At 59.5% G+C, this 52,262-nt stretch carries 51 protein-coding genes (1 of these 51 running past the window's edge); 41 read left to right on the top strand and 10 right to left on the bottom strand.

The window, feature by feature from the left end; genetic code table 11:
• From EH55_RS04555 to EH55_RS04540, 4 genes are all read left to right on the top strand, one after another.
• Positions 1-960: YadA-like family protein (locus tag EH55_RS04555; protein ID WP_037975164.1), on the top strand; the 960-nt coding region annotated here is incomplete at its 5' end.
• Between the two features lie 18 nt (positions 961-978).
• Entirely contained in the window at positions 979-1,500 is a 522-nt protein-coding gene (locus EH55_RS04550) for a hypothetical protein (RefSeq protein ID WP_037975162.1), read from the top strand.
• A gap of 185 nt (positions 1,501-1,685) precedes the next feature.
• Positions 1,686-3,929: a heavy metal translocating P-type ATPase gene (locus EH55_RS04545; protein WP_081839431.1), complete on the top strand. Its 2,244-nt coding sequence runs from the start codon at positions 1,686-1,688 to the stop codon at positions 3,927-3,929.
• Between the two features lie 15 nt (positions 3,930-3,944).
• The gene (locus EH55_RS04540) at positions 3,945-4,145 is read left to right on the top strand and encodes a heavy-metal-associated domain-containing protein (RefSeq protein ID WP_037975160.1); all 201 of its coding nucleotides are present in this window, start codon (positions 3,945-3,947) and stop codon (positions 4,143-4,145) included.
• Positions 4,146-4,243: 98 nt separating this feature from the next.
• Here EH55_RS04540 and EH55_RS04535 read toward each other — a convergent pair whose 3' ends face one another.
• A complete protein-coding gene (locus EH55_RS04535) occupies positions 4,244-4,825 on the bottom strand; it encodes a TetR/AcrR family transcriptional regulator (protein ID WP_160170725.1) in 582 nt (193 codons plus the stop codon).
• A 239-nt stretch (positions 4,826-5,064) separates the two neighbouring features.
• Between EH55_RS04535 and EH55_RS04530 the strand changes: the two genes are divergently transcribed.
• From EH55_RS04530 to EH55_RS04510, 5 genes are read left to right on the top strand one after another with little or no spacing between them, the layout of a single operon-like run.
• Positions 5,065-6,060 (top strand): HlyD family secretion protein, encoded by a 996-nt coding sequence (locus EH55_RS04530; RefSeq protein ID WP_037975157.1) that lies wholly within the window; start codon positions 5,065-5,067, stop codon positions 6,058-6,060.
• Positions 6,057-6,974, top strand: a complete 918-nt coding sequence (locus EH55_RS04525) for an ABC transporter ATP-binding protein (protein WP_037975154.1) — start codon at positions 6,057-6,059, stop codon at positions 6,972-6,974. The genes EH55_RS04530 and EH55_RS04525 overlap by 4 nt, the downstream gene beginning before the upstream one ends.
• A gap of 2 nt (positions 6,975-6,976) precedes the next feature.
• Positions 6,977-7,969: an ABC transporter ATP-binding protein gene (locus EH55_RS04520; protein ID WP_037975151.1), complete on the top strand. Its 993-nt coding sequence runs from the start codon at positions 6,977-6,979 to the stop codon at positions 7,967-7,969.
• Entirely contained in the window at positions 7,966-9,099 is a 1,134-nt protein-coding gene (locus EH55_RS04515) for an ABC transporter permease (protein ID WP_037975149.1), read from the top strand. The genes EH55_RS04520 and EH55_RS04515 overlap by 4 nt, the downstream gene beginning before the upstream one ends.
• Positions 9,100-9,151: 52 nt before the next feature.
• Positions 9,152-10,462 (top strand): TolC family protein, encoded by a 1,311-nt coding sequence (locus EH55_RS04510; RefSeq protein WP_037975147.1) that lies wholly within the window; start codon positions 9,152-9,154, stop codon positions 10,460-10,462.
• 87 nt (positions 10,463-10,549) lie between these two features.
• Here the strand turns inward: EH55_RS04510 and EH55_RS13370 are convergent, their stop codons facing one another.
• Positions 10,550-11,440, bottom strand: coding sequence for a DMT family transporter (locus EH55_RS13370; protein ID WP_051682643.1), 891 nt, complete (start codon positions 11,438-11,440; stop codon positions 10,550-10,552).
• A gap of 142 nt (positions 11,441-11,582) precedes the next feature.
• On the opposite strand from EH55_RS13370, the gene EH55_RS04500 reads away from it, so the two are divergent.
• Both EH55_RS04500 and mnmA read left to right on the top strand, forming a co-directional pair.
• Positions 11,583-12,176, top strand: coding sequence for a hydrolase (locus EH55_RS04500; RefSeq protein ID WP_037975145.1), 594 nt, complete (start codon positions 11,583-11,585; stop codon positions 12,174-12,176).
• A 17-nt stretch (positions 12,177-12,193) separates the two neighbouring features.
• Positions 12,194-13,228, top strand: a complete 1,035-nt coding sequence (gene mnmA, locus EH55_RS04495; RefSeq protein WP_236617071.1) for a tRNA 2-thiouridine(34) synthase MnmA — start codon at positions 12,194-12,196, stop codon at positions 13,226-13,228.
• Between the two features lie 9 nt (positions 13,229-13,237).
• On the opposite strand, the gene EH55_RS04490 is transcribed toward mnmA, so the two are convergent.
• The 6 genes from EH55_RS04490 to ybaK all read right to left on the bottom strand — a co-directional run bounded on the left by EH55_RS04490 (position 13,238) and on the right by ybaK (position 17,533).
• Entirely contained in the window at positions 13,238-14,134 is an 897-nt protein-coding gene (locus EH55_RS04490) for a DMT family transporter (RefSeq protein ID WP_037975143.1), read from the bottom strand.
• A 71-nt stretch (positions 14,135-14,205) separates the two neighbouring features.
• Positions 14,206-14,997 (bottom strand): 4-hydroxy-tetrahydrodipicolinate reductase, encoded by a 792-nt coding sequence (locus tag EH55_RS04485; protein ID WP_037975141.1) that lies wholly within the window; start codon positions 14,995-14,997, stop codon positions 14,206-14,208.
• Entirely contained in the window at positions 14,994-15,467 is a 474-nt protein-coding gene (locus EH55_RS04480; RefSeq protein WP_037975139.1) for a GNAT family N-acetyltransferase, read from the bottom strand. Before EH55_RS04480 ends, EH55_RS04485 begins: the two co-directional genes overlap by 4 nt.
• 57 nt (positions 15,468-15,524) lie before the next feature.
• The gene (locus EH55_RS04475) at positions 15,525-15,905 is read right to left on the bottom strand and encodes a RidA family protein (protein WP_037975137.1); all 381 of its coding nucleotides are present in this window, start codon (positions 15,903-15,905) and stop codon (positions 15,525-15,527) included.
• Between the two features lie 223 nt (positions 15,906-16,128).
• Complete coding sequence (locus EH55_RS04470) at positions 16,129-17,049, bottom strand: EamA family transporter (RefSeq protein ID WP_037975135.1); 921 nt, start codon at positions 17,047-17,049, stop codon at positions 16,129-16,131.
• Positions 17,050-17,053: 4 nt separating this feature from the next.
• Positions 17,054-17,533 (bottom strand): Cys-tRNA(Pro) deacylase, encoded by a 480-nt coding sequence (ybaK, locus tag EH55_RS04465; RefSeq protein ID WP_037975133.1) that lies wholly within the window; start codon positions 17,531-17,533, stop codon positions 17,054-17,056.
• 82 nt (positions 17,534-17,615) lie between these two features.
• On the opposite strand from ybaK, the gene EH55_RS04460 reads away from it, so the two are divergent.
• Positions 17,616-18,017, top strand: a complete 402-nt coding sequence (locus tag EH55_RS04460; protein WP_051682642.1) for a ribonuclease HI family protein — start codon at positions 17,616-17,618, stop codon at positions 18,015-18,017.
• Positions 18,018-18,117: 100 nt separating this feature from the next.
• On the top strand, positions 18,118-19,296 hold the full coding sequence (locus EH55_RS04455) for a C45 family autoproteolytic acyltransferase/hydolase (protein ID WP_160170724.1): 1,179 nt from the start codon (positions 18,118-18,120) through the stop codon (positions 19,294-19,296).
• A 114-nt stretch (positions 19,297-19,410) separates the two neighbouring features.
• Here the strand turns inward: EH55_RS04455 and EH55_RS04450 are convergent, their stop codons facing one another.
• Both EH55_RS04450 and EH55_RS04445 read right to left on the bottom strand, forming a co-directional pair.
• Positions 19,411-19,902, bottom strand: a complete 492-nt coding sequence (locus EH55_RS04450; RefSeq protein WP_037975129.1) for a prolyl-tRNA synthetase associated domain-containing protein — start codon at positions 19,900-19,902, stop codon at positions 19,411-19,413.
• A gap of 152 nt (positions 19,903-20,054) precedes the next feature.
• Positions 20,055-21,284 (bottom strand): dicarboxylate/amino acid:cation symporter, encoded by a 1,230-nt coding sequence (locus EH55_RS04445; RefSeq protein ID WP_037975127.1) that lies wholly within the window; start codon positions 21,282-21,284, stop codon positions 20,055-20,057.
• A 228-nt stretch (positions 21,285-21,512) separates the two neighbouring features.
• Between EH55_RS04445 and secA the strand changes: the two genes are divergently transcribed.
• From secA to EH55_RS04305, 28 genes are all read left to right on the top strand, one after another.
• The gene (gene secA / locus EH55_RS04440; RefSeq protein WP_037975125.1) at positions 21,513-24,224 is read left to right on the top strand and encodes a preprotein translocase subunit SecA; all 2,712 of its coding nucleotides are present in this window, start codon (positions 21,513-21,515) and stop codon (positions 24,222-24,224) included.
• A 22-nt stretch (positions 24,225-24,246) separates the two neighbouring features.
• Positions 24,247-26,076, top strand: a complete 1,830-nt coding sequence (locus EH55_RS04435) for a hypothetical protein (protein ID WP_037975123.1) — start codon at positions 24,247-24,249, stop codon at positions 26,074-26,076.
• Positions 26,077-26,115: 39 nt separating this feature from the next.
• Positions 26,116-27,792, top strand: coding sequence for an arginine--tRNA ligase (argS, locus tag EH55_RS04430; RefSeq protein ID WP_037975121.1), 1,677 nt, complete (start codon positions 26,116-26,118; stop codon positions 27,790-27,792).
• 23 nt (positions 27,793-27,815) lie between these two features.
• A complete protein-coding gene (locus EH55_RS04425; protein ID WP_037975119.1) occupies positions 27,816-28,115 on the top strand; it encodes a hypothetical protein in 300 nt (99 codons plus the stop codon).
• Between the two features lie 86 nt (positions 28,116-28,201).
• Positions 28,202-28,486 carry a 30S ribosomal protein S6 gene (gene rpsF, locus EH55_RS04420; protein WP_037975117.1) on the top strand — a complete coding sequence of 95 codons (285 nt, stop codon included), beginning with the start codon at positions 28,202-28,204 and terminating at the stop codon, positions 28,484-28,486.
• A 2-nt stretch (positions 28,487-28,488) separates the two neighbouring features.
• Positions 28,489-29,043, top strand: a complete 555-nt coding sequence (locus tag EH55_RS04415) for a single-stranded DNA-binding protein (protein ID WP_037975115.1) — start codon at positions 28,489-28,491, stop codon at positions 29,041-29,043.
• 21 nt (positions 29,044-29,064) lie between these two features.
• Positions 29,065-29,307 (top strand): 30S ribosomal protein S18, encoded by a 243-nt coding sequence (rpsR, locus tag EH55_RS04410; RefSeq protein WP_037975113.1) that lies wholly within the window; start codon positions 29,065-29,067, stop codon positions 29,305-29,307.
• Positions 29,308-29,490: 183 nt separating this feature from the next.
• Positions 29,491-30,444 (top strand): DUF2232 domain-containing protein, encoded by a 954-nt coding sequence (locus tag EH55_RS04405; RefSeq protein ID WP_037975110.1) that lies wholly within the window; start codon positions 29,491-29,493, stop codon positions 30,442-30,444.
• 3 nt (positions 30,445-30,447) lie between these two features.
• A complete protein-coding gene (rplI, locus tag EH55_RS04400; protein WP_037975108.1) occupies positions 30,448-30,894 on the top strand; it encodes a 50S ribosomal protein L9 in 447 nt (148 codons plus the stop codon).
• A 2-nt stretch (positions 30,895-30,896) separates the two neighbouring features.
• Positions 30,897-32,255 carry a replicative DNA helicase gene (gene dnaB / locus EH55_RS04395; RefSeq protein ID WP_037975107.1) on the top strand — a complete coding sequence of 453 codons (1,359 nt, stop codon included), beginning with the start codon at positions 30,897-30,899 and terminating at the stop codon, positions 32,253-32,255.
• Positions 32,256-32,309: 54 nt separating this feature from the next.
• The gene (locus tag EH55_RS04390; RefSeq protein WP_051682640.1) at positions 32,310-34,133 is read left to right on the top strand and encodes an O-antigen ligase family protein; all 1,824 of its coding nucleotides are present in this window, start codon (positions 32,310-32,312) and stop codon (positions 34,131-34,133) included.
• 12 nt (positions 34,134-34,145) lie between these two features.
• Positions 34,146-34,799, top strand: a complete 654-nt coding sequence (locus tag EH55_RS04385) for a type II secretion system protein (protein ID WP_037975105.1) — start codon at positions 34,146-34,148, stop codon at positions 34,797-34,799.
• A complete protein-coding gene (locus EH55_RS04380; protein WP_037975103.1) occupies positions 34,783-35,694 on the top strand; it encodes a type II secretion system protein GspK in 912 nt (303 codons plus the stop codon). Before EH55_RS04385 ends, EH55_RS04380 begins: the two co-directional genes overlap by 17 nt.
• A gap of 6 nt (positions 35,695-35,700) precedes the next feature.
• Entirely contained in the window at positions 35,701-36,921 is a 1,221-nt protein-coding gene (gene gspL / locus EH55_RS04375) for a type II secretion system protein GspL (protein ID WP_037975102.1), read from the top strand.
• Complete coding sequence (gspM, locus tag EH55_RS04370; RefSeq protein WP_037975101.1) at positions 36,918-37,388, top strand: type II secretion system protein GspM; 471 nt, start codon at positions 36,918-36,920, stop codon at positions 37,386-37,388. Before gspL ends, gspM begins: the two co-directional genes overlap by 4 nt.
• Positions 37,385-37,975 carry a type II secretion system protein GspN gene (gspN, locus tag EH55_RS14395; RefSeq protein ID WP_037975100.1) on the top strand — a complete coding sequence of 197 codons (591 nt, stop codon included), beginning with the start codon at positions 37,385-37,387 and terminating at the stop codon, positions 37,973-37,975. Before gspM ends, gspN begins: the two co-directional genes overlap by 4 nt.
• Positions 37,972-38,955 carry a type II secretion system protein GspC gene (gspC, locus tag EH55_RS04360; protein ID WP_037975098.1) on the top strand — a complete coding sequence of 328 codons (984 nt, stop codon included), beginning with the start codon at positions 37,972-37,974 and terminating at the stop codon, positions 38,953-38,955. Before gspN ends, gspC begins: the two co-directional genes overlap by 4 nt.
• A gap of 3 nt (positions 38,956-38,958) precedes the next feature.
• Positions 38,959-39,363 (top strand): type II secretion system protein, encoded by a 405-nt coding sequence (locus EH55_RS04355; protein WP_141730497.1) that lies wholly within the window; start codon positions 38,959-38,961, stop codon positions 39,361-39,363.
• A 106-nt stretch (positions 39,364-39,469) separates the two neighbouring features.
• Positions 39,470-41,512: a type II secretion system secretin GspD gene (gspD, locus tag EH55_RS04350; RefSeq protein ID WP_081839428.1), complete on the top strand. Its 2,043-nt coding sequence runs from the start codon at positions 39,470-39,472 to the stop codon at positions 41,510-41,512.
• A gap of 1 nt (position 41,513) precedes the next feature.
• Entirely contained in the window at positions 41,514-43,007 is a 1,494-nt protein-coding gene (locus tag EH55_RS04345) for a GspE/PulE family protein (protein WP_037975094.1), read from the top strand.
• Between the two features lie 2 nt (positions 43,008-43,009).
• On the top strand, positions 43,010-44,179 hold the full coding sequence (locus EH55_RS04340; RefSeq protein ID WP_037975092.1) for a type II secretion system F family protein: 1,170 nt from the start codon (positions 43,010-43,012) through the stop codon (positions 44,177-44,179).
• Between the two features lie 184 nt (positions 44,180-44,363).
• Positions 44,364-45,641, top strand: coding sequence for an O-antigen ligase family protein (locus EH55_RS04335; RefSeq protein ID WP_037975090.1), 1,278 nt, complete (start codon positions 44,364-44,366; stop codon positions 45,639-45,641).
• A gap of 230 nt (positions 45,642-45,871) precedes the next feature.
• Positions 45,872-47,368, top strand: a complete 1,497-nt coding sequence (locus EH55_RS04330; RefSeq protein ID WP_051682639.1) for a glycosyltransferase — start codon at positions 45,872-45,874, stop codon at positions 47,366-47,368.
• Between the two features lie 93 nt (positions 47,369-47,461).
• On the top strand, positions 47,462-48,463 hold the full coding sequence (locus EH55_RS13365; RefSeq protein WP_051682638.1) for a glycosyltransferase family 2 protein: 1,002 nt from the start codon (positions 47,462-47,464) through the stop codon (positions 48,461-48,463).
• Positions 48,464-48,625: 162 nt separating this feature from the next.
• Positions 48,626-49,648: a glycosyltransferase family 8 protein gene (locus EH55_RS04320; RefSeq protein ID WP_160170722.1), complete on the top strand. Its 1,023-nt coding sequence runs from the start codon at positions 48,626-48,628 to the stop codon at positions 49,646-49,648.
• On the top strand, positions 49,645-50,679 hold the full coding sequence (locus EH55_RS04315; RefSeq protein ID WP_037975086.1) for a glycosyltransferase family 4 protein: 1,035 nt from the start codon (positions 49,645-49,647) through the stop codon (positions 50,677-50,679). The genes EH55_RS04320 and EH55_RS04315 overlap by 4 nt, the downstream gene beginning before the upstream one ends.
• Before the next feature lie 4 nt (positions 50,680-50,683).
• A complete protein-coding gene (locus EH55_RS04310; protein WP_051682637.1) occupies positions 50,684-51,769 on the top strand; it encodes a glycosyltransferase in 1,086 nt (361 codons plus the stop codon).
• Between the two features lie 65 nt (positions 51,770-51,834).
• Positions 51,835-52,262, top strand: partial view of a sialidase family protein gene (locus tag EH55_RS04305; RefSeq protein ID WP_037975085.1) — the 5' portion only. The gene runs 649 nt beyond the window's last position; 428 of the gene's 1,077 nt are visible here — the first part of the coding sequence; it begins with the start codon at positions 51,835-51,837; its stop codon lies off the right edge, out of view.

Below are 52,262 nucleotides of genomic sequence, written 5' to 3'. Positions count from 1 at the left end.
CAAGAGACAATCACCCTCGGCGGAGAAAACGGCACACAAATCAAAAACGTAGCCGCCGGCACAGAAGCGACGGACGCGGCAAACGTCGGCCAGCTCGACCAACTCAAAGCCAAAGGGCAAGACTACGCGGGAGACGCTGGAGATAAAATCCACAGAGACCTCGGCAGCCAGCTCAACATCAAAGGCGGCGCCACCTCCGTATCCGCGGCCGACAACATCGGAGTAATATCCGACGGAAACGACACGCTGAACATCAGACTCGCCAAAGACATCACAGGCATAGACAGCGTCAGCGTCAACAAAACCATCAGCGTAGCCGGAGGCACGACGATCACGAAAGAAGGCCTAGTCAGCAACGCCATCAAAATAAGCACAGCCAGCGGCGACGTGATCATCAACAACGGAGGCGTATCGATGGGCGGCAACAGAATAACCAACATAGCGCCTGGAGCCAACGCGACAGACGCTGCGACAGTGGGACAGCTCAGCGAAACGACAGACAACCTCTACCGCGTCTACAGCGAACTCAGCGACGAAGTCGAAGACCTTGGAGCGGAAAGCGCGGCGCTGGCGGGATTGAAACCGATCCAATACGACCCGCTCGAGCCGACGCAGATAATGGCGGCGGTAGGGAACTACAGAGGCAGCACGGCGATAGCGGTGGGATTGGCGCACTACACGAGAGAAAACACCATGTTCCACATAGGAGCGTCATACGGAGGCAGCAGCCGCGTGCTGGCCAACGCGGGAGTGACCTTCAGGCTGGGCGGCAAAAAAGACGCCATCCCGGCGCGCTACAAAGCCGGCCCGATCAGCGCGACCTACGTGATGCAGGACGAGATATCCGCGCTGAAGGCGGAGAACGCCAAGCTGAAGGAAAGCAACGAGAAGATGCAGAGCACGATGGAAGAACTTCAGGCGAAAGTTGAAATGCTCATGCAGAAAGCCGCCGAAAAGTAAAAAGGGGAGTGAAGCCCAATGAATCGCAAGATTGTTAAAAAACTGCTCTGCTGCTCTGCTGCCTTCCTTCTCCTCAGCGCCTCCGGAGCCCGCGCGGAAGTCGACGTCGTCGGCTCCCCAGAAGACGGACGGAACTCCTCCGCCGAAGAAGGAGCGATCCTCGTCGATATGCCGAGCGAAGAAGTCCTTCAGAAGAGCGGCGAGTTCGAAGAGCTCTGGGACGGCAAGAGCGAAGAAGAGAAGGAAGCGCTCAGAGAGGCGTTCTTCAAGAACATGGAGGAACGCGTAAAGCTCTACGTCAAGCTGCATTACTGGAAGGATGACAGCCGGGGCAAAAGCGAACTGGAAGCGTTCCTCGGCGAATGCAGAAAAGAGCTCGACCTTGCCGCGTACCGCGACAAGGACAGCTGCCCCGCGAACAGCTGTGCGGAGGTCCTGAGATCGCGCCAGAGGTCGCTGAACAGCAACGAGCTTCGCTTTTACGAGAACGAAGTAGTCGCGTACGCGCTGAGGATAGGGCTTCGCGAAAAGTCCGAGTAACGGCGGGGCGCGGAGCGCAAAACGACGAACGAGTGGGGGCGGCTTCGGCCGTCCCCGCTTTTTTAATGGCGGAACGCGAAGTTTCGAGCCAGCCTTCATTGTACAAAAGCGCCGCTATGTCATAGAATATCCTGTGAGAGGGAGATATAACTGAAAATGATTTTTCGCGGCGGCGCGGCCGGCTGATGCAAGAGCATCGCGGCGCGCCTTTCCGCGGCTTGTCTGGAGGTTTCGACGTGCAGAAGGATAGTATTGACGCAGACGATAAAAAGGACGAATTGAAATGGAATTTCCGCGTGCTCGGCATGACGTGCGCGACCTGTTCGCGCATCGTCGAGAGGGCGCTCAAAAAAACTGAAGGCGTGAGCTTCGCGTCGGTCAATCTCGCTACCGACAGCGCGTTCGTGATAACGTCGCCGGACGTCACGATGGATGCTCTCGCGGAGGCGGTCAAAAACGCCGGCTACGAGGTCGCGCAGGATGTGCCTGAGGATTTCGACGAGATGCGCTATAAAGAGGCGAGAAGGAATTTGGCGGAGGTTCTGGCGATAGGGCTGCCTCTTTCGTTTCTGATGTATCTGCATATGTTCTTCGGCTTCCACTGGGCTTGGTACGGGCCGCTCGAAATAGTCCTCGGGGCCCTCGCGCTCTTCCGCTGCGGCAGAAGGACTCTGCGCGGCGCCTGGATAGCCCTTTCCCATAAGCATACGAATATGGACACGCTCATCGCGCTTTCGTCGACGGCGTCGTGGCTCACGGCGATACTGAATTTCGCCGGCGCCGCGATTCCCTCGTTCGGCGCGGTCGGCGTGATGATCATGATGCTGCACCTTCTCGGGCGCTATATCGAATCGCGGCTGCGCGACAAGGCCGCGAAGCAGGTGAAGACGCTGCTGACGCTGCAGCCGCGCGAGGCGAGGATCATCGCCGACGGCGGCTTAGTGACGGTTCCGGTCGACGCAGTGAAGGCCGACGCGCTGATTCGCGTGAACGCCGGAGAAAGGATACCGCTCGACGGCGTGGTGGAGGAGGGGAGCTCGGGCGTCGACGAATCTCTGCTGACCGGCGAGTCACTGCCCGTGACGAAGCTGCCGGGAGCGGAGGTCACCGGCGGCTCACTGAATCTCGACGGGCCGCTCGTGATACGTGCGACGAAGGTCGGCGCGGACACTTTCCTCTCCCAGATGCTCGAACTTGTCCGCGACGCGCAGGGCGCGAAGGTCCCGCTTCAAGCCCTCGCCGACCGCATAACGCTGAAGTTCGTCCCGACGGTGATCGCGCTCGCCTGCCTGAGCGCCGCGGCGTGGTATGTATTCTTCCCGCGCCTCACGCTGGCGCTTGAGCCTCTTTCCGCCGCGATGCCGTGGCCTTCCGGCGCGTCGACGCCCGTCGCGGCCGCGGCCTACGCTTTCATCGCGACTCTCGTGATAGCGTGCCCCTGCGCGCTGGGGCTCGCGACGCCGCTCGCCCTCGTCGCGAGCGCCGGCGAGGCTTCGCGCTCCGGCCTGCTGATACGTAACGCGGAGGCGGTGCAGACGCTGAGGGACGCCGACTTCGCGCTGCTCGACAAGACGGGGACGATAACGCGCGGCGAGCCGAAGGTCGTCGAGTGGAGCGCGCCGGAGGAGGCCCTGCCGTACATTTACGCGCTCGAAGCGGATTCCGGGCATCCCCTTGCGGCCGCGGTAACGGAGGCGGTCGGCGCCCGCCCTTACGATTATCCCGATGAGATGAAGGAAACGGCGGGCGAGGGCGTCGCAGGCAGGTGGGACGGCGACGAATGGTTCGTCGGCAGGGCGCTGGAGCGTTCACGCTGGAAGGACGCGCCTCCCGCCTCGACGCTCGTGGAGGTGCGGAAGAACGGCGAGCCGGCGGGCTTCTTCGCGATAGCGGACAGGATACGCGACGATTCGCGCGCCGCGGTTGAGGAGCTTAAGAAGATGGGCGTCACGCCGATGATGGCGACCGGCGACGGCGGCGAGACGGCGCGGCAGATAGCCGAAGAGGCGGGGATCGACGAGTTCCGCAGCGACGTCCGCCCCGAGGGCAAGCTCGCGATAGTGCGCGAAGCGCAGAGCAGGGGCAGGCGCGTCATAGTCTGCGGCGACGGGATAAACGACGCAGCGGCGCTGAAGGCGGCCGAGGTCGGCATAGCTATGGGCACCGGCATGGACTTAGCGGTCGACAGCGCCGATATCGTCATCATGAAGGGGGGGCTCGCCCGCGTGGTGGCCGCGATAAAAATTTCCAACAAGACTTCGCGCGTGATAAAAGAAAACCTTTTCGCCGCGTTCGTCTATAATATAATAGCGATTCCGCTGGCGATGGCGGGGCTTCTGCATCCGATAGCGGCGGAGTGCGCGATGGCGGCGAGCTCGATAACGGTGATACTCAATTCGCTGAGGATAATAGGCTCGGCGAAGGAATAAACAGGAGGTCCTGCAATGGCTGAATTCAAGCTTGAGATACCAGAGATGATGTGCGAGCACTGCGAAAAGAGGATTCGCGGCGCGGTGGCGGAGGCCGGAGGCTCCGTCAAGTCGCTCGACCTTTCGACAAAGGAGGTCGTCGCCGAATTCCCCGGCGATGCCGAAAAGCTGCTGGCCGTTATAGACGGCGCCGGATACGACGCGAAAGTGATGTAAAAGAAGAATCTCCGAAATAGGGAAGAGAACGCCTGAAGCCGCCCCGCGCCCGCGCGAAGCGGCTTTGATGATTCGATAAGAAGCAGAAGCTCTGGGCTTTATTTTATCAGAGTTTTCAGCATGTCTATATTTTCGAGCCTCCGGGGGTCTCTGCCCTCCGTGAGGTACTGCGAGGAAACCCCGAAGATGAATATCACTATGAATTCGGCTATCCGCAGCGCCCCGCACGTCTTTGTGATTTCCAGGCTCGGCGCGCGCTCCTCGATGTCTTTCGCGATTATTTCGGAGAGCTCTTTTACAAGCGTGCCGAACTCGGCGCGGAAGAGCTCCGAAGCCATCGCCAGGGTTGAGAACTCGAAGCGCAGTCGGTGTATGTCGGGGTTGCCGACGATGCTCTCCTTGGCGTATTCGCAGAGGAAAGTTATGAATTCATCGGAACCGTTTATCTTACCCGTCTTTTCGGTGAAGTCGTCCACGAAGGCTTTCTTGACGTTGCGCACGAGCGCGAGGAAGAGCCCCTCCTTATTGCGGTAGTAGTAGGCGATCTGGCTGATGGCCACGCCGGCCTTGCGGGCTATGTCTCTCATCGAGACCTTAGCATATCCGTTTTCTGAGATCAGCTTGAGCGCCGCTTCCAGTATTTTTTTTGGCGTTTCGTTTTCGTCGATGCGAATTTTCATATGCTTTCCCTGCACCGGGCGTGTCCTTTTAATTCCCTGCCGCTCGGACTCCATTCTGTTAATATAGCATGGAACTGCTCACCTTATTGACAATTTTATCACGATTGATATAATTCGAACGTTCGTTCTAAGTTATTTTTTGCGCGAATTCGCGCGATCTTCCGTGCTTTGACTTTTGCCTCCGCACGAACGATAATAAAAATAATTTAGAATACGATCCTTGAAGGGAGCGGAACGTATTGAAGGAACCGAAGTTTTTTTCCGGAAGAAACGTGCTGATACTGTTTGTCCTGCTGCTTGTCGTCGGCACGTCCGCCGCCGTTTATTTCAAAAAGAGGCCGAACGACGACCGGCTCAAGGCCTCCGGGACGGTCGAGGTGACGCAGGTCCAGCTCGCGCCGCTGGCGGGGGGCAGGATAGAAGAACTGACGATAAAGGAGGCCGAACATGTCGAGAAGGGTCAGCTGATAGCCCGCCTGTCGCTCGACGGCGCGGACGACGAGGTCAAGATGGCCGAATTCGCGCTCGCAGCGGCCCGCGCGCAGCTTGAAGAGCTGAACAACGGCTTCCGCAAGGAGGATATAGCGAGGGCGCGCGCCGAGGTGGACGCGCGCAGGGCGCGTGCGGAGCAGGCCGGGCGCGACGAGAGGCGTTTCTCCGAGCTGGCCGCCGACGGCGTGGTGGCGAAGCGCGACGCCGAGCTTTCCGCCGAGGCCGCGAAATCTTCCCGCAGCGCGGTGAGGGCCGCCGAAGAGCAGCTGCGCCTTCTCGAAAACGGCGCGCGCTCCGAGCAGATAGCGGCCGCGCAGGCGAACGCCGAGCGGGCCGAGGCGGCTTATAAAAAGGCGAAGACCCTCGTCGGATATAAAGAATTTTATTCGCCGGCCGACGGCGTCGTGCTGACGAAGAATTACGAGGTGGGAGACGTCGTGAACGCCGGAGCGCCGATAGCCACACTCGGCGATATGGAGGACTGCTGGGTGAAGCTCTACATACCGTCGTCGCAGCTCGGCAGGGTGAAGCTCGGCTCTGAGTGCCGCGTGCGGATAGACGCGTTCCCCGACAGGGAATTCGAAGCGTCGGTCTCAGAGGTCAACCAGCAGGCGGAGTACAACCCGCGCATGTCTCTGACTCAGAAGGAACGCGAGAATATGGTCTTTTGGATCAAGGTCAGGATAAAAAACACGGAGGGCGTCATAAAGCCCGGAATGCCGGCGGACGTTACCGTGCTATGACGACGGAGAGCGTCCTCTCCTACAAGAACGCCTCGAAGAGCTACGGCGCGGCGCAGGCGCTGCGGAACGTCGATCTGGATATACGGCGCGGCGAGATTTTCGGCTTCATCGGTCCCGACGGAGCGGGAAAGACTACGATGATGCGCATGGCGCTCGGCATCATCAACCCCGACGGCGGAGAGTGCCGCCTCCTGGGGCAGCTGAACAGGCGGCGCGCGCGCGCCAGGGCCGGCTATGTGCCGCAGCTTTTCAGCCTTTATCAGAATATGAGCGTGATGGAAAACATAAATCTCTTCGGCTCGCTTTACGGCAAAGCGGCGGCCGAGGTGACGGAGCGCGCGGAGTTCATCCTTTCGCGCGTCGGGCTGTGGGGCTTCCGCGACCGCTTCGCGGGGCGGCTCTCCGGAGGCATGAAGCAGAAGCTGGCCCTCGCGATAGGGCTGCTGAACACGCCTGAGATACTTCTGCTCGACGAGCCGACGACGGGCGTGGACCCGGTCGCGCGTCGCGAGTTCTGGGCCCTGCTCTATCAGTTCAACCACGAGGGGCTCACGATAGTCGTCAGCACCCCCTATATGGACGAAGCGGAGCTCTGCACGCGCAAGCTCTTCCTCAACAGAGGAAAGATACTCGACGTGGGAACGACGGCCGAATTGATATCGCGCTACGAATATAGGCTGCTCAGCCTGGAAACGGCCGCCAAAGGCGTCGGCGCGTGGCTGAGGGGGCGCCCGCATATAGTCGACGAAAATATGTTCGGCTCGAAGTACCACATCGTGACGGACGATCTACAAGGCGCCAGGGAGTCGATAGCGGCGGCCTTCGCGGAGCACGGCGCGGCGCTTCCGCCGATGCGCGATATCGGCGCGGGGCTCGAAGACCTCTTCGTTTCCTTCGCGGGAAGGGAGGATTAGAGATGCCCCCTGTAGTAGTCCGGACAGAGCACCTTACGAAGAAGTTCGGCTCATTCACTGCGGTGGACGACATAAACATGTCGATAGAGGAGGGGGAGGTCTACGGCTTCCTCGGGCCGAACGGCGCCGGAAAGTCGACGACGATAAGGATGCTCTGCGGCCTGCTCGCGCCTACCTCCGGCAGAGGGCTCGTACTCGGGCTGGACCTCGCGACCGGCAGCCACGAGCTTAAGAAAAAGATCGGCTATATGTCGCAGAAATTCTCCCTCTACCCCGAGCTCTCGGTGCTTGAGAATCTCGAACTGTATTCCGGCCTTTACGGCCTAGTCGGGGCTGAGAGGAAGAGGCGGATAGAGGATATGATAGCGCTGGCCGGGCTAACGGGGCGCGAGGAGGAAAAGACGCGAGAGCTTTCGGGCGGCTGGCGCCAGAGGCTCGCGCTAGGCTGCGCGATACTGCACAGGCCGAAGATACTCTTCCTCGACGAAGCTACGAGCGGCGTCGATCCGAAGGCGCGCCTGCTCTTCTGGGATATAATCTACGATTTGGCGGAGCACGGCACGACCGTCATGGTGACGACGCACTTCATGGATGAAGCCGAACACTGCAATAAGGTGGCGTTCATATATTACGGGAGGCTCATCGCCGACGACTCGCCGGACAACTTGAAGAGGAAGATCCCCGGCAAGCTCTATGAAATTTCGGCGGGGGGTGCGATGGAGCTGCTGGCGAAGGTCCAGGCCGGGGAGGCCGGCCCCGTGATAGATTCCTACTTTTTCGGCGACAAGCTGCATCTGCTCGTGGCGAACGAGCGCGAGCTGAAGCCGGAGGGAATATTCGAGGGCGCGAAGATAGAGCGGATAGACCATTCGATGGAGGACGTCTTCGTCTACCTCGTAAAATCGCACGCCGGCGATGATTTAGGCAGCGGGCGCATATCCGGCATAGGAAAGTACACCGCGGCCTCCGCCGTTAAGAAAGAAGGCACGAAATGAACTGGGAACGGCTTAAATCGCTGATAATAAAGGAGTTCATACAGCTGATGCGCGACCGCATCACCCTTGCGATCGTCATGTTCATGCCGCTTGCGCAGCTGCTTATATTCGGATTTGCGATCAACACGGATATAAAACATCTCAGGACCGTGATATTCGACCAGTCGCGCACGCAGGAGAGCCGCGAAATGATAAACAGCCTCTCGTCGAGCAACTACTTCGACGTAGTCGAATTCGCGGCAAGCATGAAGGAGGTCAACGAAAGGGTAGAAGAGGGCGCCGCCAAGGTGGGGATCATATTCCCGCCGGATTACGCCGGCAAGATAAAGGGAGGCCGGCAGACCTCGGTGCAGGTCATAGTAGACGCTACCGACAACCTCAGCGCCTCGTCGGCTTTAGCCGCGGCGCAGACGATAGGGCTGCTGAAGTCCCAGGAGATTTTAGCGGCGAAGTTCGCGCGGCTCGGCGTTAAGGTGCCGGGGCAGGCGATAGATATGAGAATCAGGCTGTGGTATAACCCGGACTTCATAACGTCGTGGTATATCGTGCCGGGCATCATGGGGCTGCTGCTGACGATAACGCTGATACCGATGATGGCGATGGCGATCGTGCGCGAAAACGAACAGGGCACGCTCGAACAGCTCCTCGTGACGCCGATGAGGATAGAGGAGCTGCTTCTGTCGAAGATAATCCCCTACATAGTCGTCGGATATGTGCAGGTCTTCATCTCGATCTTCGTCGGCATATTCGTCTTCGACATGCCCTTCCTCGGCAGCATGCCGCTCTTCTATGCGCTGACCTTCTTCTACGTCGTCGCGAGCCTCGCGCTCGGCATCATGATCTCCTGCTTCGCGCAGAACCAGACGCAGGCCATCCAGATGTCGGTCTTCATAATACTCCCCTGCGTCCTGCTCTCGGGCTTCGTATTCCCCCTTGAGGCGATTCCGACGGGCTTCCGCTACCTCGGCGAATGCTTCCCGATCACCTATTACATCAGTCTGACGCGCCAGATAATACTTAAAGGCGGAGGCATGGAGTACGTGTGGAAGGAGACGCTCGCGCTCGCGGCCTACATCGCCATCATGTTCACTGCCGCCGTGCAGATGTTCAGGAGGCGTTTCGTTCCATGATGCGCGGGCGAGTTCGGTGGTCGGGGAATTATTGCGGAAAGGATGGATTGAAATGTATATAAGAAGATTTATCGCGGCTTTCATGATGACCTTAGCGGCTTCCGCGGCGGCCTCCGCCGCGGACGACGCGCTGCTTGAATCGCTCCTGTCGGCGGCGGAGCGAAACAACCCGCAGATATCCGCGGCGGCTGAGCGCACTGCGGCCGCCGAGGCCCGCCTGGCCGGCGCCGCGGCGCAGATGGGGCCGAAGGCGGCCGCCGCGATGGGCGCCCTCTGGAGCGGCGGCGACTTCGAAAAGGAGGTCGGCGTTATGGGAACGGCGCTCAGCGTTCCGGTGCTCGAATCGCACACCTACGCGGCGGCCGTCATGCTGACGCAGACTATATACTCCGGCGGCTCGCTGCAAGCCCGGAGGGAAGCCGCGCGCCTCGCGAAAGACGCGTCGGAGGCGCGCGGGGCGCGCACGAAGCAGGGCGTGGACAACGCGGTGCGCCGCGCCTATTACGCGGTGCGCGCCGCCCAGGCGAAGGAGCTCGTCGCCGAGGAAGCAGCCTCTCTTGCGAAGGAGCACAGGGCGCAGGCCGAAAAATTATTCAACGCCGGCGTCGTCGCTAAGAGCGACGTGCTGCGCAGCAACGTCGCGGTGGCCTCCTCCGAGCTCGACGTGATTCGCGCGCGGAACGCGACGGCGGTCGCCATGACGGCGCTGCGCCGCGCGGTCGGCGCCGATCTCCCGGAAGAGATAGAGAAAAAAGAGCCGCTGTCGTCGATACTCTCGCGCGAGGGGCGCCCATACGGTGCGGATACGAGCGCCGACGTCGCAGCGGCGTACGAAAGCCGCGAGGAACTGAAGGCCTACTCTCTGCTCTCGCGGCAGGCCGAAAAGTTGGCGCGCGCCGCGAAGGGGCTGCTGCTTCCGCAGATACTCGGAGCGGTCGGCTACGCGGCGGCGGGAGACAGCTTCTTCCCCGACGACTACAGCGAGCCTGTGGCGGCGCTCGGCGTTTACTGGAATTTCTACGACGGCGGCGCGGCCAAGGCCAAGACCGATGAGGCGAAGGCCAACGCCAGGGAACTGCTCTTCCTGCTCGACGACATGAAAAACGTGATAAGGATGGAAGTCGCTCAGGCAGAGAGCTCCCTCTCCTCCGCCGGCAGCCGCCTGGAAGTCGCGCGCAGGCAGCTCGCCGAATCGCGCGAGGATTACCGCATAGCGCAGCGCCGCTACGCCGAAAGCGTCGGCACCAACCTCGACGCGCTGGACGCACGCCTCGCGCTGGCGAACAGCATGAGCGAAGTCGTCACGGCCTTCTACGACATCAAGAGCGCCGAAGCGGACCTTATCTACGCGATGGGGAGATAAAGATCAGCGGTCGAAAATCGCCGCCGCGGAGTTCCGGACTCCGCGGCGGCGAAATTTTTACGCTCCTGCCGTGCCGGCGGAAAAAACTCAATCTCCGGACGATCGTTTCTCTCTTATCGCCGGCAGCGTCTCGACGAGCAAAATGCCGGCCAATATCAGCGCGGAGGCGATGAAGATCCTCCACGTCATCGGTTCTCCGAGGAAGATTATCCCCAGCACGCTGCCGAAGATGCCTGAGGTCGAAAGGAGGATCGCGACGTGCGTCGGCGAGGTGTACTTCTGCGCAGTGGTCTGCAGCACCAGCGTCAGCGCGAAGCCTATCGTGCCGGCGTAGATTATCGCCGCCCACGCCTTCGCGGAGACGTTCGACGGCATGGGCTCGAATATCAGCGCCGCGGCCGCCGCGACAGCCATGCCGCCGAAGGCCTGCCAGCAGGATAAACCGCAGGGGTCGGCGTTGGCGGCGAATTTCTGGACGAGCAGGATGTAGGCGGTGACGAAGAGCATCGCGGCCGCCGAAAGCAAGTCGCCGAAGTTGACGGATAGGTCTCCGTCGAGCACGAGCCCGGCCGTCCCGGCGGTGCAGAGCAGTACAGAGATTATAACGTGCCAGCCGGGGAAGCGCCGCGTCAGCAGCCAGACCGCAAGAGGCACGAAGACCACCGAGGTAGAGATTATGAAAGACTGGTTGCCGGCCGTCGTGTACAGCAGCCCGACTGCGCCGGCAAGGTAGGCTAAAATGAACACCGCTCCGGTAAAGGTCCCGGCGATTTTGTCCTGCGCCGACATCGCCGCCGCGCGGCGTCCGAAAATGAGCATGACGCAGGCGCACGCCGTCGTGAAGCGCAGCGCGCAAAACCAAAAGGGGGTTATGCCGCCGAGCGCGTCGCGGATCACGACGTTGGTCGCCCCCCAGATGAATGAAACGAGAAGCACGGCTATGTCGCCTAAAATCATAAATTTTCTTTTCGAATCCATCCCGCACACTCCGGACGCCGAAGTATCCATCGATTATTTTAGCACAATAAAGTCCGCCGCACCCGCGGTTTGCGGAGAGAAGGATTAGTGTTTATAATTCACCTCGAATAACGGCGCGTTTAGCGCTTACGGAGGGGTTTTGGTGAAAAGCTGCGTTACGAGGGAAGCGGCTCTCGAGCTGCTGAAAAAATACAACAAAGAGGAGTTCCACATCCAGCACGCGCTTACCGTCGAGGGAGTGATGAGATGGTACGCGGACGATCTCGGCTTCGGCGGCGACGCGGATTATTGGGCGGCCGTCGGCCTGCTTCACGACATAGACTTTGAGATGTGGCCCGAAGAACATTGCAAAAAAGCGCCGGAGCTCCTTGCGGCCGGCGGCGTCGGAGAGGATATGATCCGCTCGATCTGCAGCCACGGCTACGGCCTCTGCTCCGAGATAAAGCCGGAGCATCCGATGGAGAAGGCGCTCTTCGCCTCCGACGAACTCACGGGGCTCATCGGCGCGGCGGCGCTGATGCGCCCCTCCAAGAGCGTCTCCGACATGGAGCTGAAGAGCCTGAAGAAAAAATACAAGGATAAAAAGTTCGCGGCCGGCTGCTCGCGCGAGGTCATAGCGCAGGGCGCGGAGATGCTCGGCTGGGAACTCGACACGCTTCTGGAAAAGACTTTAGAAGCGATGCGCTCTTGCGAGGAGGGCGTCGCGGAAGAGCTAAAAAGAGTAATGGGCGCCTAAGCGCCCGCGGCCGCACGGTGAACGGCAAGACGCTGGTCGCGATGAGCGGCGGGGTGGACAGCTCCGTCGCCGCGCTTTTGATAAAGGAGGGCGGCGCCTTCTGCGGCGGCGCTGCGATGCGCCTCTTCGCAGCGGAGGGCGGCTGTGAGGATGCCCGCCGCGTCGCCCTCCGCATGGGGATCCCCTTTTATATCTTCGATCTTACAGATGAATTCAGCGGCGCCGTGATAGACGATTTCATCGCCGCCTATAGGAGGGGCGCTACGCCCAATCCGTGCGTCGTCTGTAACCGCCTGATGAAGTTCGGGATTTTCTTCGAGCGCGCCGGGGAGCTCGGCTATGATTTGATGGCCACCGGGCACTACGCGCAAATATTTTTCGATTCGGGCGCGAGGCGCTGGGGGCTGAAAAAGGGCGCCGACGAAAGCAGGGACCAGAGCTACGTCCTTTACTCTCTGACGCAGAAGCAGCTGTCGCGCACGCTCTTTCCGCTCGGAGCGCTGACCAAGGCGCAGGTGCGGGAGATAGCGCTCGCAAATTCTTTCGACAACGCGAAGAAACGCGAGAGCCAGGACATATGCTTCGTGCCCGACGGAGATTACGCGTCGTTTATAGAGCGGCGCACCGGCGAGCCGTTCCGCTGCGGAAATTTCGTCGACGCGTCGGGGCGCGTGCTCGGACGCCACAGAGGCGTGGAGCGCTACACGATAGGGCAGCGCCGCGGCCTCGGGCTTTCGCTGCGCGAGCCTCTCTACGTATGCGCGAAGCGCGCGGAGGAAAACGTCGTGCTCCTCGGCAGAGACGAAGAGCTCTATTCGAAGAGCTTCACTGCGTCGAAGATAAATCTGATCGCCTGCGAAAGAATAACGGCGCCGCTGCGAGTTAAGGTGAAGATCCGCTACCGCGCGCGCGAGGAGCGGGCGACCGTCGAGCAGATATCCGACGACGGAATCCACGTGGAGTTCGACGAGCCACAGCGCGCGGTGACGCCCGGACAGGCCGCGGTGCTCTACGATGGAGAGTGCGTCGTCGGCGGCGGTACGATAGACTGACCGCCGCTCTTATTTGTGGCTGTTCGCGGCGTAAACGCCGGAGACGATCATCGCTCCGCCGAGGATGAGCCAGGGCGTGAAGCGCTCCCCTATCACGAAGTAGCCGGCGACGACGCCGACGAGCGGCTGCAAGAACTGAAAGACCATAAGCCGGGGCACCGGTATGGCGGCCGCGGCTCGGTACCAGAACGCGTAGGCTAACCCGGAGCATAAGAGGCCCAAAACCAATAGCGCTTCCCAAGTCGGCGCGCCGAAACGGGCGGCGGCGCCCACGTCGACGCGAAGCAGCGCGAGCGTAGGCGCGCACATCAGCGCCGCGAAGAACACCTCCCAGAAGATCGTAAATAGCGGCGGGTATCCGCCGTCGCGGAATAGCCAGCGCGTGACGACCATGAACGCGGCCCAATTCAGCATGGAGACCGTTATCAGAAAGTCGCCGAAATTATAGATAGAAATGCCTTTGGCGCCCTTCGTGCCGAGCCCGAGGACCACCGTCACGCCGAGAAAGGCGCAGAGGGCGCCCAGCAGGCCGGTGCGGGACATGCGCTCTTTAAGGAATATCGCGGACATCAGCGCCGCGGCGGCCGGCGAGGCCGCCATCTGCCAGTTCGCCATCCCGCTTCCCGAAGTCCGCATCGCCATCGTCTGAATCCCCAAATGGAAATAAAAGCCCATGAAGCCCATGAAAATGAGGACGAGCGCCTGCTTTTTAGTCGGCAGCGCCGCCTCTCCGCCCCTCCAGGCCAAGGCGAGCAGAAGCGGGAGCGAGATCGCGAAGCGCAGGAAGAGGAGCAGCAGCGGATCCGCCTCCTCAAGGGCGACCTTCGCGGCGGCGAAGCTGACGCCCCAAAAGACGATCGGCAGCGTCGCCATAAGATAGACAGAAAATTTTTTGCTTTCGCTCACAAGGCGCGCCCCCGAAAAAGATTTTTAAAAGTATATAGCAAAGCGCGTTTTTTGCGGCGGCGGAATGAGCGCTAAAGCTCCGTCAGTTCGCCGAGGCTCCTTATAAATGCTCCGCGCGGAAGGGAGGGGAGCCTTTCGGCGGCCATGAAGATGCCGTCGAGGTAGACGTCGCTCGTGTAGTCCTGCAGCGTCACGGTCAGCACCTCGTCCCTCCTCGCGAGCTTTATCACGTGCTCGGAGTAGGGGCCGGGCATAGGCAGACGCTCGGAAAAGACCGGCACGCCGCCGATATTCGCGCCGAGCGCGCCTCGGTAGATTTCGCGGCTCTTGACCTCCGGCGCTTCGCCGGAGAGTTCGGAGGCGAGGAGGGCCGCGGTGCCGCTGGGAGCGTTCGCCATCTCGTTCGTGTGGCGGTCCGTTATCGTGACGAAAGGATAATATTTACGCGCCTTTTTGACGAAATCCGCGACGAGGGCCATGCCGAGGCAGTAATTCGGTATGACGGCCCAGCGCAGCCCTTTGGCTTCGACCTCAGCTTTGTGGCGGGAAAGCTCATCTTCGGCGAGGCCGGTCGTGCCGATCACGGCGTTCAGGCCGAGGCGGAGATAAAGCGAGAGGCTCTCCTCCATCAGCGGCGCCGACGAAAAATCTATCACCGCGTCGGGGCGCAGCTCGCGCAGCGCCTCTTCGAGATCTAGCGAGGCGGCTACGCCGATTTTTTCTATCCCGGCCAGCTCGCCGAGGTCGCGCCCCGCTTCAAGGCACCAGCCTCCGACGAGCGAAAAATTTTTCCTCTGCGGAATGCCTCTCACTATCGCGCGGCCGACGTTGCCGGACGCGCCGGAAACGAAAACTTTTATCATGAAGGCTCCCTCCTTTTATAAGCCGAGCTTTGCAGCTCCATGTCGACGTGCGGGATGCCGTCTTCGAGATAGACTTCTGAGATCGGCTCGAAACCGAGCGAACGGTAAAACGGGACGAGATAATTCTGTGCGCCGATCTTTATGATTTTTTCTCCAAGTTCGTCCAGCGCGAAGTCGATCGCCCTTTCCATCATTTCGCGCGCTGTGCCGCGGCCGCGGAAGCCGCGCGCGACCGCGACGCGCCCCATCGCGAAAGCGTCGTAGGTTACGCCGGCCGGCAGAAGGCGCATCGACGCGGCGAGCGCGCCGTCCTCCGCGTAGGCGAAGAGCTGCCGCGCTTTTTCGTCCGCGCCGTCGACGTCGGCGTAGGGGCACTTCTGTTCGACGACGAATATCTCGCAGCGCTGCTTTAAAATGTCGTAGAGCTCCTTCGCGGAAAGCTCGTCGAAGCTCTTTATCTTCCATTCCATGATCTTCCCCCCATGCCGACGGAGAAAAACGCCGCCGCGTCTCGCGGCGGCGACCCGTTATTTGCAGAGCGCTATCGCTTCTATCTCGACGAGCACGTCCTTCGGGAGCTTTGCGACTTCGACGCAGGAGCGTGCCGGAGCGTCTTTTGCGAAGTACTTCGCGTAGATCTCGTTGACCGTTCCGAAATCGTCCATGTTTCTGATGAAGGCCGTCGTCTTCACGACGTCGTCGGGCGTGAGCCCCTCGCTTTCGAGCAGCGCGCACATGTTCTTCAGCGCCTGCTCCGTCTGACAGGCCACGCAGCCAGGCACGACGGCCATCGTCTTCGGGTCGAGGGGGATCTGCCCGGAGAGGAATAGGAAGCCTCCAGCCTTCACCGCCTGAGAGTAGGGGCCTATAGCCGCGGGGGCGTTTTCCGTGCTTATTATTTTTTTCATGATGTCTTCTCCTTTCACGCTGTTTTATGATAAGTGTCCGCGCCGCCGGCGCGGCCCTGCTGACTTTTTCAAAATGTCCTGAGCCCGCGGGGAAAATTTTCAAAAATCCTCCGCCTGTGGCATTATTATAAATCAACGGCGCCGAAAGTCGTATGTCGCACGGAACACAAATGAGCCGCGTTGCGTGCGCCGCCTTTGGCTCGAAGACGCAAAGCCGGGGCGGCTACCCTTCCTTCTTCTCCCAAACCATCAATATGACGGACGTGACGATTAAGGGAAGGGCCGTCAAGATGTTCGCGTGCAGCTCTTCGCCGCCGACCAGCCAGCCTAAGATGACAGCGACGATCGGATTGACGAACGCGTGAGTCGAAACGCGGTTCGCGGGCTCGACGCGCATGAGCCAGATGAACGACGAATACGCGACGATCGAGCCGAATACTATAAGATAGGCGAGGGCGGCGGCCGAGCGCGCCGAAAAGGCGCCGAAGCTCGGGTAATCCCCGGTGAAGGCGGAGAGCGCGTACTGCGACACGAGCATCGCCGCGCCGCCGCAGGTCATCAGCATAGCCGACGAGGTCAGCGAATCCGCGTGTATGCGCGGGTCGGAAGAGATGAACGCCCCCACCACCCAGGTCACGGAGGAAAGGAGCGGCGCGAGCATCCACAGTGTGTAGCCCGAGAAGGAGAGGCGGACGTTCGGGTCGCGGAGGATGAGCAGGCAGACGCCGGCGAAGCCGAGCGCGATGCCGGCGCAGTGGCGCGGCAGGGGCCTTTTGCCGTCGAAGAATAGCCAGCCTATCAGGCAGAAGAGGGCCGGCTCCACCGCTATCAGCAGCGCCGCTATCGACGACGGCACGACCTTTTCGGCCGCTGTGATCAGCCCGTAGGAGACGGCGAAGGGCAGCAGCGACGCGAAAAACGCCAACTTCCAGCCGCGCGCGTCGGGAAAATCCCGCGTCTTCGCGGTCCGTGCGGCGAAGAGTAAGACTCCGGCGGCCAGAAAGCGGATCCCGCCGGAAAAAAGCGGCGGAATCGTCTCAACGGAAAAGCGAATCGCGAGATAGGTCGAGCCCCATATTATATAAAGGGCGGCGTAAGCGGAGAGCAGCAGCCATTTCGGCGGCACGCCCGCGTTTTTTCCCACGGCGTCACCTTACGACCGGCGCGGTCTTCGCGCCGGCGGCGCGCACGAGGTCGGATGGTGCGAGCTTGAAGAGCAGCCCGCGGTGTCCGGCGTTAACCGTGATGAAATCGAAGGAGAGCGCAGAAGCGTCGACGATCACCGGATACTTTTTCTTCGTGCCGAGAGGGGAACAGCCGCCGCGCACGTAACCGGTCAGTCCCTGTACCTCTTTTAAGTGGACGAGCTCGGCGCTTTTGTTGCCGGAGGCGGCGGCGAGGGCCTTGAAGTCGAGCTCGCGCCCAGCCGGCACACAGACCATCATCACGCCGCTTTTGTCGCCGCGGCAGCAGAGCGTTTTGAAAGTGCGCTCAGGGGCGATGCCGGTCTTCGCCGCGGCGTCCTCAGCCGACAGCTCCTTTTCATCTATCGCGTATTCGAGGAGCTCGAAGGGAATCTTCATTCCCTCCAGCATCCTCACTGCGTTCGTCTTCTTAGCCTGCGCCATCGTAATTTACCCCCAAAGCTGCATAATATATAATAAAAAAGTATAGCGCAAAAAACGCGGGGAAAGGAAGCTGGTGCATAAAATGATAGGACACTTTGACGGAGCGTCGCGCGGCAACCCGGGAGAAGCCGGCGCCGGCGCCTATCTTTCCGACGACGCGGGCAATGTGATATGGGAGACGGCCCGCTACCTCGGCAGAAAGACCAACAACGAGGCGGAGTACGGCGCGGCGATCATTCTTCTGGAGGCCGCGAAGGAGCGCGGCGCGCGGAAGCTGAAGGTCCGCGGCGACAGCCGGCTCGTCGTCTGCCAGCTCTCGAAGCGCTGGAAGATAAACCTCCCCCACCTGCGTGAGCTCGCCGAAAAAGCCTGGAGCCTCTCCGAAGGCATGGAAGTATCCTACGAATGGATACCGCGTGAAAAGAACAAGCGCGCTGACAGGCTGAGCAATGAAGCGCTGGACGGCGCTAAATATCTTGGCTGACGGCGCTTCGCCGAAAAAATGCCTTGCCGGACAAGAGCAAAAACATTATAATAAAATAGTGCATATAAACCAAAAGGGAGAGACAGGGGAGGAATCACCATTGTCAAAGCAAACGTTGTTCACCGCCGCCGCGCTTATTTTCCTCGCGGCAGGCTCCGCCTTCGCGGCTTCGAATCCCGCCGCCTACCTTAAGACCGAAGCGCAGAAGGCGTCGATCGCCACGCTGAGGGATATCGACGGCGGGCTGCTCTACACGATGGACTACAGCGCCGACTACATGCTCGACGACGTGCTGAAGTCGGACGTAGACAGCACCGAAGCGATGTTAAAGTACATAAGGGACAAGATGCTGCTGGAGGGCGCACCGGTCGGGGGCGCGGCGGACGCCGGCTGCAGCGCCTTCACCGCGAAGACCGACGACGGGAAAATTCTCTACGGACGCAACTTCGACTACAAGATGAAGATGACGTCGATAGTGATTCGCACAAAGCCCAAGGGGCGCTATGCGTCGATCGGGGTAGCCGACGCCGGCTGGGCCGGCTACGAAGAGGGAAGCATCAGCGACGGCAAAACCGACCTGTCGCTGCTGGTCGGCGCGCCCTATATGATAATGGACGGAATGAACGAAAAGGGGCTCGCGGTCAGCGTGTTGAAGCTGCGCAGCGCCGCGACTCGGCAGGAAAGCGGGAAAAACAAAATTATGACGACCGTGGCGCTTAGGCTGATGCTCGACCGCGCCAAGGACGTCGACGAGGCTCTCGCCCTGCTTGAGGGATACGATATGCAGTCGGCGATGCCGGACGCGAACTTCCACTTCTGCATCGCGGACGCCACAGGCAGGACCGTCGTCGTCGAATATGGCCCTGGTAACGGGAAGCTCCACGTGCTCGAAGAAAATTACGTGACGAACTTCTATCTGACGCCAGGCTACGACGACCAGAGCCGCGGACGCGACCGCTACAACATCATAAAAGAAACGCTCTCTTTCAAGAAGGGTATTTTGACGGATACGGAAGCGATGTCCCTGCTCGAGCTCGTGAGCCAGCCGGAGACCGAGGAAGCGACGAGCATGACCCAGTGGTCGGCGGTCTACAACCTGACCGACCTCACGCTTCAGCTCGCGATGAAGCGTGACTATAAAAAACAGTTCTCCTTCGCGATGGAAGAGGAGCGCGGGTCGCACGGCGGCGGGTGCAGCGCCGGAGCCGCGCCCTTTGCGCTGGCGGCTTTAGCGCCCTTAGCGCTGTTTATTAGAAAAAGCAAAAAATTAAAGAAATAAGCACTCACGCACAAAACGCTCGCTCCGTCCAACCTCAAAGGACGGAGCGAACCGTATTTGCGAGGAAAAATCCGCCTTAGCTGAAGTTTTGTCCGCAAGTCCCGGGATAAAATTTTACAGCTTTATAAACTTCAAGCTGTTGCCGCGCGATTTTATTATTTTTTCCAGGTCGGCGTAAGAGAGCCACAGAGTCTCGGTGTTGTCACAGGGGTGCACGCCGAGATGCGGGCGGCCGCGAAGATCCCCGTCGATCAGCACCTCGACGTTCGCCGCGCAGTCGTTAAGCACTCCGAGCGGCGTCACCGCGCCCTTTGTCAGCCCGAGATTGTCCATCAGGCGTTCCTCGGAGGCGAAGCTCAGCCGCGTGCTTCCGATCTGCGCGCGGATCGATTTGAGGTCCGCGCTCTTCGCCTCGTCGAGGACGACGAGAAAATGACGCTTGCCCTTTTCGTCGCGCAGGAAAAGATTTTTGCAGACGTCTTCGATCTTCATCCCCTCTATCAGCTTCATCTCGTCTATCGTGTAGACCGGCGCGTGTTTCGTCGTCTCGTATTTGATTCCCATCCCGTCGAGCTTCGCGTGGACTTCTTCCTTTGTAAGCGGCATTCCCGTACCTCCCGATTTTTGATTTACTGCGCCCATCTTATTACAGATTTACGATATTTTCCATCAGGACAGGCGTTTTTTTGGTCGAAAGGATAATTTGATTTTGTACTGCGGCCGCTGGGCTTAGGGTTTATCGTATGCCGTTGAAGCGATCAGAGTTTTTCTCCCTCCGTCTTCGCGATAACTGCCGAGACGCACATGTCGCCAGTCACGTTGACGCAAGTCCTCGCCATGTCGAGCACCGCGTCGATGCCGGCGACGAGCGCCATGCCTTCGATCGGAAGCCCCGCCGATAGCAGGACCATCGACAGCATGATGAGCCCCGCGCCGGGGACGCCGGCCGTGCCTATCGAAGCGAGCGTCGCGGTCATGAGTATGCCCAACTGCGCGCCGAGGCTGAGGTCTATCCCGAAGGCCTGCGCTATGAAGAGGGCGCAGACGCCTTCATATATCGCCGTCCCGTCCATGTTGATAGTGGCGCCGAGCGGCAGTACGAATGAGGAGACGTTTTCGCTGACTCCGAGTTTGTTCTGCACGTTGTCCATAGAGATCGGGAGGACTCCGGCGCTCGTCCTGGTGACGAAAGCCGCGAGCATCGCCTCGCGCACGCCGCTGAAGAACCACATCGGGCTCTTATGCACTATGCCTGCGATGAGCCCCGAGTAGACGAGGAGCATCTGTAGTATGCAGCCGAGGTAGATGGCGAATATGACCTTCGCAAACGGAGCCAGCACCGCCGGCCCGTATTTCGCCGCGGTGACGGCTATCAGCGCGAATATTCCGAGCGGAGCGGTTTTCATCACGATCGCAGTGATTTTGAACATGACCTCTGCGAGAGAAGAGTTGAATTCGAGGAACGCCTTTCCCCTTTCTCCGATAAGCGTCGCTGCTACGCCGAGGAAGAGCGCAAATACGATGACCTGAAGCATTATGCCTTCGACGAGCGCTTTCAGCGGATTAGCGGGGAAGATGTTGAGGATTACGTCGAAGATCGTCTGCGGCTCTTTAGCTACGGCTTTCGCGCCTTCGATCGCCATGCCGACGCCCGGCTGGATGATATTGCCGAGAAGCAGCCCGATGACGATGGCTACGATCGTAGTGCCGAGGTAAAAGGCTATCGTCTTGACGCCGATGCGGCCGAGCACCTTAGGATCGCCTATCGACGAAGCGCCCATTACGAGGCTTGAGAAGACGAGCGGGACTATGAGCATCTTGAGCAGAGAGAGGAAAATGTTTCCTATCAGCTGCAGCACGGGCAGTATGACCTTTGCGACGAACGGCGAGTTAGGCGCAAGCGGGCCGATGACGAACCCCAGAATCAGGCCTATGATGAAACCTATTCCTATCTTTGCGATGAGAGACAGCTTTTTCTTTTCCTGCATGGGAAATTCCCTCCTTAGTCTGAATTAAAACATAAAGCGTTGATTACTTTTATTTTAACATGATTGATTGAATGTATGTCAATAGAGGAAGAGGTGCCAAAGCCGGGCGAGAGCCTTCGCCGGAAAAATTTTGACTTCGATCTCCATATAAGTATATAATCACCCACAGTAACGCATGAGATGTGCGGGCAGTTGTCCTGTGCCGCACGAAAGGTGGAAAATAGATAGATGGGATTTATTAACGGCGTTATAAAGGCGCTCGGCCTCGATCCGAACGAGAGGGCGCTGGCGAAATATGAGAAAAGAGCTGAGATAGTAGATTCCTACGAGACCGAAACGGAAAAACTTTCCGACGAAGAGCTCGCGCGGTCGGCGGCGGTTTTCAAAGAACGCCTTGATAAAGGTGAAACGCTCGACGATATCCTGCCGGAGGTTTTCGCACGCGTGCGCGAAGTCTCGAAGAGGACGCTCGGGCTGCGCCACTTCAAAGAGCAGCTGATAGGCGGCATGGCTCTCAACGACGGCAACATCGCCGAGATGAAGACGGGCGAGGGAAAGACGCTCGTCGCGACTCTGGCCGTCGCGCTTAACGCTATAACTAAGAACGGCGTGCACGTCGTCACGGTGAACGACTACCTTGCATCGCGCGACGCCGCGTGGATGGGGCCCGTCTACAAGGGTGTGGGGCTGACGGTCGGCGTCATCTCTCCGTTCATGTCGGAGGAGGCCCGCGCCGAGGCCTACCGCTGCGACATAACTTACGGGACGAACAGCGAATTCGGCTTCGACTACCTGCGCGACAACATGGCGATTCAGAAGAATCAGCAGGTGCAGCGCGGGCATTTCTACTGCATCGTCGACGAGGTCGACTCGATACTGATAGACGAGGCGCGGACTCCGCTCATCATTTCCGGTCCCTCCGAGGACGACACGGAGCCCTACCGCGTCGCAGACTCCGTCGCGCGCGAGCTCGTCAAGGGGCGCGACTTCGAAGTCGACGAAAAGGAGCGCAACCTCGCTCTGACGGAAGAGGGCATCGCGAAGGCTGAAAACATCATGAAGCTTCCGAACCTCTTCACCGATTTCGCAAACTCTTCGCTCGCCCATAAGATCGTGCAGGCGCTGAAGGCTCACCATCTTTTCCAGCGCGACGTGCACTACGTCGTCAAAGAGGGCGAGATCATCATAGTCGACGAATTCACCGGGCGGCTGATGTTCGGCCGCCGCTATTCCGACGGGCTGCACCAGGCGATAGAGGCGAAGGAGCGCGTGCGGGTCGGGCGCGAAAATCAGACGCTCGCCACGATCACGTTGCAGAACTACTTCCGCATATACAAAAAGCTGGCCGGCATGACGGGCACGGCGCTGACGGAAGCGGAGGAATTCAAGGAAATTTACGGCCTTAACGTCGTCGTCGTGCCTACGCACAAGCCTATGATACGCGTCGACAATCCCGACGCCGTTTACAAGACCGTCGAGGAAAAATACAGCGCCGCCGCCGACGAAGCGGCGGAGTATCACAAGAAGGGGCAGCCTATCCTGATAGGCACCGCTTCGATAGAGCACTCGGAGCGCGTCAGCCGGCTGCTGCACGCGCGCAAGATTCCTCACAACGTGCTGAACGCGAAGGTACACGACAAGGAAGCGGCGATCGTAGCCCAGGCCGGGCGCTTGGGGGCGGTCACCGTCGCGACGAACATGGCCGGGCGCGGCACCGACATCGTGCTCGGAGGCAACCCAGAGTTTCTGGCGCGCGAAGAAATAGAAAAAGAGGGGAAAGACCCGGCGGCCGAGCCCGAGCTCTACTACGAGACGCTGGAAAAATACAGGAAGAGCTGCGCCGAAGAGCATGAGAAGGTCATCGCGACCGGCGGGCTGCGCATAATAGGCACAGAACGACACGAGTCGCGCCGCATAGACAATCAGCTGCGCGGGCGTTCCGGCCGTCAGGGCGACCCCGGCGAGAGCCGCTTCTACATCGCCCTAGAAGACGACCTTATCCGCCTCTTCGGCGGCGACAGAATATCGGGGATCATGGAAAAGCTCGGCATGGAGAAGGGCGAGTCGATAGAGCATCCGCTTCTTTCGAAGGCCATCGAGAACGCGCAGAAGAAAGTCGAGGAGATGCACTTCGACATACGCAAACAGCTCTTAGCCTACGACAACGTCATGAACAGACAGCGCGAAGCGGTCTACGCCGAACGCGCCGACATACTGGAGGACGAGGACACGATAGGGCGTACCCTCTCGATCCTCGAAGACACGGCAACGGCTCAGTTAGACAAGATATTTGCCGATAAGAACGACGAAGGGCCCAACGTCAACGCGGCCGCCGTCCGACTGAACGCGCTCTTCTGGCCCGGCATTTCGCGTCCTCTCGAGGGGATAGGGAGCGAAGAGGAGCTTGAAGAGCTCCGCCCGAAGATTCTTAACGAGATACGCGCGCGCTTCACGCAGAAGACGGAAGAGCTTGGAAAGGAAATCTCCGAGCAGATATTCAGATACATACTCCTCGAGGTGCTCGACAAGAACTGGAAGGAACATCTGCTCGCGATGGACGAACTGCGCCGCGGCATCGGGCTGCGCGCGATAGGACAGAAAGATCCGCTCGTCGAATATCAGTTCGAGTCCTTCAGCCTCTTCCAAGAGATGCTGACGCGCGTGCGCGAGGGCATCACGGAGTTCGCGCTGAGGGTCTCGGTAGTAACGAAGGAGCCGGAGCGCGGTGAGCGCAGCAGGAAGTGGCGCGAAAGCCGCGACGCCATCGACATTCCGGCGGCGTCGAGCGGAACGTACGGCGACGACATGGAAAATCCCGGCGCCGTCGCGACCGCGCAGAAGACGCGGCCGATCGTAAGCGGCGTCAAGATAGGGCGCAACGATCCGTGCCCCTGCGGAAGCGGGAAAAAATATAAGCAGTGCTGCGGAAAGAATAAATAAAAAACGGAGGGCAATTTATTTTATGAATAAAACTTTGCTCGAAAAGGCCTTTGCGCTCGCCTCGGCGTGCGCGTTACTTCTCTGTGCGGCGGCTTCGGCCTCCGCGTGGGACAGCGGTGAAGAAATAGCCCGCCTGAAAAAAGAAGTCCCGTCGCTGGAGACCTTCGGCGTCAACAGCGCGGTGATATGGCAGCGCGATTTCGAATCGAAAATGCTCGCTGACGGCTCTATGGACATCTTCCGACGAACGATAATAATGATGGGCGAGAATGTTCCGTTAGATTGGAAAGCCTCCCGCTATCCCGCTCCCGCGGGCGGCGAGCTGTCTGTGACCGAAGCGGCGTGGTACAACACTATGACCGGCGTGAAAGAGGGCGAACTCCCCGTCGCCGAGGAGAAATTAGCGGGAGGCGCGTCCGTAAAGGTAGTCGGGGTGCCGGATGCCGCCGTCGGCCGCGCCGTAGTCATAGTCACGCACGAAAAGCGCGCTGGGACCTACGGTGTAGACGAGACGATAAACATGGCGGGCAGCCTTCCGATATGGGAGCAGAACGTCAGCGTCGAAGTGCCGGCGGGCATGGAGCTCTTCTGGGCCGGGCGAGATATGAAGGAGCCTTCGGTCTCCGAAAGGAACAACGTCAGGAGCTACAAGTGGCAGGTAATGAATCAGCTGCCGTGGCACGGCGAGGGCTTCGTGCTGAACGAACGTCCTATGCTCTCCTTCAGCACAAGGAAGGGAGCCTCTCAGAGCCTCCGCAAGCTCAACGAGCTTGCGCGGTCCATGCCGCCCATCCCCCTGCCTGCGGCGGTAAGGGGGGACGGGCGGCGCGCCGGCGCAAGGCTTGCGGAATACGTCGCCGCTCCGCAGCGCACGCTTAAAGGCTATCCGGGAGATTACGTAAGAACGGCCGAACAGATTCCTGAGGACGGCCCGTGGACTCCGTGGGAACAGACGTTCATCCTGAAGAGGTGGCTCGAGACGGCGGGCTGCGAGGCCTCCCTCTGGTGGGAGGCTAAGATGCCTCTGGACGAAGCCGTGCCGGCCTCCACGACGCTCTTTGAGGCGCCGGTGCTCGAGGTAAGGGCGAGCGAGAGGGGCAAGACGTCGTATTTCAAAGCGGGCCTGCCCTTCTCGGCGTCTAAGATTCCCTCCTCGATAGCGGGGACGGAGGTTTACGCGCCGACGGACGACGGATATGTATCAAAAAGGCTTCCGTCTGGCGCGTCGTCCGACAACAGGCTCGCGCTGCTGTGGAAGCTCAATCTTGACGATATGGGGAGAGCGGACGGAACTCTCGATGTTACTGCGACCGGCGGCTGGAGCGAGCTCTTCTCCGGCGGTGAGTTGCCGGAGCCGAACGAGCTCTCCGACTTCCTTATAAAGAGAATCAACTTTGCTATCTCCGGGATGGAGATAGCGCCGAGGAAGACCGAACTCCTCCCTACCGGCTACCGGCTCACCTTCGCGGTGCGCTGCGCGCCCGGAATAGTCCACGGCGGCAGCATGCTGCTGCGCCTGCCGGGAGGGGTACCGCTGCAGGTCAGCGAGATGATAAGACAGGAAAAACAGTATACGCTTCGTTTCCCGTTCGTGATAGATCAGAAGGTGCGCATGGACATGCCTAAAGGATACAGGATGCTTCAGATGCCGCCGCTTAAGAAGCTGGGCGACGGCACTAAGGTAGTATTGAAGGAATCCATAACGCACTGGCCCAAGAAGGCCGAGCTGCTCGCGGACAGCGTATGGTCGGTAAAGACGCGCGCGGCGGACAGCATGACGGCGCAGCTGATGAAAGAAGAGCTTGCGGCTACGCTGCGTTGGCCGGTCCTCGACCTGCCGTTCAGGAAGTAGAAGGGCGAAGCATAAAATTTTTAAAAGGAGTGTAGCGTTTTGCAGAACATGACAGAGGAACTTAAGAACGCGCTCGGCGCGGCTGTGAAGGAAGTCGCCGTGGAGAAGGGGCGCGAACTCCCTGAAGGCTTTGAAGTGCGCCTCGAGCGTCCGCGCCAGGAGGGGCACGGAGACTGGGCCACTAATATAGCGATGCAGTTGGCGAAGCCTTTCGACGAAAAGCCGCGAGAGCTTGCCGAGGCGATCATAGCTAAGCTCCCGAACGGCGACCTCATAGAGAGGGCTGAGGTCGCGGGCCCCGGCTTCATGAATTTTAAGCTTTCTTCAAACTGGATAACCGAAACTGTCAGGGCTGCTATAGAAAAGGGAGCCGATTACGGGCGCGTCGACATAGGCAAAGGGCGTCGCGTGCAGGTGGAGTTCGTCAGCGCAAACCCGACCGGCCCGCTCCACATGGGGCACGGGCGCGGCGCCGCGGTAGGAGACATAACGGCCTCTCTGCTCGATTTCGCCGGATACAGCGTGGAGCGCGAATATTACATCAACGACGCGGGGCTTCAGATGGAGCTGCTCGGCAAATCAGCACAGGCGCGCTATTTCGAGGAGCTCGGGCGCGCAAAGGAAGCTCCCATGCCCGAGGACGGCTACCGCGGAGAATATATGACGGACATAGCTAAGGCCTTCGTCGAAAAATACGGAGATTCGCTCGCGGAAAAACCCCTCGAAGAGACCGTCGAAACCTTCTCCGAGGAAACCGGCAGAATGGTCCTCGAAATGATAAAGAAAGACCTTGAGGACTTCGGCGTCAAGTTCGACGTCTGGTTCTCGGAAAAGTCTCTCTACGAAGACAACCTGGTCGAGCCGGCGATGCAGGCGCTGCGCGCCCGCGATTACGCCTACGAGGCGGACGGCGCCCTCTGGTTCCGCTCGACGATGTTCGGCGACGACAAGGACCGCGTCCTTATACGCACGAACGGCGCTCCGACATATTTCACGTCGGACGTCGCCTATCTGAAAAACAAATACGACCGCGGCTTCGAGAAAAATATTTACGTTTGGGGAGCCGACCATCACGGCTACGTGCCGCGCCTCAAATCCGTTAACAAGGCGTTCGGATATCCCGACGACGGCGTCGAGGTGCTGCTGATTCAGATGGTGAACCTGCTGCGCGACGGCAAACCGGTGCAGATGTCGAAACGCGCCGGCACTATCGTCACGCTGCGCGAGATAATGGAGGAGGTAGGCCGCGACGCGGCGCGCCTCTTCTTCGTGATGCGCCGCTGCGACAGCACGGTGGACTTCGACCTCGAACTCGCGAAAAAAGCGTCGTCGGAGAACCCCGTCTTTTATATCCAGTACGCCCACGCACGCATATGCAGCATAGAGCGGGAGCTCGCCGAACGCGGCATAGCGATGCCCGCGATGGACGACTTCGACGTCTCTCTGCTGACGGATCCAGCGGAGGTAGGGCTAGCGAAGGCGATCTCGCGCTTCCCGGAGGAGATAGCGAAGGGCGCCAAGGAAACGGCGCCGCATCTCATAGTCTACTACGCCTCCGAACTCGCCGAGGCTTTCCATTCCTTCTACAACGCGCAGCACGTGATAGGCGCCGAAGAAAAGCTGATGAAGAGCCGCATCCTGCTTGTAGAGGCGGCGCGCGTCACGCTTAAGAACGCCCTTGGCATACTCGGCGTCTCCGCGCCGGAGAAAATGTAGAAAGACGGGAGGGGCGGCTGGGAATGAACGCTCCGAAGCTGCGCTGGGTGCTCTTTACCGCGGCGGTCACCTTTCTGATAGCGGTGCTGCTGACCTCCTTCTTCAAGGAGATACGCAAAGTCGACACGCTCGCCGCCACGCTCGACAAGCGGATGGAAGAGCTTGTCGGGGAGGAGCGCAAGACTCAGAAGCTGAAGCAGGACATCAGCTATTACAGCACTCCGGAGGGCATATCGCGCCTCGCGACGGAGCAGTTCAACCTTGTGCGCTCGGGCGACAGGATTTATAAAATAGAGGTCACTTCGCAGGACAACTTGCAATAGCTCTGCTGCTGAAGTACAATACATAAATGTGTTTCCCTGTCTCTTTTGAAAAGGAGACCAGAGTCCAAAGGGAGGAGGTGAAGTACGTGCGGTCTTACGAAATGGTAGTGATTTTTAAGGCGGACATCGAGGATCATAAAACTGTATCCGAAGATGCGGCCGAGATCGTGCGCGGATTGGGAGCAGAGGTTGAGAAGATCGACCTTTGGGGCAAAAAGCGTTTTGCCTACCCCATCGAAAAAGAGTTAGAGGGCTTCTACACACTCTACACGTTCAAGCTCGACCCAGCTCAGGTCAAGGAGATGGAACGTCTCCTTACGCTCAAGCCCTACGTTGTGCGCCATATGGTCGTCAACCTGGAGGAGAAGTAGCGATGTCGCGTGATTTCAACAGAGTCATCCTGATGGGGCGGCTCGCGCGCGATCCGGAAGTCCGTTTCACGCCGAGCAAGCAGAAGGTAGCGCGCTTCACGCTCTGCACGGGACGCCAGTGGAAGAACAAAGTCACGGGCGAACTGCAGAGCCACACGGATTTCATTACCGTGACAGCGTGGAGCTTTACCGCGGACCTTCTGGAGCGTTACGTCAAAAAAGGCAGCCAGATTCTCGTCGAAGGGCGCATAAGCACGCGCGACTACGACGACGTCAAAACCGGGCAGCACAAATGGGTGACCGAGGTCGTAGCCGAAAACATAGTCCTCCTTGGATCGCCGCGCAGGGACGGCGACCAGAGCGGAAGTTACCAGCAGCAGAATTACGGCGGTCAGCAGCCTTATCAGCATCAAGCTCAGCAGCAGTCCGACGCGATGCCCGCACCGGATATGGGCAGCTTGAGGAACGAGGGCGGCTTCGACGACGGCTTCCCGCTCGACTTCTCGGAACTCGGAGGCGGGGCCGACCAGTCCGGAGACGTAGAGATACCGTTTTAGCAGAAAGAGGTGTAGAGGTAAATGGAAAACGCAGCATTCAACCGCAAGCGCCGCAAACACAGGCCTAAGGTTTGTCATTTCTGCGTGGAAAAAGTCGAGCATATCGACTACAAAGATATCGACAAGCTCAAGAGATATATAACGGAACGCAGCAAGATAATACCGCGCCGCGTGACGGGCACCTGTGCGAAGCATCAGCGCCAGCTCACGCGCGCGATCAAACGCGCAAGGCTGATCGCGCTTCTTCCGTACACGTCGGATTAAAAGATTTTTCCACGGCGCCTGCAGCAAATCTTCAAAGCCGGAAGACTCGGACCTTCGTTCGTCTCTTCCGGCTTTATTTTGCGTGCGCGGAGCTGCGGCGGTTATCGGCGCCCGCGGATAAAATCATGCGGTCTGTTATAATATAAATTATTTCGCGCGGTAACGGCGCGGCGGAGGTCTGACGTGAAAAGAAAGTTATTTGTAGAATGGCTTAGCTGTACGGCTGCGAGCATAGCCGCGTTTACCGTCGCGACGGGCGCGCCTTTTTTGTCTCCGTTCGTCGTTTTCATCGCGCCGTTTCCGCTCATGGTACTGACGAGAAAGCTGGGCGCGCGCGCCGGAGCGCTTGGCGCGCTCTTCGGCACGGCGTTCGTTTTCGGCATGGCGGGAGCTGCCTACGCCTTCGTTTACGCGTGCGGCTTCGGCGCTCTCGGCGCGGCCGAGGGCTTTCTGCTTTCGAAGTTCAAAAGCGGCTCGGACTATATCCTCTGCGCCGTCGCGGCGTCGATAGCGTCGAAGCTGATTCTGATGTATGCCTTTGTAAGCACGTCCGGCGTCAATCCCTTCGCGCTCTCGCACGACGCCGCGCAGTCGCTCATCTCCTCCTTCTCGTCGCTGCTTTCGCAGGGCGGAGTCTCTTTATCTCAGGATGACGTCGGCTCTTACGCGGACACGCTGATTCGCACTGTATCGATGATGATGCCGTCGATGCTGATACTTTTTTCGGCCGCCGACGCTCTGCTCTGCTACGCCGCCGCGCGGCTTTATTTCAAAAAAACGCCGGAGGTGAAGCTCCCGCAGCTTCCGCCCTTCGCGCTGTGGCGATTCCCGCAGAATATTTTCTGGGCGCTGCTCGCGACGCTCGTCCTCGACGTAGCGGCGAAGGCTTTCCCGCAGGAAGCCGTGCTTAAGACGCTATCTCTGAATCTTATGGAGGTGCTGCGCGCGCTTTTCCTCGCCGAGGGGCTGTCGCTCTTCTGGTATTTCCTGCGTTCCTTCGGCGTGAGCAGAGCTGTGCGCGTCGTGCTCATGCTGCTTTGCATATTTTTCTCGCCGGTCTCGTATATACTGTCGATGCTCGGCATTTTTGATATATGGTACGATTTACGGAAGAGGATAAAAATAAGGAGGAGATAGATAATGAAGGTCATATTGAAACAGGATGTCGCCAAGGTCGGCAAAAAAGGAGATCTGCTCGAGGTCTCGGACGGATACGGACGCAACTTTCTGATCGGGCGCGGGCTCGCCGAAGAGGGCACTCCCGGCAGGCTGCGCGAATATCAGGAGCTTCAGAAGACCCAGAAGCTGCGCGACGAAAAGCTGCGCAGGGCGGCCGAAGAGGCGAGGAAAAAGCTCGCCGGCAAGCTCGTTTCCGTCAAGGCGAGCGCCGGCGAAGGCGGAAAGCTCTTCGGAAGCGTGACTTCGGCTCAGATCGCCGACGCCCTCGCGGTCCAGTACGGCGCCGACATAGACAAAAAAGACATAAAGATAGACGAGGCCGTCAAGCAGAGCGGCTCGTACCCCTTCAAGATAAAACTTTATCCCGGCGTCGAAGCGGAGATGACTCTCAGAGTGGAGACTGAGTAGATTTGGAGAATCCCGGCGGCTTCGAGAGGATACCCCCCTTCAACCTTGAGGCGGAGCGCTCGGTGCTCGGCTCATGCCTTCTTGACTCCGGCGCCCTGGTCGCGGTGATGGAGAGCCTCTCGCCCGAAGATTTTTACGACCCGCGCCACCGCAAGGTCTTCGAGCTGATGATCGGCATGGCGGAGCGCGACATAGCGGTAGATGCGCTGACCTTCCGCGAAGAGGCCAAAAAGCAGGGGCTCGAACAGACGATCGGCAACCTTTCCTTCATCGCGTCGCTCGCGGAGTCCGTCACGACGACGGCGAATGTGGAGTATCACGCCGGAATAGTGCGCGATAAAGCGGTGCACCGCTCTCTGATAGTCGTCGGCAGCGACATATCGAAGCTCGGCTTCAGCGAAGATGTCGGCGTCGACGACGCGCTTGAAACGGCGGAGCAGCGCGTATTTGAGATCGCGCGCAGCGGAAAGGCGGTCAACCTGCGCTCTACCCACGAAGTCCTCACCTCGGCGATGCGGGACATCGAAAAGCGCCTCGCCGGCGGCCTCGCCGTCACAGGCGTGCCTTCCGGCTTCCGCGATTTCGACAGCGTATCGGCGGGACTGCAGCCCGGCGGGCTTTACATCTTAGCGGCGCGTCCGTCGATGGGGAAAACGGCCCTTGCGATAAACATCGCGCAGCACGCTGCGATGCGGGAAAACGTCCCGGTCGTCATCTTCAGCCTGGAGATGTCAGCCGAGCAGATCGTGCAGAGGATGCTCTCGTCTGAAGCTAAGGTCAACCTCAGGGAGCTCTTCGAATCGAACCGCCAGCAGACGGAGCAGTGGCAGAAGCTTAAGGAGGCGGCGGCCGCTATCGAGAAGAGCCCTGTGTTCATAGACGACACCTCGCAGCTGAACACGGTCGAGCTGCGCGGACGCTGCCGCAGATTCTTCGCTAAGCACGGCGGAGGGCTTGGGCTCGTGATAGTCGACTACCTACAGCTAATGCAGGCCGCGCGCAGGATAGAGAACCGCACTCAGGAGGTCTCGGAGATATCGCGCACGCTGAAGAGCATCGCGCGCGAATTCAAAGTGCCGGTGCTCGCGCTGTCGCAGCTTTCGCGCGACGTCGAGAAGCGCGACAAGAGCAACAGGCGCCCGCAGCTCTCCGACCTGCGCGAAAGCGGCTCTATAGAGCAGGACGCCGACATGGTCGCCTTCCTCTACCGCGAAGCCTATTACGCTCAGGAGAACGACATGAACGACGCGACGGCCGAGATGATCATCGCGAAAAACAGAAACGGGCCGACCGGCAAGATAAATCTCGTTTTCTTCCGCGAATTCTCGCGCTTTGAAAGCGGCTACGGCAACGGCTATTAAATTCAAATTTTTTAAGCGGGCCGTGGCGCACGGCTCAAAGCAGGTGGCTTATTTATGAAAAATTCGGGTAGAAAAGTATACAGGAAAGAGAATCCGCGGCTGCCGGCGTCGGGGCGCGCCCTGCCGCTGCTGCCGAAATGGATATTTTACCCGCTGATCCTCATATCGCTCGCGCTGCCGAACCTTATCTTCTCCGGCCCCTCCTGGTTCGACACGCTGCATATAATGAAATGGGCGTGGACGATGGTGCCGGTCGCCCTGCTTTCTCTGACCGGCGGTGCGGTCCTCGCGCTTTACGGGCCGGAGCGCACCGGCTTCCGCTTCGACGGCTTCGCCCTGCTGTGGTTCGCGCTGCTCGCCTTCGTTACGCTTCAGCCTCTCTGGGCCGACATCTTCGCGCGCTCCACCTATATGAAGGAGTGGTTCTTCTTCGCGTCGCTCTTCGCCGCCTATGTGCTCTGCTATAACCTCTTCGGCAGCGAAGAGGCGCTGCGGACGGCGCTCTGGCTCGCGAACTGCAACGCCGCGGTCAACGTAGTCTTCGCCGAGCTGCTGCTTAGGGGCATGAACGGAGTATGCCCGCTGATAATGAACGTCCCGGGCAATTACATCGGCAACACCGGACAGCAGGAGATGTTCGGCCTCTGGATGGCGATGGCCGTGATGAACGGGATATTCCTCCATACGAGTTACGCGCGCATCTCGGCTTCCGCCGCGCGGGGAGGGCGCCGCTTTGCGGCGCACGCGAACTTGCTTCTGCTCGCCTTCAACTCGTGGGGGCTGTGGAACTCTACGACGCGCGCCGGAGTGCTCTCTCTTCTCACCGGCGTCATAATAATTTCGCTCGTCGTATGCAGATGTAAGGATAAGAAACTTCTGAAGCCGATAGGCGCGGCTTCGCTTATCGTCCTTCTGGCGCTCGCGTTCAACATCAGCATGGGGCATTTCGGATGGAGCCGCTCCTACTCGCTCATCAGCAAGGCGTCGGACATGCTCGTAAACGCGAGGAACGTCGGCGCTCGGAAAGAAATATGGATGACGAGCTGGAACGTCGTTAAGGAGCATCCTCTGGCCGGCGTGGGGCTCGGCCACTTCAAGTGGCATTACCTCGAGGCGCAGGGCAGGGCTCTGAGGGAACACCCCTGGATGAAGTGGCAGTTCACCTATTGGGCGCACAGCGAATATCTGCAGTGGCTCGCCGAATTCGGCCTCTTCGGCGCGCTCGCGCTGCTCGGCGCGATGCTGTGGTGGCTACGAGCCTTCGTGCGCGCGCTGTCGCGTAAGGAAAATTTATCGGACATGGCCGTCTGGGGCTGTGCGATGATATTCCTGATATGCTTCGACGCGCTCTTCAGCCGCCCCTTCCACCGCATCGAAAACGTTATATGGCTGTCGCTCGCCTTCGCCGTCGTCAACAGGGAGATTTTTCCCGAAAGCGGCGCGTCGGAGAGGATACGTTTCTCGGCGGCCTATAGGAGCTTCGGCGTTTTCTTGGCCGCCGTCTCCGTCGCCGGGATGCTCTTCCTGGCGTCGGGCTGCGCCGCCGACAAGCGGCTGCGCGCCGCTACGTTGACGAACAGCGCTTCGCTGCAGCGCGCCCACATCGACGCGGCGATGAGGAGCCTGATGGAGCGCGACGAGGCGAACGAGCAGCTCGCGTATCATCTGCTCTCCGTCGCTAAGGCGACCGGAAGGCCGGAGGATCTGCGTGCGTGCGTCGGGCAGCTCCTGAAGAGCTTCGGCACGCGCCCGCAGGCGAAGCAGCTCTTCGAGCTGGCAGAGATCGTGCGGCGCACAGGCGATGGAGCGCTCTTCGAGCGGCTCGCGCCGTATCTGCATCCCTCCGCGCTCGGAGAGGGCGCGGCGAGCGCGGATTGACAGCGGAAATAGATGCGCGGCCGCGCGGGTTTTACGTTGATCGAGATAATGATCGTAGCGGGGCTTGCCGGCGTGATAGCCTCCGCCGAGCTGGCGCCGCTCGTTTTTACCGTCGGCTCGCTCGATGAAGCGCAATCGCGCTGGGGAGTGCGGCGCAGCCCGGCCGCCGCTGTGGAAAGGATATATTCCGACGCGCGCAGGGTCGTGGCTAACCCCTCCTTCCCCTCCTTTAAGGTGATCCACAAGAGCGGCCTCTCGCGGGAGAACGACGACCGGCTCGTCATCTGGAGCGGGGCGCCGAAGTTCGAGGGGAAGGGTACTGGCGTCGTGGTGTACAAAATCGCCGGCGGAGGCCCTTTCGAGTCGGAGAAGCGTGGGCTCTATCGCTGGACGATCGTCGGCGAAGCGTCGCACGGCGCGGCCTCCGGCGACAGCTCCTCCGGCGGCGCGAAGAGCCCGATGGACGTCGACACCGACGCTCTCGACGCGAAGGATGCGAAGCTGACGCTCGCCGGAGCGGAGGGCGTGCGCTTCCAGATCTACGGCGGAGAAAAATGGGAGGACGATTACGCCGGCGCCCTTCCAACGGCGCTGAGGACGAAAATTTTTACGAGTCGCGGAACGTATTCTCACACCGGGAGGTTCCCCAATGCCGCTAAGAAGTAGAGGCTTCATCCTTATCTCGGTGCTCTTCGCGACGACGCTGCTGCTGACGTCGGCCACGGCCTTCGCGTGGTTCGCGCGCACCGAGGCGAAGCGTGCGGCGGCGCGCGAAAACATTCTGAAGTGCCGCGGCGCGGCCGAGATCGCCGCTGGAATCGCCGGCAAAAAAATCGCCGAGGACGCCAACGGCTACGACGGTTTCGACGAGCCGCTGTACGCGCCCGGGCAGGACGTCAGAATCGAAATAGGGAATTACGCCGTCACTGTGCATATGACGCCGCTGAATGGAAAGATGCCGCTGAACGCCATCCTGCTTCCGGACGGCGTGACGCCGCGAGCGGAGTATAGGGCGGCTTGGAACGCCATCTGGGAAGAGGCGGGGCACGTGGAACTCGCGCAGCGCGTGATAGATTTCATCGACGTCGACGACAGGCAGAAGCTCGGCGGCGCCGAGAGCGAGAAAAATATAAACAGGCCGCTCTCCGACCTCTGCGAGCTGAAGGCTCTGCCGGAGATCGACGACGCGATATTGTGGGGGGACGAGGAGCATCCGGGCGGCGTCGCAAGGTATCTTGACGTGCTCGGTGGGCAGAAGATAAACGTCAACGTGGCCGAGCCCGAGATGATAGCGAAGCTCGACCCTGAAATTTCGCTTGAGACCGCGCGGGGCGTAGCCTCGTCGCGGCTTTCGCGGCCGATAAAGAGCCTCGATGATCTGCGCCGCGTGCCGGGTTTTCCTCCTGCGCTTGCCACAAAGCTCGCTAATGTGATAGGCTATGAAAGCACGGATTTTCTGCTTGAGATGCGCGTCGAACCGAAAGGCGGGGCGCCGAGAAATTACAGAATCAGGGTGCGCAGGAGCAAAGGTAGTTGTATGATAGAGGAATGGGAAGGGTAGCGCAGGGTGAAAGGGGGATTCGGGCTGATAAAGGTCAAAAAATTATTTGGTGGGAGCTCGGCTTCCGCGCCGCTCGTAGGAGCGCGGCGCAATATAAAATTTTACGGCCCTTCGCAGGGCGCCGGCGGCGCCGTCTCCGGCGAAAAAAGGGTCTTCTTCGTCCCGCTGCGCACCGCGGTCCTTTACCCCTTTTCGTACCCCTTCGGCCGCAGAGGCAGCCTGAGGAACGCGATTTCCTTCTCGTTCCGCCCGATACTCGGCGGCCTCGCCGAAAGGCTTTCGATGATTCCGCAGATAACGGAGCAGCGCGCCGACCTGACGCGCGGCGCCGCGTGGTTCGTCTCCAAAGAAGAGGTCGAAGAGTGCGAGGAAAAATTCGGCAGGGAGATCGTCCTTCTGCCGGCTCCCGCCGCGTTCGCCTCGGAAGCTGAAGGAGGCGTCGTCGTCTGGCGGGGCGTTTCCGGCTGCTGTGCGATATGGTTCGAAGAGGACCTTACACCGCGCTTTTATAAATACATGTCTCCTTCCGAGGGGGGAGCCGGCGAGCTCGCGGATCTGATGCGCGGCTACGCCTCCTCCTGCGGCGCCGAGATAGCGCCCGGCAACGTGCGCATAATCGACGGCGAAAGCCTGTCGCGGGAAGAGCTGCGCCGCGCGGCCGAAGCTTCTTTCGCCGCGTCGCCCTCCCTATCCCGCCTGGACCTTTCGAGCAGAGGGACTTCGACGGCCGAGCGCTGCGACGCCTTTTTCGCCTCCTGCTTCGCCGCTCTGAAGGCGGCCTCGGCTGTCGGCCTGATTTTTTTGATTCTTTCATCGATATTGCTCATACAGAACAAGCGCGCGGCGTCTTCCTTCGAAAGCGCGCCGCGCGAAATATACACCGCCGCGCTCGGAGGGACGAGCCGCAGCCCCCTCGCCTCCGCGACGAAGCAGCTCGGCCTGCTCTCCGGCGGAGGAGTACAGCTCACGCTCGACGGGACTCTCGCGAACTTCGCCGCGGCTTGGAAGGAGCTGCCCGACGCGAAAGCCGTGCGGATCGACGCTATACGCTACGGCCTTGAGCGCACAGAAGTTGAAGGACAGGCGTCGAAGGCGGAGGATATACAAAAGCTCCGCGACGCGCTCGGCAGGAACGGCTTCGCCGCGAAGACCGGCGACGTCCAGCGGATTCCCGGCGGAGGAATGCGCTTCACACTCACCCTCTCCGAAGGGGGGCGCTCTGAGTGACGCCCCTCGAAGGATTGTGCGAAATGCCCGAGGCTAAGCGTCTGCGCTCCGCGGCGCTCGTCACGTTGCTGATATGGGCGGCGGCGCTTTCCGTCTTTTCGCTCGCCCTCTCGGCCCTCGCCGAGAACGAGGAGCGCGAGGCCGACGCGGGACGGGTGCTTTCGGCGGCTGTGAAAATAAAGTCCTATCCGAGCTCCGCGCCCTCCGCGGGCAAAGAGCCTCTTGCCGCGCTCTCGGAGATAGTGGGGAAGCTCGGGCTTCAGGAGAGGGTCGCGCAGCTCGCGTCGTCGCCGTCGGGGCTCGTGCTCCAGCTGAACCGGCTTTACGGCGACGAGTTCTCTAAGCTCGCCGAGGATCTCCGCAGGAACGGCCTTTCCGTCAAGACGGCGGAGATTCGCGCGCTCTCGTCGCAGAAGGACGGGCGGCTGATAAACGTTACTCTGACTGTCGAGGGCTCGAGGGAATGAGAAAGTACGTCGCAGGCGCCGCGGCCGCACTCGCGGGAATAGTATGCGGCGTCATCATATTTTTCCCCTGGAAGACGGCGGCCGATACCGCGGCGAATCTCGCCGTCGGCTTCGCCGCCGAAAACGGGATTTTCTTGACTATCTCTTCCTCGGAGGTGGACGGGATATTTTCGAAGCGCTTTAGCTACGGCGGCGTCGCCGCGGACTTTCCCGTCTTCAGGCTTGCGCTGCGCGAAGCTTCGTTCACGCCGTCGATGATCTCGTCGCTCCTTTCGCGCAAGCTCAAATGCAGGATCGAAACGGGGCGCGGCAGCCTCGTGCCGGTGACGCGCCAGTCTCTTGAATGGGACTCCGGCAGCGCTCGGCTCACGCTTTCCGGCGGCGGCGCCATGCTCGACGACATCGCGCTCGTCGGAAAAACTTCTTTGACCGGCAGAGCCGAGCTCTCTTCAGAGGGCAGCCTGATGCGCGCCGAGCTCCTGCTCAGGACCTCGCCGGAGATGGACAGGGCGCTCGAGCTCGCGAAAAATCTGGGCGTCGTCAGGCTCACGAAAATAAAAGAGGGCGAGTGGAGGATTCAAAAATGAGAATATTCTCCTTCGCAAAAGATAAAATGAACGGCGGCGCGCGGCGAGGCGAGGCTAAAAGATTCGGAAAAATTTTCGCCTCGCTCCGTTCGCCCTTTGAAACGCGCGGCGGAAGCGGAAAGGCTTTGCGGGGCGCGCTGCCGGCCCTCTTCGTCGGGGGGCTGCTGGCGGCGCTCTGCCTCTGTCTCATGCTGAAGGGCGCGCTTCTGGGCGCCTCTCTGGATGCGCAGAGGAGCGCGGCCGTGAGGGCGGCGCTGCGCGCCCCCTCCTTCGCGAACGCCGGAAGCGCCGGGGAGCTCGGGGACTTTACGCGGGCCAACCCCTTCGGCGCCGAAGCGCGCGGCGCAGAGAAAGCGCCGTCGCGCTCTCCCCTATCGGCCTTTACCCTGCACGGTACGCTGCCGAACGTCGGCGCGTGGATATCCGGCCCCGAGGGGATGCGCCTTTATCTGAAGGGGCAAAGCGTGGGCGGCTATAAGCTTGTGAATATAAAATACGGGGAAGCGCTTCTGGACGACGGGAGGGAAACGCATCCGCTCTTCCTCCTCCTCTCCGGCGGGGCCGCGGTCAAGTCGCCGCCGCCTCCTCCTCCCGCGGCTGCGCAATCCGCGGCGCGCGCCCCGGCGAAGCCGAAGTTAGACTTCTCCGGCGTAGAGCCGGCCTCGGCCGACAGGGAGGGCGCCGTGCCGCGAGAGCTCGTCGACGCGCTTTTGATGAATCCTTACGACGAAATCGGGAAAATGCGCATGGTGCCGGCGGAGAACGGCGAAGGGATGCTGCTGCAGCGCATCGACGGCGACAGCGTATTCGCGCACGTCGGGGTCCTTCAGGGCGACGTGATACAGGCCGTCAACGGCGTCAAAATAACCAACATGGGAGACGCGGCTAACGCCGTCAATTCTCTGATGGCCGGTTCGCGCTTCGACGTTTCGGTCATGCGCGGCGGCAAGCCTCTCGAATTGAAGTATCAGGTGAGATAACGCGTGCCGCGTCGGAGGGGCTTTACTCTGATAGAGGTCATGCTTGCGGTGATGATTCTCGCCGCGGTCGGCACCGCCTCGCTCAAGCTCGTCATAATGGCTCAGAAGACTCTTGCCGAGACAAGCGAGAGGGAGGGGCTTCTGAACGAAGCCGAAGCCGTCGAGGCCGGCGTCGTCGTCGGAGAGCTCGGCGAAAGCGGGACGAGCGGAGATATAACGTGGACTACCGCAGCGAAGGAGACGGAGATGTTCGGCAGGGATTTCGGAAAGCTGAGATTCGGCGCGTCGGCCGACCAGGCGCCGGACGCGGGGCGCCTCTCGTGGCGCGAACTGACGATCCGCGATAAAAAGGGAAGAGAGCTGACTCTCTATATCGCGGCGAAAGAGGAAGAAAACGCCGGAAATTGATTTATCGCCGAGATGAAAATCGGCGGATAGAACGGCGAAGAAATGAATAAATAAAGTAAAATAACAACAGTTTTCCGCTTCATCGGGACTTTCGGGAGTGAAGACAATGCATTGGAAGAAAACGGTAATTTGCGCGCTGTTCGCCGCGTCCATATCTTTGAGCGCCTGCGCTCTGCCCGCCGCGGAGCCTGACCAGGAGGAACAGAACCTGATAACCGCAGCGAGGGAGATGCGCGCGGCCGGCCGCGTCCAGCTCAACTTCAAGGATCTGGAGATGGCGAAGTTCATCCGCTTCATGTCCGAGCTGCTCGGCGAAAATATACTCGTCAACCCCGGCATATCGGGCAGGGTGTCCGTCGTTTCTCCGAAGGCGGTGACGCTGAAAGAGGCGCGGCAGGTCATGCTCTCCGTACTTGAGATGAACAACCTGGCGATTCAGGAGATGGACGGCTATTCAAAGGTGATCCCGCTCTCCGGAGGCGCCGCGAGCAATATGGTGATCAAGGGAGACCAGAGCGTCGAGCCGGGGGAGAGCGTGATGGTACAGCTTGTGCCCCTCTCCTACGTCAAGGCCGGCTACGTCGTCTCGCCGCTGAAGATGGCGATACCGCAGCTGCAGGTCTCTCCGATAGGCAACGGCAGCGCGGTGCTGCTGGTGGGCAAGGCGTCGCTGCTTGCGCGCGCGGCGGGGGTGGTACGCGCTATAGACGCGCCCGACAGCATACGCTCGATAAAGGTCTTCTCTCTGCAGTACGCGAACGCGAAGCTGCTGGAAGCGCAGCTGAACGCTATAGCGAAGGACGCGTCGTCCAAGCTTGCGGGGATGTCCGCCGTCGCCGACGAACGCACGAAGCGCGTGATACTCGTCGGCAGCAGCCAGAACCTTCGCGAGGGCGAGCGCATAATAAAATCTTTGGACGTGCCGTCGCGCACAGAGGATTTCCACGTTTACAAGCTGAACAACGCCGACGCCAAGGCCGTTGCCGAGCAGCTGTCGCAGATACTCGCGGTCGCCGCGAAGCTTGCGCCCGACCCGAAGGGCGTCATGCCGGCCACCGTGGTGCCGGACCTGCCGACGAACAGCCTTATCTTCACGGCATCGCAGGAGCAGTACAACTCGCTAAAAGCCATACTGGAAAAGCTTGACACTCAGCCGAAGCAGGTAATGCTGCGCGGCCTCATCGCCGAGGTGAGCCTGAACAAGCTGAACAGCGCCGGCATAGACTGGGCCGCCTGGGGCGGCGACCTCTTCGGCAGCGTCGTCGCCGCCGGCAACATGCAGCTCGGCAGCACCGCCGTGACGTCGGACATTCAGGAGCTCTACCAGAAGCTTATCACGAAAGAGGAGCTCGTCGAAAGGAACGGCAGCACCTATTCGCAGACGAACACGGAGGGGGCGGCGCTCGTATACGCCTACATAAAGCTGTTGAACAAGTTCGACGCGATCAACGTCCTCTCGATGCCGCGGCTGATGTGCACCGACAATCTGAAGAGCTCTCTGCAGGTCGGGCAGGTCATACCGCAGCTGAAGGGCAGCCTTACGAACCAGACGAACACGAACTCGGTCACGAATTCCTACGAATACAAGGACGTCGGGCTTATACTCAACGTGACGCCGCACATCAGGAGCGGCAACCTCGTCGCGCTCGAGATAGAGCAGAGTATAGAGGACCTCATGACGACGATGAACTCCGTGACGCCCGTCACGTCGAAGCGCGAGGTCAAGACGAGCGTCCTCGTCGCCAACGGCGAGACGGTCGTCATCGGCGGCCTCATCAAGGAGGCTGAGAAGGAGCTGCGCAACCGCGTACCGCTCTTCTCCTACATACCGATCGTCGGCAACCTTTTCAAATCGAGCGAAAAACAGCGCGAAAAAGTCGACCTGATGATATTCCTTACGCCGTACATACTGGAGACGCCGCAGCATGCATCGCAGATAACGAACGACATAATCCGCGACGGGCAGAAGCTCAGCGAGGCGGAGGACATTCTCCTGCGGCGCAACAACAGCGATTATCAGAAGGCCACGAGGCAGCAGGGGGTCACGCGCGACATGCTCGACCCGAAGCGCGGCGCGGCATCGGCGGACGTGACCGAGCAGCGGACGCCGGCGGAAACGCCGGAAGTGCCGTCGGATAATTCCAAATAAGATGACAGAGTCGTTGAAAGAGCTCGGCGCGTCGCCGGAAAAAGTCCTCGATCTGATACCGGAAGGGGTCAGCCTTGACGCGCTGCGCGACAGGGGCTTCGTCCCGATATCTTTCGGCGGCGGCGTGATGACCTTCGCCGCGTCGGATTACTCCTGCGCTGTGGCGGCGCAGCTGCTTGCGGCCTCCGCCGGCGCGAGCGCGGAGGTCAGGCTCTTCGCGCCGGCGGAGATTCAGAATCTGATACGCGCCCTTTACGATATAAAGAGCGGCGTCGGCGAGGAGACGCTGAACGCGATAGAAGAGATCGACGACCTCTCGGAGCTCGCGCGGCAGGAGGTCATGAGCGACAGCGCCGATGCGCCGGTAGTCAAGCTCGTGAACGGCATATTGATGGAATCTCTGCGCGAACGTGCGACGGACATACACATCGAACCTTACGAGGACCGCGTCGCGGTGCGTTACCGCATCGACGGCGTGCTCTCCGACAGATACATGCTCTCGAAGGGGCATCAGGCCCCGGTGACCAGCCGCGTGAAGGTCATGGCGAACATGGATATCGCGGAGCGCTTCGTGCCGCAGGACGGAAGAATCGGCATAAGCCTCGGTTCGCGTCTCGTGGACATCCGCGTCAGTTCTCTGCCGACCCAGCACGGCGAACGCCTCGTCCTCCGCCTGCTCGACAAAGCGCGTGGGCTTCTCACCCTTGAGGATCTGGGGATGAAGGCCTTCGAGCGTGAAAGGATGGAGGAGCTCATCCGGCGCCCGAACGGTATGATATTGTTCACGGGGCCGACGGGCTCCGGCAAAAGCACGAGCCTTTACGCGATACTTCAGAGGCTCGCGCGCCCGCAGGTGAACGTCATCACGGTCGAGGACCCTATCGAATACGATCTGCCGGGCGTCGGACAGGTGCAGGTGAACGAGAAGGCCGGGCTCACCTTCGCGAACGCGCTGCGCTCCATCCTGCGTCAGGACCCGGACATAATAATGATCGGCGAAATGCGCGACTTCGACACCGCGCATATAGGGATACAGGCGTCGCTCACCGGGCATCTCGTCTTTTCGACGCTGCACACCAACGACTCGATAAGCGCGGTGACGCGCCTTGCGGATATGGGAGTCGAGCCCTATCTAATAGCAGGCTCGCTGCTCGGCGTCGTCGCCCAGCGGCTCGTGCGCCGCATCTGCCCGCGCTGTAAGAAAGAGATAGAGACTTCCGGCATCGTGCTTAAGGGCGGCGTGACGAGGGCGTGGCGCGGCGAAGGCTGCGACTACTGCGGCGGCAGCGGCTACAGGGGGCGCTTCGGACTCTACGAGCAGTTCGACGTGACGCCGGAGATACAGGAAGCGATATCGCGCGGCGCTCCGGCGCACGAACTAAGGGAGCTCGCGCGCAAGGGCGGCTTCGCCACGCTGCTCGAACTCGGCCTGCGGGCCGTAAGCGGCGGCGAGACAACGCCGGAAGAGATGCTGCGCGTCGTAGGCGAGGCGTAATTATGCCGCTCTACAGAGCCGAGGTCTATACGGCCGACGGCGAAAAAAAAACGCTGAGCAGAGAGGCCGCGGGAGAAAACGATCTGCTGCGCGAGCTCGCCGCTCAGAAATACACGGTGGTCTCCGTCAAGGAGCAGAGGCCGCGGGCCTTTTCGCCGACGGGGCGGAGGCGCGCGAAAAAACTTACGTTGGAAGAGCAGCATATCTTCTGCACGACTCTCTCCTCCTTCATGAGGAGCGGGCTTTCGCTGACAGAGATTCTCGCGCTGCTTCAGAAACAGACCCTCGATAAAAACCTCAAGCCCATATACACGCGGCTCCGTGAATCCGTCGAAGACGGGCGCTCTCTCGCCGCGTCGATGGCCTCGCTCGGCGTCTTCCGAGAGAGCCTCGTCGGCATGGTCGAGTCAGGCGAAATGTCCGCCTCTTTGGCTGACATTCTCGAAAAGGCCGCGGAGCTGATACAGAACGAAATATCTCTGCGCCGTAAAATCCAATCGTCGCTGACCTACCCCGTGCTGATGCTCTTCGTTGGGCTCGGCGTCGTCGTCTTCCTGCTCAGCTTCGTCGTGCCCAAGCTGACGGCCTTAGTCGTCGAATCAGGCGCCGAACTGCCCTTCGTCACGAAAGCGTTGATATTCCTCTCCGACGCGGTGCGCGTCGGCTTCGCCCCCTTCCTCCTCGTCGCGCTCGCCGCGTTTTTATGGATAAGGCGCAGCGGCAGAAAAATTTCTCTGCCCTTCTTCAAGGACATCCGCGACAACATGACCTTTTCCCTCATATTCAGCCAGACCGGGACTCTGCTGCGCTCGGGCATGCCGCTCGTTCAGGCGCTCAGGCTGACGGAGCCGCTCGACCCGGTCAAGGGGCGCCTGCCCGCCGTCGCCGAGCGCATCAGAGAGGGCTACCGCTTCTCGCAGGCGCTGGAAAGAGAGGGCTCCTTCCCAGAGGAGATCGTGACGATAATCCGTGTCGGAGAGAGCGGCGGCAGCCTTCCCGACGCGGCGGAGCGCCTCGGCCGGAACTGCTGGGAGTACGCGCAGAGCTCGATGCAGAAGTGGGCCACGCTCGCCGAGCCTATGATAATATTGCTCATGGGCGCGCTCGTAGGCTTCGTGGTGATCGCGGTGCTTTTGCCGATATTCGACCTGTCGAGCTTGGCCGGAGGGTAGGCGCGATGCGCGTTTACCGCCCGTTTTGTTATAGACGCGTTATATTCTTATGTTAGTATTGTGTATTATGTGGACGGGAAAAATAAGCGCTTTATCTTGTGAAAAGATTTTTGATGCGTCTTACGGAGTGGCGTTGGGTTTAGCCCTGTTGCGGAATTTATATCATTTGGGGAGGTAAGTGCCGATGGACTTTCCTTATGTTGCGCAGATAAAATGCCGTGTACGCGGCTTTATGGGCGACGATGGCCGCCGTTTCAGAATGGCGCAGACTTTGTTCATCTTTTCGATATGCTTTGGCTGGTATCTGCCGGATTTATTAAGGCGGGTTTCCCTTTTTGCCGCTCTTCTGCTTACTAAGGGAAAGCGGCGGGATATAAGTACGGATAGATGGGATAGCTTTACAAAATTTGCGATGGTGACGTTATGCGTTTTCTTGGCCTGGGTGATCCTTGATCCAATGTTATTCGGCGACGAGGCGCTGGCGGAACGTCTTAAAGGTGTGGCCAGGCCCATTGAGGTGGCGCTGTGGGTTTATGGCGTCATGCTCTACGCAAGGGATGATTTTTTTGTCAAACGTATGAGCGCTTTGTCAATAAGCAGCGGGATATTTTTTGCCACCGTCTCTTTCATCCAGAGGGCATATCTCGGCTTTGCCAAGACCGATGAGATAGAATGGGTTCTTTGCAAGTACACATTGCACGCCGGAATGATCATCCTGGCGTTGCTGCCGTGGTTGTTTTATAAATTGACAGAGGCGGGGGAATCCAGGAGGCGCAAGCAGCTGCTCGCCGCAGGCATTATCGAGATGGTGATCGTGGCCGTTCTGACCTATTACCTTACCATAATGGTTTCTTTGGCGGCCCAGCTCTTGTTTATCGTGCCCTATATGCTCTCCAGCCGGGAGATAAGGCATTCCCTCAGTTTGAAAAATTTTTCTCTGGCGCTCTTAGTGCTGATTTGCGTTTTTTCTGCCGCCATGTGCGTCAAAGATATAAAAAAAGAGGTATTCGACCAGTACAGGCAGTTGAGTATGATAAATAGAGATTTTTCCGATTTTACGACGAAAAGAGACGAAATTTGGACGGAAGCCATGGATTTAGTCCGGTTAAAAAAAGCGACGGGGTTTGGCTGGGTCGACTACTATGATTATTCAAAAATAAGAAAGCCGCACCCCCATTCGAGCTATATTGAGGCGGCCTTCCACACTGGAATGCTGGGGGCGCTGCTTTATTTCGCGTCTATAGCGTCGTTGTTTATTGCGGCGGCGAAGAAGATCGTCGTAGATAAAGACCGCTCCGCCGTGCCCTTTGTCGTGGTGTCTATCTTGATTCTTTTTGCTGTGGCGGGATCGGTGGAATCGTTCTTTTATGTCCGCAGGCAAATCATGATACCGTTTTGGAGTACCGCATGCCTTGTGTTTGCGCCGGTCATGTGCGAAGAAAAGAGGACAAATCCGCTGTAAGCAGGTCATATTGATGAGGTGTAGTCGGTTTGAAGAAAATTTTAATCGGAAGTCCGGTTAGGCAAAAGGCAAATATATTAAGAGAATTTTTGCTCTCGTTGAGCGAGCTGAACAAAGAGGATCTACAGGTCGCATACCTGTTTGTCGACGATTGTGACGCTTCAGAATCCTCCGATTTGTTGCGTACGTTTAAGGCTGATAACGCTGAAGTGGATATTGTGGACTCCAGCATGATTTTTTTAAACAGGACGTCATACGACGGACATAATTGGGATGGCGAGCTGATAGAGAGAGTCGCCGGGCTGAAAAATGCCATCATAGACTATGCTCGGAAAATGGGGTGCGACTTTCTATTTTTAGTGGATTCAGACTTGGTATTGCATCCTGAAACGCTGCGGCGGCTCCTTTCCGTCGACAGAGAGATAGTGTCGAACATTTTTTGGACAAAGGTATCGAAGGGCGACGACTATGAGCCGCAGGTATGGCTGATGGATCAAGGCTTCTTGTACGACCCGGCCGATCCCAGAACAAAAAACCGCCTTTACCGGACCGTGAAGAAGATGGAGTTCATCTCTGCGCTGAAAGAAAAGGGGACCTACAGGGTAGGCGGCTTGGGCGCCTGTACTCTCATTTCACAAAAAGTGCTGTCGGCGGGGGTAAACTTTGACAAGCTCTATAACATCTCATTCTGGGGGGAAGACCGCGCTTTTTGCATTCGCGCCGTCGCCGCCGGCTTTGAGCTGTTCGTGGATACGTTTTATCCGGCTTATCATATATACAGAGAGAGCTACCTTCGGGGCGTGGCTGAATATAAAAAAAGCGGCTTTTCATTTACAGACGAGATGGATGATTTGTCATTCAGCGATAAAGCGAGGAAGTATCTGCGCGTGATGAAAACGGGCGTAAGGTATAGGCTGTATCATATATACGAAGAAATAAGATGGAACACTAAACTTACCGCTTTGCTGCGGCGCTTTAAGAAAAACGTCGGATCGGACGTCCCTAAGATAACGCTTTCGATGGTTGTGAGAAACGAAGCTTCGGCATATCTGGCGAAGATGCTGGCAAGCTGTGCGGAATACATCGACGACGCCGTCATTATAGACGACGCGAGCACCGACGATACGGTCCGAGTCTGCGAAGAGGCTCTGAAAAATATACCGCATAAAATCATCAGAAACAGCGTATCGATGTTTTCCACGGAATGGCGCTTGCGGCGGCTTCAGTGGGAAGAGACTGTAAAAATGCGCCCAGAATGGGTGCTCTTTCTGGATGCGGACGAAATCTTCGAGGCTCGCTTCAAGAATGACATACGGAGAGTCCTGAGCGAAGACCCTTACGTTTATGTGTATGCTTTTCGGCGCTATGACTTATGGGACGAAAAGCACTATCGCGAAGATTCCTTATGGAACGCCCACCTGCGCTACGAAGCCTTCATGCTGCGCTACGACGAAGACTTTCAATATCTATTTACGAAACGCACCAACCAACATTGCGGTAGGATGCCTAACAACATAAAGTACCTTAAAAGCCGCAATTCTTCGCTGAGGCTGAAGCACTACGGATGGATAGACGAGGATAAAAGAAGGGAAAAATATGAAAGATATATGCGGCTGGATCCGGAAGGAAAGGACGGCTCCCTTGAGCAGTACAAATCTATTCTGGACGAAGTCCCTCGTCTTGTGGAGTGGAAAGATGAAGATGGAGCGGCGAATGACGGCGCTTAACCGAGTTTTATCGCGCCGGCGCCGTCTTCGTTCGACCGTTCATATGGGCAGGCCTGCCCGCGGGAGATTCCTGATAGAGGCGGTGGGCGTGCGTTGAGCGAAGTCAGCGTCATAGTCCCGATATATAATCAGAGGGAGATGCTGCCCGCGACTCTCGGCTCCCTCATCCGGCAGGATTTCGCAGATTTGGAGATCGTCGCGGTCGACGACGCTTCGACGGACGGCGGCGCGCAGCGCGCCTGTGAGATACTTTCGCGCGGCGGAAGAAATTATAAGCTGATACGCCTCGGAAAAAACGTCGGCTGCTCGTCGGCGAGAAACAGGGGGCTGCGCGAATCGTCGGGCAGATACGTCCTCTTTTTCGACGGCGACGACATGGCGGAGACGGGTTTTATCTCCGCGCTGCACGCCTCAATCACGGAAAACGGCGGCGACTTCGCGTCGTGCGGCTATAAGACGCACGACCCATTGAGCGGAGAGGTGAAAGATTTTCCCCTTGTCGTGCCGGAGGGGCTGAGCATGGAAGAGGTATTGGAGCTGCGCATACTGAACAAGCTCGACATCCCGCACTGCGCGACCCTTTACAGAAAAGATTTCCTGACGGGCAGTGCGATCGCCTACAAGGACGGCTGCAGCGCCGGCGAGGACGTAGAATTCCTGATAAAGGTCCTCTGCCGCGCGAATAAGTGCTCCTTCGTGCCGGACTGCCTTTACATCTACGTCCAGCACGAGGCGATGGGGTCGCGCGCCGAGATAAAAAATAGAAAAAAGAAAATCGAGCGCTATCTGCATCACACCGAGGCGCACTTCCGCGAGGCCGAGTATATAAGAAGGAACGCGAGCGGGAAAAGGCCTCGCCTCTTGGCCGAGGATATGCTCCTGCCCCTGGCGTACCTCCGGCTGCTTTCCTATTTCGCGATGAGCGGCCAAAGGGAGCGCTTCGACGCGCTGCTTTCGTCTAAGGACATAAGGCGCGCGATACTTAAGAGCCGCGGCGCGTTTTTCATCAAGCCGGAGGTCTTCCTGCGCGGCTGCGCCGCTCTGCTGCTGCCGTCGCTGTATTATAGCAAATACAGCGGCTACGCGGGGCGTTGACGCCGCGGAGAGAAAAGCCTTTACAAAGCCTCGCTTATAAAAGACAATAGCGGCTGGAGGCTTTATTATTCACTCCGTGAGGCCGAAGGGCACTGGTTCACGGCGGTCGGCAACGTCCGCCTGTGAGGAGACGGAGCGCCGCTTGGGGCGCGTATGAAGGCTGTGAAAGATTTGCAGAAAGAGACCATCCATATCGCGCTTGCGTTCTGCGACCCGAAGGGAGGCTATTCGCGCCACGCCGCCGTCACGATGGCGTCGATCTTCGCCAACACAAAGGAGAGCGTATGCGTTCATATAATACACGACGAGACGCTGACGGAGGAGAACAGAAACAAGCTCGCAACGACCGCGGGGGACTTCGGGCAGAGCGCGGACTTTATCAACGCCGGCAGCATGATAGAGGGAAAAAATATCGACGTAAGCCGTCTGACGGCGGACGGCGCGCGCGGCACGCTCTACAGGCTGCTGCTGCCGGAGATAGTAGGCGCCGATAAGATAATCTATCTCGACTGCGACATCGCGGTCAACATGGACATCGCGGAGCTGTGGGACGTCCCGCTGGAAAATTTCGCTGTCGCCGCGGCGCGCGACGTCTGGTCGCTCGATTATATCAAAGGCGCGCCCGTTCCGTGGCGCCTCGGCCTGGTGTGGGATGTCTTGGGCGTATCGCGCGACGGCTACTTCAACGCCGGGGTGCTGCTGATGAATCTAAAAAAGCTGCGCGAAGAGTACGACTTTTTGAAAGCCGTCGAAGATTTCTACGCTAAATATAAAAAATGCATAACCCTCGCCGACCAGGACTGCCTAAATTATATTTTCGCGAAGGACAAGCTGCTGATAGATGAAAAATTCAACCGCATCGACGCAGGCGGCGTGGGCGAAGAGGATCTGCGCGGCTCGATATGGCACATGGCGGGCGGCGCGGCGAAGCCGTGGGTCGCCTGCACGCGCCCGTACGTCGACGACCTTTACTGGCGCTACCTGAGACTCACGCCGTACTGCCGCAGCGAAGACGAACTGATAAGGCTGATGCTCTCGGGGCTCTCCTCTCCGGCCTTCACGCACATACATTCGGCGGACTGCGTAAAGCGCCTTAAAAAACAGCTGGCGGACAACCTCTTCCGCGCCCACATATGGACGCTGCCTTATATAATCGCCGCGAAGTTGAAAGAGCCCGGGAGATGAAGGTAGTCGAAATTCTTCCGGAGCTTGAGATAGGCGGCGTCGAGCGCCATGTGATAGACCTTTCCAACGAGCTTTCGCGCCGCGGGCACGACGTCACCGTCATATCGGCCGGCGGCAGAATGGCGCGCCAGCTTTCCGCGCGCGTGCGGCAGATCGAAATGCCCGTGCATAAAAAAAATCCTTTTACCGTCGCGCTCTGCGCGAAAAAAATTTCGCGCAGAGCGCGCGCCGAAGGCGTCCAGCTGCTTCACGCCCATTCGCGCGTGCCGGCGTGGATCGCCCAGATCGCCTCTAAAAAAGCCGGCATCCCCTACATCGTCACGGCCCACGTCGATTTCGGCAACAAATCGCGCTGGATATACGCGCCCTACCGCGGCGCGGCCTGTGTGATATGTGTCAGCGCCGCCGTGCGCGAGGCTATGAAGGGCTGCTTTTACGAAAACGCGCATGTCGTGCTGAACGGGCTCGACGAGCCGAAAGTCTTCTGGAAGCCGGAAAATTTGCGCGGGCCGGTGAAATTTTTATTCGTAGGGCGCCTCTCTCCTGTCAAGGGGCTGCAGGACGCTTTGGCCGCCCTGCCGCGGGAAGGGGAGTGGACGCTCGACGTCTTAGGAGACGGCCCGCTGCGCGCCGAGCTTGAAAAAATCGCCTCCGAGCGCGGGCTCGGCGATAAGGTAGCCTTCCACGGCTATTCCGAGAAGGCCGACGAATTCATGGCGAATTCCTCCTGCCTGCTCTTCCCCTCTTACGCCGAGGGGATGCCGCTGACTCTCGCGCGCGCCGTGCAGATAGGCATACCGGTCATAGCGTCGGATATAGCCCCTGTCGTCGAGATGGCGAAAGGGCGCGAAAACCTTTTGCGGCCGGGCGACGTTGAAGCGTGGCGCGCCGCGCTGAAGGATTTTATAAAGACGAGGTCGGCGAAGCTGAAGATTCCTCTCTCAAGCGTGCCGACCCTCGCGAAGATGGCGGACGAGGACGAAGAAATCTATCGCGAAGTCATAGCGGCCGGCGGAAAGAAAAAGGTATAGCGCCGTGCGCGTCCTGCATTATGTAGACGAAAACAACCTCACGTGGCGCGAGTCGTGGATCGCGCTACTCTTAAAGCTGACGGAGCTCGGCGTCGACAACCGCGCGCTCTGCCGTGGAGGCGGCACGCTGGCCGCGCGGCTGCGCGAAGGCGGAATCGAAACGGCCGAGTACAGGCCGCTGTTTCCTTCCGCGCCGGCGCTCTGCCGCGGCGCCGCGAAGCGCTTTGACGAAGCCGCGCCGGACATAATACACACGAGGCTCTCGTCGGCGGCCGCGATAGGGGGGCTGTGGGGAAGGCGCGGAAACGTCCCGGTCGTCTCGACGGTCGACAAGCACGCGAAGATAAAATATTACAGGAACGCCGATATGATACTGCCCTGCTCGGAGGCCGTGGCGCGCCATATGGAGGCGCAGGGCTTCCCGCCGGAAAGGTCGCGGGTCGTCTACAACCCGATAGATGCGCGCTTCTATAAAAGGGACGAGCGGGCGCGCCGCGAAATGCGCGCGAAAAACTCCACCGGCGAGGGAGACGTCGTGATAGCGGCGGGGGGGCGCTTCGACGATGGCAAGGGCTTCGGCGCCCTCATCGAGGGCTACGCGCTCTTTCTGAAGGGAACTGGGAGGGGTGCAGGAACGAAACTCTGGCTCATCGGCGACGGCCCCTTGCGCGCGGAGATGGAAGGCGCCGTCTCGCGCCTCGGCGCCGCCGGCAGCGTGCTCTTCAGCGGATATGTGGACGACGTCAGAGAATGGCTCTGGGGCGCCGATGTCTTCGTATCACCCTCCGAGCGGCCGGAGGGCTTCAGCGTCATGCTGCTCGAGGCGATGGCCTGCGGTCTCCCCGCGATCGCGACGAACATCGGCGGCTCTCCGGAGATCGTAACGGAGGGGGTGAACGGCTTGCTTTATGAGCCGGGAGACGCGTCTGCGCTTGCGGAAAGATTCGCGAGGATTTTTTCGCTCCGCGCAAAGCTGCCGCAACTCAGAGCCGAAGCCGAGAGAAGCGCCGCACAATTCGGCCTCGACGCGGTCGCGGAGAGGACGATAGATATCTACGAGCGCCTCCTTTCGCGAAAAAATAAAAGGTAAAAGGGTATCACACGGATTTTTTCGCGGCCGACGCCGCTCACGGGAAAGAAAAAAGGGAGAAGTAGTTGAACAAATTCAAGCGCGAGGCGATAAGAATAGGGATGCGGGCCGCGGTGAGGTTCCCCGCGCTGCTGCCGCGCGCCCTCGCGAAATATTTTAAAAAGCTCTGGAACAAAAACCAGCTCGAAAACGCGCGCGTGCTTTACGCTGCGGGAAACTTTTCGCCGAGAAAAGAGGAGCTGCCGCATGGCATGCGCATACTCGACTTATCCTGCACTTCCGGCTTCGGCGAAAGCGTCCACCCCTGCGCGAGATACATCCCAGAAGGTATCGGCGAGGGAAGGTGGAGATACGTAATGACGCTCACGCCGCTTCCGCAGGGCATAGAATATTTCGAGAATCCCGAATTCCTCGTAAGCGCCGACGGCGAAGAGTGGCGTCTGCCGCGCGGGGGAAAGTCCCCGCTGATTCCAGCGCCCTCCGACTGGGTCGG

Source organism: Synergistes jonesii, from assembly GCF_000712295.1.
GTDB lineage: Bacteria > Synergistota > Synergistia > Synergistales > Synergistaceae > Synergistes > Synergistes jonesii.
This window is presented reverse-complemented; position numbering and strand designations above follow the sequence as displayed.

Bases quoted from the DNA above. Each gene is read 5' to 3' on its own strand.
- EH55_RS04550 (WP_037975162.1), top strand. From the start codon at position 979: ATGAATCGCAAGATTGTTAAAAAACTGCTCTGCTGCTCTGCTGCCTTC.
- EH55_RS04545 (WP_081839431.1), top strand. From the start codon at position 1,686: ATGCAAGAGCATCGCGGCGCGCCTTTCCGCGGCTTGTCTGGAGGTTTC.
- EH55_RS04540 (WP_037975160.1), top strand. From the start codon at position 3,945: ATGGCTGAATTCAAGCTTGAGATACCAGAGATGATGTGCGAGCACTGC.
- EH55_RS04535 (WP_160170725.1), bottom strand. From the start codon at position 4,825: ATGAAAATTCGCATCGACGAAAACGAAACGCCAAAAAAAATACTGGAA.
- EH55_RS04525 (WP_037975154.1), top strand. From the start codon at position 6,057: ATGACGACGGAGAGCGTCCTCTCCTACAAGAACGCCTCGAAGAGCTAC.
- EH55_RS04520 (WP_037975151.1), top strand. From the start codon at position 6,977: ATGCCCCCTGTAGTAGTCCGGACAGAGCACCTTACGAAGAAGTTCGGC.
- EH55_RS04515 (WP_037975149.1), top strand. From the start codon at position 7,966: ATGAACTGGGAACGGCTTAAATCGCTGATAATAAAGGAGTTCATACAG.
- EH55_RS04510 (WP_037975147.1), top strand. From the start codon at position 9,152: ATGTATATAAGAAGATTTATCGCGGCTTTCATGATGACCTTAGCGGCT.
- EH55_RS13370 (WP_051682643.1), bottom strand. From the start codon at position 11,440: ATGGATTCGAAAAGAAAATTTATGATTTTAGGCGACATAGCCGTGCTT.
- EH55_RS04485 (WP_037975141.1), bottom strand. From the start codon at position 14,997: ATGATAAAAGTTTTCGTTTCCGGCGCGTCCGGCAACGTCGGCCGCGCG.
- EH55_RS04480 (WP_037975139.1), bottom strand. From the start codon at position 15,467: ATGGAATGGAAGATAAAGAGCTTCGACGAGCTTTCCGCGAAGGAGCTC.
- EH55_RS04475 (WP_037975137.1), bottom strand. From the start codon at position 15,905: ATGAAAAAAATAATAAGCACGGAAAACGCCCCCGCGGCTATAGGCCCC.
- ybaK (WP_037975133.1), bottom strand. From the start codon at position 17,533: ATGGCGCAGGCTAAGAAGACGAACGCAGTGAGGATGCTGGAGGGAATG.
- EH55_RS04460 (WP_051682642.1), top strand. From the start codon at position 17,616: ATGATAGGACACTTTGACGGAGCGTCGCGCGGCAACCCGGGAGAAGCC.
- EH55_RS04450 (WP_037975129.1), bottom strand. From the start codon at position 19,902: ATGCCGCTTACAAAGGAAGAAGTCCACGCGAAGCTCGACGGGATGGGA.
- EH55_RS04445 (WP_037975127.1), bottom strand. From the start codon at position 21,284: ATGCAGGAAAAGAAAAAGCTGTCTCTCATCGCAAAGATAGGAATAGGT.
- secA (WP_037975125.1), top strand. From the start codon at position 21,513: ATGGGATTTATTAACGGCGTTATAAAGGCGCTCGGCCTCGATCCGAAC.
- EH55_RS04435 (WP_037975123.1), top strand. From the start codon at position 24,247: ATGAATAAAACTTTGCTCGAAAAGGCCTTTGCGCTCGCCTCGGCGTGC.
- EH55_RS04425 (WP_037975119.1), top strand. From the start codon at position 27,816: ATGAACGCTCCGAAGCTGCGCTGGGTGCTCTTTACCGCGGCGGTCACC.
- EH55_RS04415 (WP_037975115.1), top strand. From the start codon at position 28,489: ATGTCGCGTGATTTCAACAGAGTCATCCTGATGGGGCGGCTCGCGCGC.
- rpsR (WP_037975113.1), top strand. From the start codon at position 29,065: ATGGAAAACGCAGCATTCAACCGCAAGCGCCGCAAACACAGGCCTAAG.
- rplI (WP_037975108.1), top strand. From the start codon at position 30,448: ATGAAGGTCATATTGAAACAGGATGTCGCCAAGGTCGGCAAAAAAGGA.
- EH55_RS04390 (WP_051682640.1), top strand. From the start codon at position 32,310: ATGAAAAATTCGGGTAGAAAAGTATACAGGAAAGAGAATCCGCGGCTG.
- EH55_RS04385 (WP_037975105.1), top strand. From the start codon at position 34,146: ATGCGCGGCCGCGCGGGTTTTACGTTGATCGAGATAATGATCGTAGCG.
- EH55_RS04380 (WP_037975103.1), top strand. From the start codon at position 34,783: ATGCCGCTAAGAAGTAGAGGCTTCATCCTTATCTCGGTGCTCTTCGCG.
- gspN (WP_037975100.1), top strand. From the start codon at position 37,385: ATGAGAAAGTACGTCGCAGGCGCCGCGGCCGCACTCGCGGGAATAGTA.
- gspC (WP_037975098.1), top strand. From the start codon at position 37,972: ATGAGAATATTCTCCTTCGCAAAAGATAAAATGAACGGCGGCGCGCGG.
- gspD (WP_081839428.1), top strand. From the start codon at position 39,470: ATGCATTGGAAGAAAACGGTAATTTGCGCGCTGTTCGCCGCGTCCATA.
- EH55_RS04345 (WP_037975094.1), top strand. From the start codon at position 41,514: ATGACAGAGTCGTTGAAAGAGCTCGGCGCGTCGCCGGAAAAAGTCCTC.
- EH55_RS04340 (WP_037975092.1), top strand. From the start codon at position 43,010: ATGCCGCTCTACAGAGCCGAGGTCTATACGGCCGACGGCGAAAAAAAA.
- EH55_RS04335 (WP_037975090.1), top strand. From the start codon at position 44,364: ATGGACTTTCCTTATGTTGCGCAGATAAAATGCCGTGTACGCGGCTTT.
- EH55_RS04330 (WP_051682639.1), top strand. From the start codon at position 45,872: ATGATTTTTTTAAACAGGACGTCATACGACGGACATAATTGGGATGGC.
- EH55_RS04315 (WP_037975086.1), top strand. From the start codon at position 49,645: ATGAAGGTAGTCGAAATTCTTCCGGAGCTTGAGATAGGCGGCGTCGAG.